The organism is Bacillota bacterium, assembly GCA_040755295.1.
Taxonomy (GTDB): Bacteria; Bacillota; Desulfotomaculia; order Desulfotomaculales; family Ammonificaceae; genus SURF-55.
Genome location: JBFMBK010000016.1, coordinates 1 through 57,671 on the forward strand (window position 1 = coordinate 1; position 57,671 = coordinate 57,671).

The 57,671-nt window shown below is 53.2% G+C and carries 50 protein-coding genes, 2 tRNA genes and 1 pseudogene (1 of these 53 running past the window's edge); 5 read left to right on the forward strand and 48 right to left on the reverse strand.

Annotation, left to right across the window (positions count from 1 at the left end):
- Positions 1–673, forward strand: a 673-nt coding sequence (locus tag AB1500_10870) for a Spo0B domain-containing protein (GenBank protein ID MEW6183654.1), incomplete at its 5' end; no start/stop codon positions are given.
- Positions 674–723: 50 nt separating this feature from the next.
- The gene (locus AB1500_10875) at positions 724–1,485 is read left to right on the forward strand and encodes a rhodanese-like domain-containing protein (protein MEW6183655.1); all 762 of its coding nucleotides are present in this window, start codon (positions 724–726) and stop codon (positions 1,483–1,485) included.
- 102 nt (positions 1,486–1,587) lie between these two features.
- On the opposite strand, the gene plsY is transcribed toward AB1500_10875, so the two are convergent.
- The 22 genes from plsY to trpE form a co-directional block, all read right to left on the reverse strand.
- The gene (gene plsY, locus AB1500_10880) at positions 1,588–2,163 is read right to left on the reverse strand and encodes a glycerol-3-phosphate 1-O-acyltransferase PlsY (protein ID MEW6183656.1); all 576 of its coding nucleotides are present in this window, start codon (positions 2,161–2,163) and stop codon (positions 1,588–1,590) included.
- A 96-nt stretch (positions 2,164–2,259) separates the two neighbouring features.
- Positions 2,260–3,588, reverse strand: coding sequence for a ribosome biogenesis GTPase Der (gene der / locus AB1500_10885; GenBank protein ID MEW6183657.1), 1,329 nt, complete (start codon positions 3,586–3,588; stop codon positions 2,260–2,262).
- A 282-nt stretch (positions 3,589–3,870) separates the two neighbouring features.
- Positions 3,871–5,187, reverse strand: coding sequence for a DUF512 domain-containing protein (locus tag AB1500_10890; GenBank protein ID MEW6183658.1), 1,317 nt, complete (start codon positions 5,185–5,187; stop codon positions 3,871–3,873).
- Positions 5,188–5,384: 197 nt separating this feature from the next.
- A complete protein-coding gene (locus AB1500_10895) occupies positions 5,385–5,807 on the reverse strand; it encodes a DUF3189 family protein (GenBank protein MEW6183659.1) in 423 nt (140 codons plus the stop codon).
- Positions 5,804–6,253, reverse strand: coding sequence for a DUF3189 family protein (locus AB1500_10900; GenBank protein MEW6183660.1), 450 nt, complete (start codon positions 6,251–6,253; stop codon positions 5,804–5,806). Before AB1500_10900 ends, AB1500_10895 begins: the two co-directional genes overlap by 4 nt.
- 5 nt (positions 6,254–6,258) lie before the next feature.
- Positions 6,259–7,434, reverse strand: coding sequence for a stage II sporulation protein P (gene spoIIP, locus AB1500_10905; protein MEW6183661.1), 1,176 nt, complete (start codon positions 7,432–7,434; stop codon positions 6,259–6,261).
- Complete coding sequence (locus AB1500_10910) at positions 7,412–8,146, reverse strand: DUF1614 domain-containing protein (protein ID MEW6183662.1); 735 nt, start codon at positions 8,144–8,146, stop codon at positions 7,412–7,414. Before AB1500_10910 ends, spoIIP begins: the two co-directional genes overlap by 23 nt.
- 264 nt (positions 8,147–8,410) lie before the next feature.
- Entirely contained in the window at positions 8,411–10,513 is a 2,103-nt protein-coding gene (locus AB1500_10915; protein MEW6183663.1) for a bifunctional 4-hydroxy-3-methylbut-2-enyl diphosphate reductase/30S ribosomal protein S1, read from the reverse strand.
- Positions 10,514–11,101, reverse strand: coding sequence for a lysophospholipid acyltransferase family protein (locus AB1500_10920; protein MEW6183664.1), 588 nt, complete (start codon positions 11,099–11,101; stop codon positions 10,514–10,516). It abuts the gene before it with no gap.
- A gap of 5 nt (positions 11,102–11,106) precedes the next feature.
- Positions 11,107–11,766, reverse strand: coding sequence for a (d)CMP kinase (gene cmk, locus AB1500_10925; GenBank protein ID MEW6183665.1), 660 nt, complete (start codon positions 11,764–11,766; stop codon positions 11,107–11,109).
- 474 nt (positions 11,767–12,240) lie between these two features.
- Positions 12,241–13,533: a 3-phosphoshikimate 1-carboxyvinyltransferase gene (gene aroA / locus AB1500_10930; protein ID MEW6183666.1), complete on the reverse strand. Its 1,293-nt coding sequence runs from the start codon at positions 13,531–13,533 to the stop codon at positions 12,241–12,243.
- Between the two features lie 259 nt (positions 13,534–13,792).
- Positions 13,793–14,890 carry a prephenate dehydrogenase gene (locus AB1500_10935; protein ID MEW6183667.1) on the reverse strand — a complete coding sequence of 366 codons (1,098 nt, stop codon included), beginning with the start codon at positions 14,888–14,890 and terminating at the stop codon, positions 13,793–13,795.
- Entirely contained in the window at positions 14,884–15,714 is an 831-nt protein-coding gene (gene pheA, locus AB1500_10940; protein ID MEW6183668.1) for a prephenate dehydratase, read from the reverse strand. Before pheA ends, AB1500_10935 begins: the two co-directional genes overlap by 7 nt.
- 187 nt (positions 15,715–15,901) lie before the next feature.
- Positions 15,902–16,915, reverse strand: coding sequence for a 3-deoxy-7-phosphoheptulonate synthase (gene aroF, locus AB1500_10945; GenBank protein ID MEW6183669.1), 1,014 nt, complete (start codon positions 16,913–16,915; stop codon positions 15,902–15,904).
- Between the two features lie 200 nt (positions 16,916–17,115).
- Positions 17,116–18,201 (reverse strand): histidinol-phosphate transaminase, encoded by a 1,086-nt coding sequence (hisC, locus tag AB1500_10950; GenBank protein MEW6183670.1) that lies wholly within the window; start codon positions 18,199–18,201, stop codon positions 17,116–17,118.
- A gap of 191 nt (positions 18,202–18,392) precedes the next feature.
- Positions 18,393–19,178, reverse strand: coding sequence for a tryptophan synthase subunit alpha (gene trpA / locus AB1500_10955; GenBank protein ID MEW6183671.1), 786 nt, complete (start codon positions 19,176–19,178; stop codon positions 18,393–18,395).
- Positions 19,175–20,362, reverse strand: coding sequence for a tryptophan synthase subunit beta (gene trpB / locus AB1500_10960; GenBank protein ID MEW6183672.1), 1,188 nt, complete (start codon positions 20,360–20,362; stop codon positions 19,175–19,177). The genes trpA and trpB overlap by 4 nt, the downstream gene beginning before the upstream one ends.
- Positions 20,363–20,506: 144 nt before the next feature.
- Positions 20,507–21,211, reverse strand: a complete 705-nt coding sequence (locus tag AB1500_10965; GenBank protein MEW6183673.1) for a phosphoribosylanthranilate isomerase — start codon at positions 21,209–21,211, stop codon at positions 20,507–20,509.
- A gap of 35 nt (positions 21,212–21,246) precedes the next feature.
- Positions 21,247–22,029 carry an indole-3-glycerol phosphate synthase TrpC gene (gene trpC, locus AB1500_10970; protein ID MEW6183674.1) on the reverse strand — a complete coding sequence of 261 codons (783 nt, stop codon included), beginning with the start codon at positions 22,027–22,029 and terminating at the stop codon, positions 21,247–21,249.
- 136 nt (positions 22,030–22,165) lie between these two features.
- Entirely contained in the window at positions 22,166–23,191 is a 1,026-nt protein-coding gene (trpD, locus tag AB1500_10975; protein ID MEW6183675.1) for an anthranilate phosphoribosyltransferase, read from the reverse strand.
- 2 nt (positions 23,192–23,193) lie between these two features.
- Positions 23,194–23,766, reverse strand: a complete 573-nt coding sequence (locus tag AB1500_10980; GenBank protein MEW6183676.1) for an aminodeoxychorismate/anthranilate synthase component II — start codon at positions 23,764–23,766, stop codon at positions 23,194–23,196.
- A gap of 349 nt (positions 23,767–24,115) precedes the next feature.
- Entirely contained in the window at positions 24,116–25,573 is a 1,458-nt protein-coding gene (trpE, locus tag AB1500_10985) for an anthranilate synthase component I (GenBank protein MEW6183677.1), read from the reverse strand.
- Between the two features lie 491 nt (positions 25,574–26,064).
- On the opposite strand from trpE, the gene AB1500_10990 reads away from it, so the two are divergent.
- Complete coding sequence (locus AB1500_10990) at positions 26,065–27,090, forward strand: polysaccharide deacetylase family protein (protein ID MEW6183678.1); 1,026 nt, start codon at positions 26,065–26,067, stop codon at positions 27,088–27,090.
- 209 nt (positions 27,091–27,299) lie between these two features.
- Here the strand turns inward: AB1500_10990 and AB1500_10995 are convergent, their stop codons facing one another.
- The gene (locus AB1500_10995) at positions 27,300–27,527 is read right to left on the reverse strand and encodes an alpha/beta-type small acid-soluble spore protein (protein MEW6183679.1); all 228 of its coding nucleotides are present in this window, start codon (positions 27,525–27,527) and stop codon (positions 27,300–27,302) included.
- A 175-nt stretch (positions 27,528–27,702) separates the two neighbouring features.
- Positions 27,703–29,277, reverse strand: a complete 1,575-nt coding sequence (gene spoVB / locus AB1500_11000; protein MEW6183680.1) for a stage V sporulation protein B — start codon at positions 29,275–29,277, stop codon at positions 27,703–27,705.
- 310 nt (positions 29,278–29,587) lie between these two features.
- Here spoVB and fusA point away from each other — a divergent pair, with 310 nt between their 5' ends.
- The gene (gene fusA / locus AB1500_11005; protein ID MEW6183681.1) at positions 29,588–31,600 is read left to right on the forward strand and encodes an elongation factor G; all 2,013 of its coding nucleotides are present in this window, start codon (positions 29,588–29,590) and stop codon (positions 31,598–31,600) included.
- Between the two features lie 93 nt (positions 31,601–31,693).
- Here the strand turns inward: fusA and AB1500_11010 are convergent, their stop codons facing one another.
- The 14 genes and pseudogenes from AB1500_11010 to AB1500_11075 form a co-directional block, all read right to left on the reverse strand.
- Entirely contained in the window at positions 31,694–31,915 is a 222-nt protein-coding gene (locus AB1500_11010) for an alpha/beta-type small acid-soluble spore protein (protein MEW6183682.1), read from the reverse strand.
- A 221-nt stretch (positions 31,916–32,136) separates the two neighbouring features.
- Positions 32,137–32,212, reverse strand: a tRNA-Trp gene (locus AB1500_11015).
- A 101-nt stretch (positions 32,213–32,313) separates the two neighbouring features.
- Positions 32,314–33,240 (reverse strand): malate dehydrogenase, encoded by a 927-nt coding sequence (gene mdh, locus AB1500_11020; GenBank protein ID MEW6183683.1) that lies wholly within the window; start codon positions 33,238–33,240, stop codon positions 32,314–32,316.
- A 92-nt stretch (positions 33,241–33,332) separates the two neighbouring features.
- Positions 33,333–34,115: a twin-arginine translocase subunit TatC gene (gene tatC, locus AB1500_11025; GenBank protein MEW6183684.1), complete on the reverse strand. Its 783-nt coding sequence runs from the start codon at positions 34,113–34,115 to the stop codon at positions 33,333–33,335.
- A 183-nt stretch (positions 34,116–34,298) separates the two neighbouring features.
- Positions 34,299–34,514, reverse strand: a complete 216-nt coding sequence (gene tatA / locus AB1500_11030) for a twin-arginine translocase TatA/TatE family subunit (GenBank protein ID MEW6183685.1) — start codon at positions 34,512–34,514, stop codon at positions 34,299–34,301.
- Between the two features lie 320 nt (positions 34,515–34,834).
- Positions 34,835–36,223, reverse strand: a pseudogene (locus AB1500_11035) (nickel-dependent hydrogenase large subunit).
- Between the two features lie 32 nt (positions 36,224–36,255).
- Positions 36,256–37,188, reverse strand: coding sequence for a hydrogenase small subunit (locus AB1500_11040; GenBank protein MEW6183686.1), 933 nt, complete (start codon positions 37,186–37,188; stop codon positions 36,256–36,258).
- 185 nt (positions 37,189–37,373) lie between these two features.
- On the reverse strand, positions 37,374–37,571 hold the full coding sequence (locus AB1500_11045; protein MEW6183687.1) for a twin-arginine translocase TatA/TatE family subunit: 198 nt from the start codon (positions 37,569–37,571) through the stop codon (positions 37,374–37,376).
- A 42-nt stretch (positions 37,572–37,613) separates the two neighbouring features.
- Positions 37,614–38,120 carry a HyaD/HybD family hydrogenase maturation endopeptidase gene (locus tag AB1500_11050; GenBank protein MEW6183688.1) on the reverse strand — a complete coding sequence of 169 codons (507 nt, stop codon included), beginning with the start codon at positions 38,118–38,120 and terminating at the stop codon, positions 37,614–37,616.
- Between the two features lie 123 nt (positions 38,121–38,243).
- The gene (locus tag AB1500_11055) at positions 38,244–39,350 is read right to left on the reverse strand and encodes a 6-phosphofructokinase (GenBank protein MEW6183689.1); all 1,107 of its coding nucleotides are present in this window, start codon (positions 39,348–39,350) and stop codon (positions 38,244–38,246) included.
- 409 nt (positions 39,351–39,759) lie between these two features.
- Positions 39,760–42,501 (reverse strand): UPF0182 family protein, encoded by a 2,742-nt coding sequence (locus tag AB1500_11060; protein MEW6183690.1) that lies wholly within the window; start codon positions 42,499–42,501, stop codon positions 39,760–39,762.
- Positions 42,502–42,519: 18 nt separating this feature from the next.
- The gene (locus AB1500_11065; protein MEW6183691.1) at positions 42,520–42,702 is read right to left on the reverse strand and encodes a hypothetical protein; all 183 of its coding nucleotides are present in this window, start codon (positions 42,700–42,702) and stop codon (positions 42,520–42,522) included.
- A gap of 332 nt (positions 42,703–43,034) precedes the next feature.
- On the reverse strand, positions 43,035–43,673 hold the full coding sequence (locus AB1500_11070; GenBank protein MEW6183692.1) for an adenylate kinase: 639 nt from the start codon (positions 43,671–43,673) through the stop codon (positions 43,035–43,037).
- 171 nt (positions 43,674–43,844) lie between these two features.
- Positions 43,845–43,922, reverse strand: a tRNA-Pro gene (locus AB1500_11075).
- 469 nt (positions 43,923–44,391) lie between these two features.
- Here AB1500_11075 and AB1500_11080 point away from each other — a divergent pair.
- Positions 44,392–46,053, forward strand: a complete 1,662-nt coding sequence (locus AB1500_11080) for a diguanylate cyclase (protein ID MEW6183693.1) — start codon at positions 44,392–44,394, stop codon at positions 46,051–46,053.
- A gap of 86 nt (positions 46,054–46,139) precedes the next feature.
- Here AB1500_11080 and AB1500_11085 read toward each other — a convergent pair whose 3' ends face one another.
- From AB1500_11085 to priA, 10 genes are all read right to left on the reverse strand, one after another.
- Positions 46,140–46,802 (reverse strand): redox-sensing transcriptional repressor Rex, encoded by a 663-nt coding sequence (locus tag AB1500_11085; GenBank protein MEW6183694.1) that lies wholly within the window; start codon positions 46,800–46,802, stop codon positions 46,140–46,142.
- Between the two features lie 227 nt (positions 46,803–47,029).
- The gene (gene rpe, locus AB1500_11090; GenBank protein ID MEW6183695.1) at positions 47,030–47,686 is read right to left on the reverse strand and encodes a ribulose-phosphate 3-epimerase; all 657 of its coding nucleotides are present in this window, start codon (positions 47,684–47,686) and stop codon (positions 47,030–47,032) included.
- Positions 47,679–48,563 carry a ribosome small subunit-dependent GTPase A gene (rsgA, locus tag AB1500_11095; GenBank protein ID MEW6183696.1) on the reverse strand — a complete coding sequence of 295 codons (885 nt, stop codon included), beginning with the start codon at positions 48,561–48,563 and terminating at the stop codon, positions 47,679–47,681. Before rsgA ends, rpe begins: the two co-directional genes overlap by 8 nt.
- 441 nt (positions 48,564–49,004) lie before the next feature.
- Positions 49,005–50,804 carry a PASTA domain-containing protein gene (locus AB1500_11100; protein MEW6183697.1) on the reverse strand — a complete coding sequence of 600 codons (1,800 nt, stop codon included), beginning with the start codon at positions 50,802–50,804 and terminating at the stop codon, positions 49,005–49,007.
- 109 nt (positions 50,805–50,913) lie between these two features.
- Complete coding sequence (locus AB1500_11105; GenBank protein MEW6183698.1) at positions 50,914–51,624, reverse strand: Stp1/IreP family PP2C-type Ser/Thr phosphatase; 711 nt, start codon at positions 51,622–51,624, stop codon at positions 50,914–50,916.
- Between the two features lie 52 nt (positions 51,625–51,676).
- On the reverse strand, positions 51,677–52,714 hold the full coding sequence (gene rlmN / locus AB1500_11110) for a 23S rRNA (adenine(2503)-C(2))-methyltransferase RlmN (GenBank protein ID MEW6183699.1): 1,038 nt from the start codon (positions 52,712–52,714) through the stop codon (positions 51,677–51,679).
- A 124-nt stretch (positions 52,715–52,838) separates the two neighbouring features.
- Complete coding sequence (gene rsmB, locus AB1500_11115) at positions 52,839–54,218, reverse strand: 16S rRNA (cytosine(967)-C(5))-methyltransferase RsmB (GenBank protein ID MEW6183700.1); 1,380 nt, start codon at positions 54,216–54,218, stop codon at positions 52,839–52,841.
- Between the two features lie 319 nt (positions 54,219–54,537).
- The gene (fmt, locus tag AB1500_11120) at positions 54,538–55,470 is read right to left on the reverse strand and encodes a methionyl-tRNA formyltransferase (protein MEW6183701.1); all 933 of its coding nucleotides are present in this window, start codon (positions 55,468–55,470) and stop codon (positions 54,538–54,540) included.
- 42 nt (positions 55,471–55,512) lie between these two features.
- Positions 55,513–55,971 (reverse strand): peptide deformylase, encoded by a 459-nt coding sequence (gene def, locus AB1500_11125; protein MEW6183702.1) that lies wholly within the window; start codon positions 55,969–55,971, stop codon positions 55,513–55,515.
- Between the two features lie 400 nt (positions 55,972–56,371).
- Positions 56,372–57,671: the 3' portion of a primosomal protein N' gene (gene priA, locus AB1500_11130; GenBank protein ID MEW6183703.1), read on the reverse strand. 911 nt of this gene lie beyond the right edge of the window; only the last 1,300 of its 2,211 coding nucleotides appear in the window; its start codon lies beyond the right edge, outside the window — the gene reads right to left on this strand; the stop codon is at positions 56,372–56,374.

Sequence of the window (57,671 nt, forward strand, 5' to 3'; positions counted from 1 at the left end):
AGTTGCCTTGATAATCCCGCTTGATATCTTGATGATTAAGTTATTGTTACGCCTTCCCAAGATTATTTTGGTTATATTTCTTTACGAATTTATAACTTTAATAAGCCAGTTAGGAGTTGTTTTTACCTGGAATTACGTCCTCGGTGTTTCAACTACCGATTTAGTCACCTCTCCTTTAATACGTATTCTTTACCCCACGTCAGTCTTCGTCCCTGTCACAATTCTCGCGTGCATCAGCCACCGGAAACACTGGCGGGTTTCTATGGACACAAGCAGGTTTAAGGTCCCGACGGCAGCCATATTGCCCATTGTAATCCAGGTTATTTTGTTGGGCGCCGTAATAAACGAATTCTTTTTCGGTTCACGTTTTGACGAGGCGACGCGCACAACCGAGGCCGTTATCTTTGCCATGCTTATAGCGGCCTTGGTATCCTCATCGTTCATATTCTGGCGGATTCTTCAGTTTTCTGAACGCGAAGCGGCGGTAACCGCGCAGGAGGCCCTCGCCGCGGAAATGCGGAAGCAAATAGACACCGTCCGAAAACAACGCCATGATTTCATCAACCATGTCCAGATTATGCAGGCGCTTTTGTCCGAAAACCGCTTTACCGAACTATCGTCTTTTGTCGATGCCATAGATAAAGATATACATAAAGTACATAAAGTATTATAATCAGAGAGGCTTTATATTAAAAAAAATACAAAACGAAAAGGATGAGTTCTTTGAGAAAGCTAATAATCGTCGGGACGCTTGTTGTTTTAACTCTCATAATGGTTGGCGCCGCTTGCGCGCTTGCCGCAAAACCTATCAAGCTGATCGTTGACGGCGAAAACGTGTCTGTCCAGCCGCCGCCTTCTATGATTTCCAGTCGTGTATTTGTACCCATCCGGTTTGTGGCGGAGACCCTGGGTGCTGAAGTTTATTGGGATGCCGGTAATACAGCGGTTGTTGTGAACCAGGGCAATAGAGCCGGCATGTATTTAAAAGGCCGAAACGATCCTCTCGCCGCGGACCAGGGGATAGGCGGGAATTTCATCAGTTCGCAGGAGTTGAAGGACATCCTTGATGACGATAATGACCGTGATCTTGCCGATTTCCGGGATGGTCACAACGGCGGCGACCTTGCCGGAAACGACCCGCTGGTTATTGACCTTCGAGCCGAGGCGGATTACGAGGCGGGACATATTCCCACCGCGGTGTGGGTCGACGCGGCCGAAAACATGTCCGACGCACAAAACGTGAAGGCCCTGAAAGACTTGCTCCAGGAGCACGTTGACAAAGGCGGAAAAAGTGAGATCGTGCTTTACTGCTATACCGGCAATTCGTCCGGTCTGGTTTGCGGCGTCCTGGGAGCCATGGGCTTAAACGTTAGAAATATGCGGTTCGGGTACGATATCGCCTGGGCGGGCACAAAGTCCGCCGACCGTGCCGTACGCGCGACGATCGAGGACAAGGACGGCAACACGCGCACCTGCGGCGGGTGAGGAAGCTAGTAAACCGTACCTTCGGCGAAGGTATAAAAAAGCCCGTTTTGCGCCTCGAAAGGCAGCGAAACGGGCTTTTTATTTTCTTTCAAACAGTGCCCTTCAACGTCCCATGCGCTGTTCGGTGCAGTTTAGGAGGCGTTTGATGTTCCCGCGGTGCTTGTAGACGGCTACAGCGGCCGCAAGAGCGCCGAATAACACATAACTCCAATGATAGCCGAAAAATGCTATCGTCACCGGAAGACTGGCGGCGGCGATGATTGAAGACAGAGAAACGTACCGGGTCAGGAACAGGACCAGCCCCCAGATGCCAAAACTGACGAGCGCGGCCTTCCAGGTAAGCATGATGAAGACGCCGAGCGCGGTGGCCACTATTTTACCACCTTTGAAGCCCAGGAAGACAGACCAGCTGTGGCCGAGCAGCGCGCAAGCGGCGGCGGCAACCGCCGGCCATTCACCGTACAGGCTGCCGATATAGACGGAAAGCACTCCTTTACCCATGTCTCCGGCAAAGGCCAGAAGACCGAGCGCGGGTCCAAAAGTCCGCCAGACGTTGGTCGCCCCGATGTTGCCGCTGCCGTGCCGGAAGATATCTATGCCCTTGGCGCGTCCGATAAGGTAACCGGTCGGAAGTGAACCGATTATATAACCGAGCAGCGCGACCGCAATTATTTCCACAACATCACCCCGTTCAAGGTTCAACGTTCAACGTTCACGGGTCAAGGTTTAAATTTCAATGTTAAGGAACCGGAGGCAAGGCAACAGTTTACAGTATTAATTCTTATCCGGTTTTCTTCTTCTTTTAAACGCAAAACGGACAGGTGTTCCGGTGAAGTTGTAGGCTGTCCGGACCTGGTTCTCCAGGTAACGCCGGTAAGAGAAATGTACAAGCCCGGGATTGTTAACGTAAAACAGAAAAACTGGCGGGTTCTCCCCTACCTGCGTAACATAATCCACATCCAAACGCTTCCCCTTTACCGGCGGCGGCGGATTTCGCAGAAGAGCTTCTTCCAATAAGGCGTTTAATTCGTTGGACGGAATACGGCGATGGGCGTTGATGAACGCCTTGTTGACTGCTTCAAATAATTCTACTACTCCCTGTCCCGTCGTGGCGGTGGTAAAAACAGACGGAGCGTAGGAGATAAAGTCAAGATCTTCCTTGAGATTCGCCCGGTAAAGCGCTTTGTCTTTCTTGTCTTCCGGCACCAGATCCCACTTGTTGATCGCAATAACTACCGCCCTGCCGAGTTCTTCCGCCATTCCGGCGATGCGCTTGTCTTGAGCGGTCACCCCTTCCTCCGCGTCGATAACGATTACAGCGACCTCCGCTCTCGCAACCGATTTTTGCGCTCGTATCACGCTGTACCGTTCGACAGGAAGGTCAATCTTGCCTTTCCGGCGGATACCGGCGGTATCGATCAGGATATAATTCCGTTCACCGAACTTGAACGGTGTGTCCGTCGAGTCCCGGGTCGTACCCGGTACATCCGTGACAATAACCCTTTCTTCACCCAGAATGGCGTTGACCAGCGATGACTTGCCGACGTTGGGACGCCCGATAATCGCCACATGGACGGCCGTTTTTTCAGCGGTTGGAGATTTCATAGGAAGATTTGCCACCAATTCGTCCAGCAGGTCACCGGTGTTGAGTCCCTGAGTTGCCGAAACCGGAATAGGTTCACCCATACCGAGACGGTAATAATCGCCCATCGCCGGGGGCTGGTCGAAACGGTCAACCTTGTTGACCACCAGCAGCACCGGCTTTCCTGAACGCCGCAGGATATCGGCTACGGCTTCATCTTCCGGTAACACACCGGACTGTGCATCGACCATAAAGAGAACGACGTCCGCTTCCTGGAGCGCCTGCTGAACCTGGCGTCTGATCGCGGTTTGCATCACATCCGTGGCTTGATCCGCCACACCGCCGGTGTCTACAAGAACGAAGAGCCGCCCGTTCCACTCGGCTTCGCGGTAGATTCTGTCTCTCGTCACACCCGGTTCGGGTTGCACAATAGCTACCCTCCCCCCTACCAGACGGTTGAAAAGAGTGGATTTACCTACGTTCGGCCGACCTATTACCGCGACCACCGCTCTACCGTCCATTCAGTTCCTCCGTTTTTAGGTTCGAAGTTTAAAAGTTCAACGTGCAACGTTCAAGGTTCTAAGTTAAAGATCGAAAGTAAAAGGAAAAATTCAAGGCGACGTTCAACTATCATGTCTTCTTAAGTATACCATATTATCAAGTTTTATACGTTTCACAGGATTCAAGGTTCAAGGTTCTAAGTTCAACGTGCTGGCTAATACTGCGTGAATTTACTGCCTGTTCAAGGTTCAAAGCTAGGTTCTAAGTTAAGGAACCAGAATAAAGAAGGTTCAGGGGGGAAGTTATCTCTTTTTCTGCCGCCGCAAGAGTTTAAGACGCAGGGCTTTTATGAGGTCGTTAGGGCTGTCGGCAGGTATTACGGGACACCCTGCTGCCGCCTTGAGCGTGCCCAGGGTTAAGCCGTCCAGGAACAGGGTTTCTTCTTTCAAAGCCACGGAGGGGATTAAGACCCGGTCGGGCTTAGGGATGCCCTCCAGGGTTTGTAGAATGTCCCGTCCCGTAAGAAGCCCTGCAACCGTCACGCTCGGTCCGAAAAAACGGTTGTTTACCGGAACAAGGTCCACATGTAATCCCCTAATAAGGTTTAATCGGGCGGCAACCGGCCTCAACGCTTTTTCGGCCATAACTCCGGTTATAATCACCACCCGCTGCGGTGTGGTTTCCGGCGGCAGTCTTTTTTCAATCGCCCGCCACGGACCAAGGAACCTTCGCACAAGGCCGACCCCGTTCTCCAGTTGGGGAAAGCCTTCATAGTCCCGCGTTGGGGGAACATGTCTTCCGGAAAGGATGTAGAACTCGTCGGCCGCATATACTACTCTGCTTTTCAGACTTTTCAAACATTCCCTCTGGTGACGCGACACCATGTCGAGAACCTGCGCCGCTTCTCTCGGGTTCACGGAGCGCAGGGGAAAAAGGTCCTGCCGGTGATGAGTCAGCCCCACCGGCACGATCGCCACCGAGCGTACGGACGGATGCAAAGATACAAGGTCCGCGACCGTCCTTTCTAGCTCTTCCCCGTCGTTCAGACCCGGGCAGAGCACTACTTGTGTATGCAGGGCGATCCCCCCGGCGGCAAGAAGGCGGAGTTGATCGTAAATCCTGCCCGCCCTGGGGTTTCCCATCATTTCGGCGCGCAATTCAGAATTTGTAGTGTGTACCGAGACGTAAAGAGGGCTTAACCGCTGGGTGACAATGCGTTTCAGGTCTGCCCGGGTGCAGTTGCTCAGGGTAACGAAATTGCCTTCCCAAAAGGATAGACGGTAGTCATCGTCCTTAAAACGGAGGGTTGTGCGCAATCCGGGAGGCTGCTGGTCGACGAAACAAAAAAGACAGCGATTGCTGCAGCGGCGGATACGGCCAAAGGGCTCGGAGAAACCGAGGCCCAAAACGTCCGCCGTGTTACCGAATGACTCCGCTTGGAACTGGTGTCCGTCCCGCTGTAAGGTGAGAAGCGGCGCTTCTGCGGCCAAAAAAAAGTAGTAATCGATTATGTCTCTTACCGGCTTGCCGTCAATCGCCAAAAGCCTGTCCCCGGGCTGAACTCCGAGCCTTGAAGCGGCGCTGTCCCAGGCGACCGTCTTGATTACCAAGCCTTTCATTATAACGCCAAAAACCCCCCGCTGAGTCGTTTTCCTGTTCTACAATTATCTTCCCCCCTGTATTTCCCGTCAAGACTGAAGTTCAACGTACAAGCTCCAGTTCAAGGTTTACGGTTCATGGTTTAACGTACAACGTTAAAAGTAAAAGAAAGGGGCAAAGGCTCTAAATTAAGAAAAGTGGAAACACTATAGAAAAGTCAAAGGTCCTTAGAGGCAATTTTAAGAAAATAGTCATATCGTTTAAACACAGCCCGGTGGAAAAGCAGGCGGCCGAACGACCAACCGGGACGCGCCAGGACCCAGGCGAGGGCTATCCCGGCTGAACCCGGAATCCCGTCAACTGCCCGCAGATGCCACCCTTCCTCCTGCCGGTACAGCTTACCCCGCGCCTGAAAAAAAAGGTGAACCAGTTTCGGATCGGCGTTACACCAAAAAGCATAAACCTTCGTACCTGTATCATCGGTCCCATAATAAACAAAAGCCCTCCGCAAATTAATGAGCGGCAGGCTTAACAGCTCTGTCGCCTTGAAGGATTCCTCACACGGTAATCGTCCCGTTCTGATGGCCGCCGCGACTGCGGCGAGAGGAAGACCCTGAGCGTTGTAGTAAACAAGTCTCACTCCTCCCTCACTTCCGTTTTCACCTGGTAGACCAGATCCTTGACGAACGGATACCCGCGGCGTATTCCCGCAAACACGAGAGGCCTCCCAAGACGAGGCCGTTTCAGGCGACGGGAGATGAATCCACCGACTTTCAATATAAAAGGAAAACACGGCAAAGTGTTGACAATCACCGCTCGCAAACCGTTTTCGATTTGTTCTCCGAACACAAGTTGAAGGGCTTCTGTATCCCGGCCGCGTCCGATGATGTAAACGCGGTTACCGCATTCATCAATACCGTAAAAATAGAGTTTGCCCCGGTCTCTACCGTCCTGAGTATCAAAGTAAGGTAGGGTGAAGGAAGATTTTTCGTCCGGCGGCCGTTTTTCGTATAAGAGACCGGTATGCAGTGCCGCAGCGATAACGGAAGAGTGTGTTCCCCCGAAGCAGTGATAAACTATGTGCATCCGTGTTATTCGTCTCGTCTGCCGGTTCCGCGTCCGGGAAAAACGCCTGTTTCACGGCGCCAGAAACCGGTCAACCGTTCCCAGGCTTTTGTCCAACCCCCGGCGCTTACAACGAGGAAGGTGCCGGCGACGATAAAGACGGCAAAGAGAATCCAGGCGAAGGCGCGCCATGCTCCCGGACTTTTCGCGTTTTTACCGGTGATCGGTTCAGTCATATCCGGAAAACCGGGGCCGGGGTTTGCAAGGCCCAGCACAACCGGGACCGCGTCGGCCAAAAGGCCGACACCCCGTTCCGCTTCCTGTCTGGTAAGGGTGTGCGTCCCGCATTCCAATAGCAAAGCCGTCGAAAGAAGGTCCTGGTTGAACGTTCCAGCCGCGAGGAATATCCCCTTTACCGTGCCGGGATGGACGCGGTTGGCGTATGTCATGAGACGTTTTGCAAAGTCAAGGTTGGCGGAGCTTTTGGGATTGTGGCGTCCGACTACCAGACGCACCTGCCCGATGGACATGCCCGAAACCTGCTGGCGGTAAAAATCCGGGTCGGGGATGCCGTCGCGGTGAACGTCCATAAGGGCTATCGGGTTCGACCGCAGAAGGCGCACCGCGGTTTTTCTCGAACGGATATACGCGGAAGCGTCGTGCGGGTCATGAGGCGTCCGGTCGTGTACCGTGCGGGTGCCGGCGCCGCGCAGTTCATCCGCAAGCCGGGTGCCTACTTTCATAATCCCCCCGCGATAAGGGATAAAGGGCGTACCGTCGGTGGGAACGTAGGACTCGTCGCTGTGCGTGTGATAAATCCCGATGTCCCGGCCTTCACCGAAAACGCCCGCAGGCACGGCCGTCCGGTTAAAGTATTCGTCCCAGGCAAGGATGTCCCGGTCGATACCGAGTAATCTTGAACGGGCGATTTTACCGGTTAAACCTTCAACCCTGTAGCGTTTGCCTTCGGCCGTAATTATCTCATCGCCGGGGGTTACCGACCGTGCGGTGTAATCGATTATCTGCTTTCCTTCATCAACAACCGTATAGAAATTGCCCGGTTTGAGTTCATCTTCACGGTCGCCGAAAATAACTGCATAGGTAGGCAGTGAGGTGCTTTTTGCGGTAAAGACGCCGACTGCCATACCGGCAAGAATTATCGTATATCCGATAAGAACCCTAACGTTGGTTTTTCGGGCCATTTCTACCGCTCCTTTCACGTCCAGAACCATCAGGGGATTGCAGGTTTCCCAGAAGACTTTCGGAACGTCCTTCTTTGGATGGTCCTCCCTGCGCTCTCTCCCGGACTTCCCCGATTATTTCGGCGATAAGAACGGCGAAAATACCGGCCAGCACGGTAACGTCGAAAATACCTCCCCCACCGATATCCACTCTTTGCGGCGCGTTCAACGCGACTACCCTGAAATAATGTAAAACATCCCCGAGAAGCACGCCGAGGGTTGCGGCGATAAAGGCGCCGCGCCGGGAGCGGCCGGCCAGGTACCCGACGATTCCGGCGATGACGGGATAAAGGTACAGCGGTTCTATGAAAGCGTACCTGCCCGCGGGTTCCTGTATCCCCCGCATCAGGTACGTTCCGGTGGCGTACACCAGGATGCCGGTGACGACCGCACCCCATAGAGAGCGTGAGACCTCCCGCCGCGTACCCGCATTGGAAAGAAGGTAGACGGTCAGTCCTACGGGAACCAGGGCGCCGCCGACGTTAATCGAAACGGGTGCCGTTCTGCCGCCGAGAGGGATATCGATAAAACTCCCGATAATGAGCGCGGCAATGACCATCAGGGCGGCCCTGTCCGTAAGGCGTAACCGGTCCAGAACCCGGTGTCCCAATCCCAAGTAGATCAGGACCGAAAGAATTAACAGCGCCAAAAAACCGATTGGAAACCTGTCCATGCAACGGCTCCTTTTTAATAAAAGCTCTACGTTCTATGTTTGGGAATAAAGAGGCAAGTTATACGTCGGAAGAACGAAGTTCAACATTCGCAAGCGGGGAATAACGTAACCATTCAGCCATTTAGTGTTTCGCTGACGGTTCGTAAGTCTATACCAAAAAAACAAACGCCGCCCTTAAGGCAGCGCCGGTTGCGTAACTAAAAGAAAATATTATAAATTCCAATATGCTTGATTAATTAAGATAAACCTGTTTTATGGAATTAGTTACTCATCTTCGTTTTCTCCAGTTGTTTCCATTCCTTCGGATTCAGACGGTGTTTGCTCCGTCGGATCGACGGACTCCGGATCTGCGGTGACCGTTTCGGAAGTTTCCTCTTCCCCTTCCTGTTCTGCCGGTGATGCGTCATCCCCGCTTTGTCTGGTTGCTTCGCGCAAGGAAAGCCGGAGCCGCTTTCCCACGGGATCTATGCTCAAAACCCTGACGGAGATAACTTCGCCCTCACTTAATACGTCTTCCGGCTTGGGCACATGCCAGTCGGCGAAGTGCGAAATATGCACAAGCCCTTCCACACCGGGTTCAAGCTCCACGAATGCGCCGAAAGGAACCAGACGTATCACCTTGGACTCTACAAGGCTGCCTACCGGGTATTTTGAGGCAATGTTGTCCCAAGGGTTGGGAATGACCTGTTTTCTTGAAAGGCTGATCTTTTCGTTCTCCCGGTCTATCTTGATTACCTGCACTTCTACCTCGTCGTCGATCTTGAGAATTTCCGAGGGATGATTTACCCTGTGCCAGGCCATCTCTGAAACATGGAGCAGGCCGTCGATACCACCGATGTCGATGAAGGCGCCAAAAGAGGTCAAGCGCCGTACGACCCCCTTAACTACCGTCCCTTCTTCAAGCGAATCAAGGGTTTCTTTCCGTCGTTTTTGGTAGTCTTCATCGAGTACAACCTTGCGGGAAAGCACCACCTTTTTGCGTGAGCGGTTCAACTCAATGATTTTGGCGGATAATTTCTGTCCGACGTATTTTGAAAGGTCTTCAACGTATCCCCGATCCACCAGCGAAGCCGGAAGGAAAGCCCGCACCCCGAGGTCGACGATGAGGCCTCCTTTGACGACTTCACGAACCGCTCCTTCAACGCTTGTGCCGTTTTCAAAAGACTCCTGGAGTGTTTCCCAGGCTTTCTCCGCCTCGGCGCGTCCTTTGGAGAGTATTATCCTCCCCTCGCTGTCTTCCGCTTTAACCACCCAAACATCTATCTTATCCCCAACGCTGACCACTTCGTCCGGGGAGCTTATATCGAAACAGGATAACTCACGGAGCGGGATCACTCCTTCCGATTTGGCCCCTACATCAACCAGAACCTCGTCCTGGTTGACTTCGACAATTACACCTTTGACCATCTCCCCGCTGCGGAGGGTTTTTACCTCCATTGCCTGCATTTCCTCGCTGGCACTTGTTTCCCCGAGTTCACTCATTCGTCTTTCTACCTCCTCGATAATCCAATCAGGCGTGGATGCTCCGGCAGTAAGCCCTGCGACCTGCACTCCGTTGAACCATTCCTTCTTAAGTTCGGAGGCGGTCTCAATCTGGTAAGTCGGCGTGCCTGTTTCAAGACAGAGTCGCTTCAGCTTCTGGGTGTTAGCGCTCTCGTACCCGCCGACGACCACCATAACCTCAACCTGGCGCGCCAATTCGAGCGCGGCCTGCTGCCTCTCCGCTACAGCGTGGCAGATGGTGCTGAAGACTTGGACTTCCGGATAAATTCCGCCCTGCGAATCGCCTTCAGGGCCGTTTTCATCAACCTTGTTAACAACGCCCGTGGCGGTGCGTTCCTTAAGCACCTCGACCACCGCTTCGAAATTCTTTGGTGTCTGCGTTGTTTGGGCGATCACTCCCAGACGCGGAAGATCGGGCAGCATTGCGGCTTCTTCCGGATTTTCGACCACTTTTGCCCGGCCACAGGTCCACCCTACGATACCTCGTACTTCCGGGTGTTTGCGGTCGCCTACCACCACCACTGTATATCCCTGCCCGGTCAGGTCTTTGGCGAGTTGTTGCGCTCGCGCGACAAACGGGCAGGTAGCATCTATCACCTTTAACCCCAATTCTTGGACGGCCGCGAGAACTTCGGGTTCCACCCCATGGGACCGTATTATCAGAGTCCCCTTATCTGCGGCCGCCAACTCTTCAATTACCTGAATCCCTTTACCCGCCAGGAAACCGACCACTTGAGGGTTATGAATCAAAGGACCCAACGTGTAAAGAGGCCCGGTATTCTCCGCACGTGCTTTAAGCGCCAGTTCAATCGCTCTTTTAACGCCGAAACAAAAACCCGCCCAAGAGGCTCTCTTGATTTCCATCTACTCGAAACCCGCTCCTGTCAACGCTGCGATCGACGCCATGATCTTCTCACTGCCTGCCGCCATTTCTTCCTTTGAAGGCTTCCCGCCTTCCGCTCTCAGGAAAAAAGGCTTTCCCACCCGCACTTGTATCCTGCCGAAGATTCCGCGGGTTCCTATAAGCCCTACCGGGACAAGAGGAACCGCAGCTCTAAAAGCCAAAAAGGCCGTACCCGGTTGAGCGGGTAAAAGTCCTGTGTTATGATTACGCCTGCCTTCGGGGAAAACCCCCACAACACGCCCGCGCATAAGATAATCAAGTGACGTCCTAAATGCCGCCCGGTCAAAAGATTCACGTTTGACCGGGAAGGCGCCCACCAAACCAAGGATTGCGCCGAAAACCGGAATCCTGAAAAGCTCTTCCTTGGCCATAAAGTGCACACGACGCGGAAGTGCCGCGCCTAAAACCGGCGGGTCCCAATAACTCTGATGGTTTGCCACGACGATCACCCCTCCCTCCGGAGGGATGTTTTCCGATCCGACCACCTTCCACCGCCTGAGAACAGGGAGTATAATCCTGAGTACCACCCACGCAAACCAGTAGAGCACGCCGCTTAACCTCCGCGCACCAACGCGAAAATCATTTCCACCACCTCTTCCGGGTTCTTCCCGGTGGTGTCGATAACCATCGCATCCGGCGCCGGGACAAGCGGCGCGATTTCTCGTGAGCTATCCTGAGTATCGCGGCTTTCGATTTCTTGAAGCTGCTCCGCAGGGGTAATCTTGTGACCCTGAGTGGAGGCTTCCAGAAAGCGCCGCCTTGCCCGTTCCTCAACGGTTGCCGTAATAAAAAATTTGTATTCGGCGTTCGGCAAAACGACCGTGCCGATGTCGCGCCCCTCCATTACAACGCCGCCAGAGAGAGCCATTGTTCGCTGCTTTGCCGTAAGGTGTTTTCTTACCCCGGGCACCTTCGCAACCAGGGATACAGTCCGCGATATTTCTGGAGACCGTATTTCCCTGCTGGCGTCGTAACCGTTCACATAAATCTTGTTTTCCTCGTTTTCTGTGAGACAGAACCCAAAATTCATCGTTTCGGCAAGGCGTGAGAGAGACTCCGTGTCTTCAGGATTTACTGCCGCTTTTAGCGCCGCATACGCCACGGCGCGGTACATAGCTCCGGTATCCACGTATTTATAGCCGAGATGTCTTGCCAGCTTTTTTGCCACGGTGCTTTTGCCTGCACCCGCCGGTCCATCAATAGCGATACGCAATCCACAGTCTGTCCTTTCCTGCTAACGTGGTTTGAATTCGACATTGCGGGCTAATTTCCTTTTTTTAAAACTATTATTATAAGGCCGGAAGGGGGTCCGGACGGGGTCGCCACCGGTTTAAAAGCCGGTGCGGGAAGACGGATTGAAATATCAGGAGCTCCGAGGTGGTGGCACATTCTTCCCAAGAGGCCGTTGCAAGACTTCGCCTGTCTGTTTCACAGAAGTCGGATGCAGGATGTTGGAAGTCGGGTATGTCGCAAAACGCTCCTGGAAACTGGAAGTGCGAACCACCTATAATTCACGGCATCCGGCGCCTTGAAGCCGTCGTCATCTTGCTGACGGTTAAGGTGTTTTCAAGACTCTCCCGGCAAGTAAGGTTTCAACCGTACCGGTATCGGGGAAGTAGTGTGTGAACGTTTAAGCCTCTAATTCCGGAAGGACTTTAACGCTTAAAAAATTTTACAGTGCTGTGTCTTACCCCGGAACGCTCAACCCCTGAATCACTTTTGTGAATCCCGGGAAGGAGACATCGATAGAGTCCGCCCCCGAGATGATTGTCCTTCCCTCCGCGGCCATACCAGCCACCGTGAGCGCCATAGCCACCCGGTGGTCCGCGTGGCTTCCGACGTTAGCGCCGTGTAAATGACCGCCGCCTTCGATAACCAGGCCGTCGGGCAATTCCCGAATCTTCGCCCCCATGCGTCCGAGCTCGTCCGCCATTACCTGCAGGCGGTTGGATTCCTTGAATTTCAGTTCGGCGGCGTCTTTAATAACGGTGCGGCCTGCCGCGTATGCCGCCGCCACGGCCAGAACGGGAATCTCGTCAATCATACGCGGGATAAGTTTACCGCCTATCTCCGTACCGGCCAGCGGCGAAGAAAACACGGTGATGTCCCCGAAAGGTTCTCCTCCCGACGAACCTGTGCCGGCGACTTGCATTCTTGCCCCCATAGCCTTGAGCGCGTCCAGGATGCCGGTGCGTGTCGGGTTGAGACCGACCCCTTTTATTTTAATCTCTGCGTCCGGGACTATACAGGCGGCCACGAGCAGGAAAGCGGCCGAAGAAATATCCCCGGGGACGTAGACATCTTTGGCTTTCAGAAACGGTCGTCCCATAACGGTCACGGTAAGGCCGTTTCGGTTTACCTCGGCCCCGAAGTGCTCCAGCATCCGTTCCGTATGGTCGCGGGAAAGCGCCGGTTCGGTGACTCTTGTTTCCCCGTCGGCGTAAAGCCCGGCCAGGAGGATGGCGGATTTGACCTGGGCGCTGGCCACGGGAGTGTTGTATTCCAAGGGGCGCAAATTTCCCCCTCTAACCGCCAGGGGCGCGAGCTCACCGTCTCCACGGCCCATAATTGCGGCGCCCATGGATCGCAGAGGGCTTGTCACCCGGCCCATCGGGCGCCGACGAAGGCTTGCGTCTCCCGTGACGACGCTGAAAAAGGGTTGTCCGGACAGTATGCCGAGAATGAGCCGGGTTGTGGTCCCGGAATTTTTCGCGTCAAGGACATCCGAAGGCTCTCGAAGTCCGTATAACCCTTTTCCCAACACCCTGACCTTTGCGGGAGCAAACTTTTCCACTTCCACGCCCATGCTCTTAAAACATGCCAGAGTGGCCAGGCAGTCCTCACCCTCGAGAAAGTTTTCCACGACCGTCTCGCCCTCGGCTATACCGCCAAGCATCAACGCCCGGTGGGATATTGACTTGTCGCCGGGAACCTTGACCTCGCCTTTAAGGGATCTAACAGGCCGGATGTTGAGTTCCAAAGTAAAGCACCTCGTTTTAAGGTTCAACGTTTAAGGTTCAACGTTCAAGGTTTAAGGTTCACGGTTCAAAAAGCGTGTTGAAAAAAATAATCCGCAGGAAGATACCCAACAGCTTTCGTCGGATGGGACTTAGGAAAAGTCCCGGAGTCCGCTGAAAACAAGCATGACGCGGAAGGCGATGCCGGGTGAGTTTTAGACTTACTTTCTTACTCCTGACTTATAACGTAGAACGGACTTCTAAGACTATCCGTCCAAGCTGTCACCGCTTCCTGGTTTCGATCCCGGCGTTTCGCAGGAGTATTACCGCATCCTCCTGATCGACGGACCGGGCGAAGCCGAGTCTTATAGTGCCCCCTTCGCCTTCACGGACCCTGAGGATTTCGATGTCACAGATGTTTATCCCGGCGTTTCCAAGAATACCGGCCAGACCCGCGATGATCCCCGGTTTATCGGGCACCGTGACCACTATCTCGCAGAGTTCGGGGAGGTACCCCTTGCTCTTGGCCGGTACCACACGTCTCAGTGACTGCGCCTTTGTCAGCCAATCCTCGAGTCCTGCGGCATCGCCGGACCTGATGAGCGCTGTCAAATCAGCTATCGAGGAGTCGAATCGATCAAGCATATCAAGGATCGTATCGGCGTTCGACAAAATAATATCGCGCCACATGACGGGGTCACCCGCCGCCACCCGGGTGGTGTCGCGAAAACCGCCGGCGGCGAAAGGCAGTACCGCTTCCCGTTCCGGCAGGTCGGAAACGGTGTTTGCCAGCGCGGCGGCAACACAATGTGGGAGGTGGCTTACTGTGGCCACATATAGATCGTGGGATTCGGGGGAAAGCTCGACGACACGGGCCCCCACCGACATCGCGAGGTCGCGGATTTGCGCGAGCGGTTCCGGCCGGGTTTTCGGCGTGGTCGTCAGAATATAGTAGGCGTTCTCAAAAAGGTAGGGATCCGCGCCCTTTACACCGGTTATCTCCGAGCCGGCCATCGGGTGGCCTCCTACGAAGTAAAAACCGCGGGTTTCGGCGAGCGGTTCAAGCGCCCTTACCACAGCGGCTTTGGTGCTCCCCACATCCGTGACGGTCGTTCCGGCTTCGAGATACGGGCTGATTTCTGAAACAACGGGTATTATCGCACTGACGGGGGTCGCCACAACAACCACAGAAGCCTCGGTCACTCCCCGGCGGAGGTCGGTGGTGGTCTTATCGACCGCGCCCACCTCAACCGCCAATCGAAGGTTGTCCTCGTTCCGACCGACCCCGATCACTTCCGCCGCAAGGCCCAGCCGTTTAACGGCCATTCCGAGTGAACCGCCGATTAGACCGACTCCTATTATCGTAATCCTTTCTAACAAGTTCCGTCCTCCCACCGTGGGTAAGATCCTAAAACTTTAAAAAATTTGCTCAGTTCCTGTATCTCTCCCAAGGCTTGCGCCACCAAGGGGTCTTCCAAATGGCCTTCGCAGTCCACAAAAAATATATAATGCCCGATGCTTCGGCGGGCCGGGCGCGATTCGATCTTTGTGAGATTAATACCGCGGTTGGCAAAAAAACCAAGAGCTTCGTAAAGCGTGCCGGGACGGTCCCGGACCAGGGAAAAAGCCACGGAAGTCTTATCTTTCCCCGTTTGCTTCACCGGACACCGCCCTAACACCACGAAACGGGTTTCGTTATCTATGGTATCCTGAACCGCACGCGCCACAACCGCAAGCCCGAAGTGCTCCGCTGCTTTTTCCGTGCCGATGGCCGCCCAGGGCTCGCCCGATGAAGCGACGAGGCGCGCCGCTTCGGCCGTGCTGGTGGTCGGCTCCCGGAAGGCATGCGGGAGCTTACTTTCCAAGTATTCCCTGCACTGCGCCAGGGCGTGAGGATGTGAAAGGACGCGGGTAATGTCCTTTAATCCCGGCCGTGCGAGGAGGTGATGCATCACCGGGAGGACAACCTCTCCGGTAATAAGTGCGTTGTCGTCCCTGATAAGAAGGTCGAGGGTGATGTTGACGCTGCCTTCCACGGAATTCTCCGCCGGTATGACGGCAGCGTCGATTTCCCCGGAGGATACGGACTTTATCAACTCCGGGATTTCGCTGTACGGTATGCCCTCATAACCTTTTCCGGTAAAAAAGCAGGCCATAGCCTGCTCGGTGAAGGTGCCGGTGGGACCGAGAAAACCTACCTTCATTGATACTGCCGCTCCTGGTCTGTCGTTTTCGGGCATCACAGGATACCGCTCACGAACCGTTTCCGGCACACGTGCTCCTATGACGCCGCACTTGTCTTTGCTCCTGTTTTTCAAGTTTCAACGCATTGCTTTAAACAAACCGGCCTTTCTCTTAAAGCGGTTTCCATAGTGCTTGTGGAAACCGGCGTTACAGTTTCTTTCCCATTGCGTTAGCTATCTGCCGCAAATCCTTCATCATAGCCTCAAAATTATCCGGCGTGAGCGACTGTGCACCGTCGCAGAGCGCCTCCGCGGGGTTCTTGTGCACCTCCACTATCAGACCGTCGGCTCCCGCCGCAATCGCCGCCCGGGACATAGGGGCTACGAACTTCCAGCGCCCGATACCGTGACTCGGGTCCACGACCACCGGTAGATGGGAGAGGTATTTCACTATCGGCACGGCGGAAAGGTCCAGCGTGTTCCGGGTGTACGTTTCAAAGCTGCGGATCCCCCGTTCACACAAAATAACATTTGAATTTCCGCCGGACAGGACATACTCCGCGGCCATCAACCACTCTTCAATGGTGGCCGAGATACCCCTTTTCAATAATATGGGCTTGTTCACTATTCCTATTTCTTTGAGCAGATCAAAGTTCTGCATATTGCGGGTTCCTACCTGTATGATGTCCGCATATCCCGCCACAATCGGAAGGGTACGGATATCCATTACTTCGGTCACTATTTTCAGGCCAAACCGTTCCCTGGCTTCGGCAAGGATTTTCAAACCTTCTTCCCCCATACCCTGGAAGGCGTACGGTGAAGTGCGGGGTTTGAAGGCGCCCCCGCGCAAAATGGTGGCCCCTGAAAGGGCGACCTTTTCCGCAGTGGTCAGGAGTTGTTCCCGGCTTTCAACGGCACAGGGTCCCGCCATGACGTGAATCCTTTCCCCGCCGATTTCGAGATCTCCGACGCGGACCACCGTGCGTTCCGCCCGGAAAGAGCGGCTGGCCATCTTGTACGGCTGCAGGATGGGTATCACTTCTTCCACCCCCGGTAATGCCTCGATGGCGATTCCGCCTAAACGCATCTTATCGCCTATGAGTCCGATAATAGTTTTCTCCTCACCGCGTGATAAATGAGTCTTAAGACCCGCCGCTTCAAGCCGCTTGACTACTCCCTGGATATCTTCCTCGGCGGCGTTATCCGCCATAACAACGATCATGGTATTACCTCCAAAACCGCAAGTTATGTAACTGTTCAGGCACCCTGTATGGCACGGCGGATAGGCTGCGCAAAGTTTTGTCGGCGCCACCGGCCGGATGCTCACGTACGTTTCGTGTACGCTTCGCTCCGTCCGGCGTCGTCCTTCGCGCTCTGCTTGCATCTCGCCGTGCTCCGTCAGCGAAGCATTAATGGCTGACGTTATCCTGTAAGAACCTTATCCAACGCCTCGATAAAACGGGCGTTCTGCGTAGGGGTTCCAACGGTCACTCTCAAGTGGGTCGGCAAACCGAATCCGCCGCGAATGATGACACCTTGTTTCAGCATCCGGAAGAAAACGTCTTTTTCGTCGCGGCCCGCGTCAAAGAAAATAAAGTTCGCTTCCGTGGGAACGTAATAAATGCCCCGGGCGGTAAAGGCTTCATAAATGTATTTTTTCCCGCCTTCGTTTATTTGCCGCGTCAGCGCCACGAAATCTTCATCCGTTAAAGCCGCCAGGGCTGCTTCCTGCGCCAGGGCGTTCACGTTGAACGGCTCCCGGACGCGGTTGAGATATTCGATCAGCGAAGGCGGCCCTACGCCGTAACCGACGCGGAGGCCCGCCAGGCCGTACATTTTAGAAAAAGTGCGTAAGACAACGACGTTCAGGCTCTTTTTTAGGTAGTTAAGCCCGTCCGGATAATCCGGGCTGGTGACATACTCGTAGTAAGCCTCGTCAAAAACGACGACCGTTCCGGGTGGGGTCCGCTCCAGCAAGGAAGCGACCTCTTCCCTGCCGGCTATGGCGCCGGTGGGGTTGTTCGGATTACAGAGGTAAATCATCTTGGTCCTGGGTGTCAGCCGACGGGCCATCTCTTCGATGTTCATGCGGAAGTTTATCAACGGCACTTCCACCGGAACAGCCCCCATAAGCCGGGCCAACGGTTCATAACGGGGAAAACTCGGTACCGGCATTATCACCTCGTCACCGGGTTCCAGCAGCGCCAGCGAGAGCATCTGCACCAGTTCGTTGGAGCCGTTGCCGACCATAATCGCCGCCGGGTCGACGCCGAGACGCGCCGCCAGCGCATGACGCAGACGGTACGAGCTGCCGTCGGGGTAAAGGTTGATCTCTCCCGCAGCCGCGGCAATTGCCGCAATCGCCTTGGGTGAAGGCCCCAGCGGGTTTTCGTTGGAAGCCAGCTTTATGACGTCTTCCAGCCCAAGTTCCCTTTTTACCTCTTCAATCGGTTTGCCCGGCTGGTATACAGCCAGGGTATCCAGACAATCGCGCACCTTGATTTCCATAAAACCTCACCTTTGGGTTTTTGAACATATTATCACATCTAAAATCGTTTTTCCAGGTTCAACGTGCAAGGTTCAAAGTTCAAAGTTAAGGAACAAGGGACGGGGTTCAAGATTCAACGTTGAACGGACCTTAAATCATAGCCAATTGAGCTTGCGCGCGTAACGCCGAACTGACTCAGCGGTCCATCGGCTCAAGCTTTTACAAGCGCCGACTTCAATTCCGATGTGAGTTTTTCCACCTCCCCGAAGGCTCCCTGACCGATAATGTTAACGATTGCGCTGCCCACTACGACCGCGTCACAGAAGGAAGCTATCTTTAACGCTGATTCCGGGCCCGAAACGCCGAAACCGATCGTCACCGGAAGGTTTGCATAGGTGCGGACCATGCTGCTTAACCCCTCAAGGTCGGTCTCGATTTCCCGGCGCATTCCGGTAACACCCGTAACCGCGACGCAGTATATAAAACCCCGCGCGCGCGAGCAGATGGCGGCTACCCTTTCCGGCGTGCTGGTGGGCGCAACCAGCGGTATTAAATCGAGCCCGCAGCGGTCGGCATATTCTTGCAGCGGTCGGCTCTCCTCATAAGGAAGGTCCGGGATGATCAAACCGTCAACCCCGGCATCGACCGCGTGCCGGCAGAAAACTTCAAGCCCATACTGGTACACCGGATTGTAATAGGTCATCAGCACGAGGGGAATTTCCGTTTCCCGGCGGACCTCCCTCGTCATTCTGAGAACGCCGCTTACGGTGGTCCCGCCGGCAAGAGCCCTGTTCGAAGCAGCCTGTATGACCGGGCCGTCGGCCATGGGGTCGGAGAAGGGGATGCCGATCTCGATGATGTCGGCGCCGGCCCGGGCCATAACCAGGATCAACTCAAACGTCTTTTCGAGGCTGGGATCTCCACCCGTAAGATAGGTTATAAGGCCCTTTTCCCGCCGGGCCTGTAGTTTTTCGAATGCGCTTTTAATCCGGCTCACGCTATCACCCCCTTTACCTGGGCCACGGTCTCCACGTCCTTGTCGCCTCTTCCGGAGAGGTTCACAACGATGATGGTCTCCCGCGGCAGATTCGGCGCCAGGCGAACTACCTCGGCTATGGCGTGGGCGCTTTCAAGCGCCGGGAGTATCCCCTCCGTTTTGGCCAGCAATTCGAAGGCTTCAAGCGCCTCGGTGTCCGTGGCGCTGGCATAGGTTACCCTCCCGGTCTCTTTCAGGTAGGCGTGCTCCGGTCCGACACCCGGGTAATCGAGACCGGCGGAAATGGAATGCACCGGGCTTATCTGTCCGTCGGGATCCTGGATGATGTAGCTCATCGATCCGTGCAAAACCCCGGGGCGTCCGCGGGTCAGCGTGGCCGCGTGCCGTTCGGTCCTTAGTCCCTCGCCAGCGGCTTCCACTCCTACCAACCGGACACCGGGGTCGTTGAGGAAGGGGTAAAATATCCCCATGGAATTGGATCCGCCGCCTACACAGGCCACGATGATGTCCGGCAGCCGTCCGGCGGCGCGCAGGGTTTGTTCGCGGGTTTCCCTCCCTATCACCGCCTGGAAGTCCCGGACCATCATCGGGTACGGATGCGGTCCGGCTACCGAACCGATGAGGTAGTAGGTGGTCCCGACGTTGGTGACCCAGTCGCGGATTGCTTCGTTCATGGCGTCCTTAAGAGTTTTACTACCTGCGCCGACCGGGATCACCCGCGCTCCCAAAAGCTCCATCCGAATTACGTTAAGACGCTGCCGGACAATGTCCTCCTCCCCCATATAGACGGCGCATTCGAAACCTAACAGCGCCGCGGCGGTGGCTGTTGCCACGCCGTGCTGCCCGGCGCCGGTTTCCGCGATCAACCGCCGTTTCCCCATCTTCTGGGCAAGAAGAGCCTGCCCGATCGTGTTGTTAATCTTGTGGGCGCCCGTATGGTTCAAATCCTCGCGTTTAAGATAAACCGTTGCGCCTCCCAGTCTTGCGGAAAGCCGCGCGGCGTAATAAAGAGGACTTGGACGGCCTACATAGTGTTCGAAGTACCAGGCCAGTTCTTTACCAAAATCTGGGTCTTTCAGAGATGCGGCGTAAGCATCGATAAGCTCCTCGATCGCCGGCATCAGCGTTTCCGGAACAAAACGTCCACCGAACGAGCCGAAGTAGCCACGCGGATCAGGTAACATATGGTAGACCTCCTTAAAAATATATCAACCGCCAAGACGCCAAGTTTTGTAGTTTTGTAGAAAGCCGTTTCCGGCAGCTATCCCAATTTTTCAGTTGCCCCGTTCAGTTTCCTCTGTGTCCTCTGTGACTCTGTGGTGATACCTTCAAGCTCTTCCCTTTGCTTGCGCGATAAACTGCAGTACCTTCGCTTTATCTTTTCTGCCGTCGGTTTCCACCCCGCTTGAAACATCGACCGCATAAGGCCGGACCGATCGCACCGCCGCCGCCACATTCTCCGGATTAAGCCCGCCGGCGAGGATAAAGGGCGCCGGAAACCTCTTTCCGGCAAGCACCTTCCAGTCGAAGGATTCACCGGTGCCCCCGGTCTTTCCGGGGATATAAGTGTCAAGCAGGATTGCGTTCACCGGGTAAGCGTCAAACGCTCGAAAATCCTCTCCGGATACCACGGATAAATCCGGTCCGGTTCCGTCCTGCACCGTTTCGCGCCGCACGCCGAAGGCTTTTATCACCCGCAGGCCGAGCCGCCGGCAGTAATCAGGCGGTTCCGCGCCGTGCAGTTGCACTGCGTCCAGATGGCAGAACGCCGCTACCTCCCGCACTGTTTTTACCTGCTCGTTTACGAAGACCCCTACCGTCGTTACGAAAGGCGGCAGTTTTGCAATGATTTCCCGCGCCGTCTCCGGGGTTATGCGGCGCCGACTCGGCGCGAAAACGAACCCGATGGCATCCGCCCCCGCGTCAGCAGCCGCTTTAGCCGTTTCAAGGTCCTGAAAACCGCAGATCTTCACCCTGGCGGTGTGCGCCGGGATTATTAAATTATCCATCCCCGCATCCCTCATGAGCGGCATCCCAATCTACCCTTCCATCAACCGGCCACCAGCCGCTATTCTCCGCCTGCTTCAACTAGTTCCTGAAGTTTGGCGCCGATGTCGGCGGCGGACATCAGCGCCTCGCCGATCAGTACGGCATCCACCCCGTTATCTTTCAGGGTGCGTATCGCGGCAGCAGAACTGATCCCGCTCTCGCTTACCGTCACTACTTCCGGCGGGACCATGCGCCTTAGGCGCAGGGTTGTTTCAATATCGGTCTGAAAAGTGCTTAAATCACGGTTGTTAATCCCGATAATCCTGGCCCCGGCTTCCACCGCCCGCTCGACTTCCGACTCGTCGTGAACCTCGACCAGACACTCGATCCCGATGTTCCGTGAAAAGCCCAGTAACTCCTTTAATTCCCGTAACGTTAAAATCCTTGTGATTAACAATATCGCGTCGGCGCCGAGCGCCTTTGCCTCCAGAACCTGGTACGGGTCCACAATAAAATCTTTGCGCAGTACGGGTAAACGCACTTCTGACCGCACCATTCCGAGAAAATCCAGGTCGCCCTGAAAAAACCGTTTGTCCGTAAGGACCGAAATCGCCGACGCTCCCGCCGCGGCGTAGGTGCGCGCCGTCTCAGCAGGATCGGCGTCGGGCCTGATGGGACCCTTTGATGGAGAGGCGCGCTTTATCTCGGCGATTACCGCCACCCTTCCCGATACCCGGAGGTTGACCCCGAAGCCGCGCGCCGGTGGGGCGGATGCGGCCATTTGTTCGAGCTGCGCAAGGGAACGCGCCCTTTTGCTTGCTTCGATCTCCATGCGCTTGTGTCCGATGATTTGGTCCAGCATCAGTTGATCCTCTTGGAGGCCGCCGCAAACGTCCGGTATCCGGCCTCATGTTTTGGATTTCGATTCCGAAACGATTCTTTTTAGCCGCTTCCTGCAGCTTCTTGTATTTTCGCGTTTGGAAAACCGTTTGGTTCTTCTAACTGCCGGCAGTATTGTTCTTGGTCCACGCGATATATTCTTCCATCTTTTCAAAGGCGGCGCCGGACTTAATCACGCCGCGGGCCATTCCCATACCTTCGGCGATGCTGCCGGCCCTGCCCGCCGCCACCAGGGCGAGTGCCGCGTTAAGCGCCACCGTGTCAGTCTTCGGGCCGGTGTCTCCCTGCAATACCTTACGGGTTATGACGGCGTTTTCGTCCACCGTGCCCCCGCGGAGGTCTTGGATTAAGCATCGCGGGACCCCGTAAACCGCCGGGTCGAATTCTCCGTGCTGAACGGAGCCGTTGCTTACCTCGGCGTATACGACCCTGCCGATGGGGGAAACTTCGTCCAGACCTCCCGCTCCGTGAACAACGAAGGCTCGCTCAACATCCAGGAGGGAAAGCACATCCGCCACCAGGCCTAAAAGTTCGGGCGTGTATACCCCGAGCACCTGTATACGGGCGCCGGCAGGATTACACAGCGGGCCGAGTATATTGAACACCGTGCGAAGGCCAAGTTCGCGTCTGGGGCCCGCGGCGTACTTCATCGCCGGGTGGCATACCGGCGCAAAGAAAAAACCGAACCCGATCTCGTCGAGGCAGCGTCCGGCAACGTCCGGATGCACATCTATTTTTGCCCCGAGCGCCTCAAGCACGTCCGCGCTTCCGGCGCTGCTCGAGACCGAGCGATTCCCGTGTTTGGCGACCGGAACACCGCAGGCGGCAACCACAAAGGCGGCGGTGGTGGAGATGTTGAAGGTATGTGTGCCGTCTCCGCCCGTGCCGCATGTGTCGACCAGTTGGGGGTGTCTGGAAACATAGCCCACCGCTTTCTCCCGCATTGCCCGGGCAAAGCCCGCTACCTCGTCCGCCGTTTCGCCCTTGACCCTTAATGCTATGAGAAAACCGCCGATTTGCGCCGGTGTAACCTCGCCGCTCATTATCATTCCCATCGCCGCCTGCGCCTGTTCGGAGGGCAGGTCCTCTTTCGCCACCACCCTCGCCAGCGTTTCTTTAAACAATCCTATCCCTCCCCCAAAGACAAAAAATTTCTTAACAGGTCCTTACCGTATTCCGTAAGGATGGATTCAGGATGAAACTGCACTCCTTCAACCAAGTGTTGCCGGTGACGGACGCCCATTATCTCCCCCTCTTCCGTCCTGGCGCTGACCTCCAATGATTCCGGAAGGTCTTCAGGCGATACGATTAACGAGTGATATCGGGTGGCGGTAAAGGGTGACGGTATTCCTCTGAAAACCGAACGTCCGTCGTGGTGAACCGGCGACGTCTTCCCGTGCATCAGACGTTCCGCCCGGACGACACGGCCGCCGAAAGCCTGACCGATCGCCTGGTGTCCCAGGCAAACTCCCAAGATAGGAATACGGCCGGTAAACCTACCGATGACATCGAGGCAGATCCCCGCTTCATTCGGTGTGCACGGCCCGGGCGAAAGCACTATATGTGAAGGGTTTAAAGACTCAATTTCCCCGGTTGTAACGGCGTCGTTGCGGAACACCTCAACCTCGGCGCCGATTTCGGCCAGGTACTGGACCAGGTTGTAAGTGAAAGAATCGTAATTGTCGACCATTAAAACCAGCGGAATCACCTCCCTATCTCGTAGTGCTGCTTTCAGTGGGCGCGGCGATAAGCAACGCATTGCTGCGTCAGCCCGGCGGAGCCGAATCCTCACGTACGCACCCAGTACGCTCCGGTTCGTCTCCGCCGGTCTTCCTTGCACTGCATTACTTCTCACCGCGTTCCGCTTTTGTTACGTTACTGCTTCTAAGTAACCAGCTTAAGGGTCTTCATTTTCATCCTCCGATTGTACCACCGTAAGATGCAAAGGTGGGTGGACCTTTGGGGTCTCACTCGGTGGGCACAGCCCACCCCACAACTCTGAGGACTGAGGACTGTCGACTGAGGACTCGACCCGTGACTCGTGACTTTTACGTTCCCCCCTGCAGCGTCATCAGAAGCGCTCGCGCCTTATTGATTGTTTCGGCGTATTCCCGCTCCCTGTCGGAATCTGCGACGATTCCCGCTCCGGCCTGCACGTAAGCCTTTCCCTCGCGAAAGACTATGGTGCGTATAGTGATGCAGGTGTCGAGGTTGCCGGTGAAGCTGAAATAACCGACCGCCCCTGCGTAAATACCCCGCCGGTTGGGTTCCAACTCTTCTATAATCTCCATCGCCCTGACCTTGGGCGCCCCGGAAACGGTACCCGCCGGGAAGGAAGCCGTGAGTGCGCTGAGGGCGGTGCATTGGGGCGAAAGCTGCCCCTGAACCTCGGAAACGATGTGAATAACATGCGAATATTTCTCGACGTTCATAAATTCCGTCAGCCGTACGGTTCCGGGCAATGATACCCGGCCGAGATCGTTCCTGCCGAGGTCCACCAGCATGATGTGTTCCGCCCGTTCTTTGGGATCGGCAAGGAGTTCCTCCGACAGAAGGCGGTCTTCCCCGGCGTCTTTGCCGCGCGGACGCGTTCCGGCGATCGGCCTTGTCCTAATGATCCCGTCTTCCACCCGGATCAACATCTCCGGGGAAGAGCCTACGACGACTGAATTCCCGAAATCCAAATAGTAAAGATACGGGGACGGGTTTATTGTCCGCAGACGCCGGTAAACCTCAAAGGCGTCACCGGAAAAAGTTTGGGAAAAACGCTGTGAAAGAACGACTTGAAGGATGTCTCCCGCTCTGATGTATTCCTTAGCACGATCAACCGCGTCCAGGAAAGCCTCTTTTTCCATGTTGGCCGCCACCGGAGAATTCGTGTTTGGAGGCGGAATCTCCCAGTTCATGGAGACCGGTTCTTTCAGCCCGGCGATGATGTTCTTGATGCGCGCTTTCGCCTCTTCGTAGGAAAGCGCCGGATCGCTGCCAGGCCGGGTATTTACGACAACCGCCAGACGCCGGCGGACATGATCGAAAATCAAAATGATTTTCGTAAATATCAGGTGACAGTCGTCTACGCCGGTATCGTCGACGGTCGCCTGAGGGAGTCGTTCGATGTGACGAACCAGGTCATACCCGAAGTAACCCACGCCGCCGCCGTAGAACCGCGGCAATCCTTCCAGCCGCGGACCCCGAAGTTTCGCGAAAATTCCCGGAAGCACCTCAAGAGGTGAGCTTTTTGTCAAGACCTCTGTCTTCCCGTCCATGGTTATCGAAACGTTGTCACCTTGCGACCGGAAGTCAAGAAACGGGTCAAAGCCGATGAAGCTATATCGTCCGAGAAACTCTCCGCCGGAAACGCTTTCAAGCAAGAACGACGGGCACTGACCCAACTTCTTAAAAGCCGCGATTGGTGTTTCCAGGTCGGCTACCACCTCTTCGTAAACAGGGACCACATCGAACTCGGCGCTCAGATTTAGGTATTCTTTTAGGGTTGGTTGAACCAATCTCCTTGTTCTCTCCTCTCAAAAAACAGTTACCGTTCGGCGTATTCAGCCTGGCGCGGCGATGAGCCGCATGCTGTTTGCGCAAAAACCTTTATTTGCCGTCCCTGCAAAGGCCTTTCCTTTTTGCATGGACCGCACCCTGAATCTCCCCCCTGAAAAAAATATAAGCCGGCACTCAAAATGAGTACTGGCCCTGTCAGGCTTCTCATCTTCGCCAGTCTCATCTGCACTCTTCCTAACTCTTCTCAACTCGACTCATTATTCAATTAATAAAATCTTATGCAGTTTCAGCCTTTCTGTCAACCCTTGTTTTGTGTCAAATGGTAAAAAGAGATTTTGGTTTCGATGGAGTGCGGAAATTTCAACAACGATTTTAAAAGGTATTTATAATCAGCGGTGAATTCATTAAAGGCGACATATTATTTATAACCGAAAGATTAACTGAAGAAAGGCCTGAGAAAAAAGCTTTGATTATCAGGGCGGCGGTTTCCTTGGTAGCTTTCTTAGTGATGGCGGTTGTTTTTCGGCCGGACCTTACCTGTCCGGCTTCTACGCGACCGGGATCCGATTACCGGAAAGCTCCGAACACATCCTCCGATAATATAAGGATGGAGCGCCCTCTTCTTCCCTATCGTGACATGGTCATCGTTTTAATGTTTCACAACATCAGTTCGACTTATCAAGGTCGGGGAACGATTTCACCCGAGCTTTTTGCCGCCGACATAGACGCATTGCTGGCAGGAGGCTACCATATCATTCCGGTCAGCCGCCTGGTTGACTTTCTTCAGGGAAAAACGGAAGTGCCTCTTAACGCGGTGGCGATCACTTTTGATGACGGCAGCGCCGGTGTTTACCGTTACGGTTTCCCTATTCTGCACAAGAACCGCCTGCCTGCCGCCGTTTTCTTGACAACCGATTACGTAGGGAAAAAACCGGGTTTTCTCACCTGGCCGCAGGTTCGGAAAATGGCGGGTTCCGGGCTTATTACTTTCGGCGGTCACACACACGCCTCTCATTTCGTTGCGCCCACAAGTCCGAAGACTACCGCTCCGGCCACGGTGGGACGGATTTTCGATCCTACAACCGGGCACAAAGAGGTCGAGGCGGAGTACCGGATGCGGCTTTTTACCGACAACCTTCATGCGCAACAGATATTCAGGCGCGAGTTAGGCGGCGATACGCCCTATTTCGCATACCCTTACGGGGCTTACAGCCCGGAGCTTGAAAGGATACTCCGCGCGGTAGGGTATGAATACTGCTTCACTACCTTAACGGGGGCCAACCGTGCCGGACATGATTTCCGCCATATATACCGTATCAATGCCGGTACTCCCTGGACCTCACCCGAACGTCTGATAGAGAACATTCAGCGCGCGGCCTGGTTGTGTAAGTCACCGCGCGGCGTGCCCGCGGGGTGGATGCCTCAATGGGCACAGGATCCCGCCTTTAAAAATCAGATGCTTGACCGTACCTTCTCCTCCGAAAATGCGTTCTTCTTCCGTGGAACCCGGCGATGACGACATTTAACGTTTTTATGAAATTGCCGCTTTCCAAGTTGAATTGAGTGCTGGGTTCCTTGTACCGCTTGCTCCTCGCCGCGTTCCGTTTATGTTACTCTCTGCATCTAAGTAACCGGCTTAGAGGTTGCCCCGTTCCACTCTTCGTTGTGCCGCGGCGCGGCATGAGGCACTCCCGCAAATGATCACCGGTTGTTTGTACGTTGGTTTTAGAGTTGTTCCCCGCGCGACAGCGCTTCTTCCGCACGCCGGATCATTACCCGGACCATACTCCCGCCGATGTTTCCTCCCACCCTGCCGCAATCCCGGGAAGTGATATTACCCCAGTAACCGCTGTCTATCTGCTGCGACAAGCCGAGTTCGCTCGCCACCTCGTATTTAAAACGGTCTAAAACGGAACCCGGCAACAGTTTCGGATATGGATAGAATTTAGCCATTATTACGCCTCCCTCTCTTAGGCTTAGATTGATGGACCTCTGGGGACCGTTCAAGGTTCAAGGTTCGACGTTCAACGTGCCGGTCGATACTGCATGAAATTTAGGTCCGTTCAAGGTTCTGAGTTAAAAAAGCAAAGAGAAAAATGCAACCGCTATGTTTATTTTCCGTCTGTTTTCATCTTTTAATAGCGGTGAATATTTTACAAAAAATAATTGTAAAACGCTGGCGGTCCTGTCTACTGAAACCACCAATTACAATTAAAGCGCAAAAATAGACGATTGCCATGAGAAAAATGCTTAGTAACAGGTTGAAAGCCGGTTGAAAGGCGTGAGCCGTGAAGTAATTATGGCATGAATTCAGTACAACCGCACCCGCCAGGGATGCTGTCAGCGGTTTCAGCAGGACTTCCTTAATCGAGACCGTGCAGCCGGTTAATTGAATCAGGTTGTAAAGGTTAAAAATTGACATTATACAAAAAGCGCAAACCACGGAAGCGGCGGCGCCCTTGATCCCGAGGACGGGAATACCGGTAAGGAAGTAAATGCCTGCGGCTTTAAAAACCGAGGCCGTGACCAGATTGCGGAAAGGAACCATCGGCCGGCCGAGACCTTGAAGGATACCGGTTGTTGTCTGCTGCAAATACAGAAAAGGGGCGCCGAGGGCGAGCACCCGGAGGGCGGCGCCGGCATTCGGGTAACCGAAAATGATTCGGCACAGATCCTCCGGTAAAAGGAAAAGAACTACCGCGCTCGGTAGCCCGGTGAGGAAAGTCAGACGAAGGGCGTTGTTAATTCTCGATCCAAGCAAATCGCTGTTTCGGGCGGCCAGGGCTTCCGCAATGGCCGGTACCAGGACCGTGGAAAGGGACACCGTAATCAGACCGGGCGTGTATAACATCGTTTCCGCTATCCCTGCAAACTGGCCGTAGATACCGGTCGCCTCCTGCATTGAATAGCCGCTGCCAATCAACCTGTGCGGTATGAGAATCGCCTCGAGGGACAGAAAGCCTGTTGAAACAAATCGCATCAGGGTGATCGGCAGCGCCAGCCCAAAGATTTCTCGCGTGAGAAAACCGGCTTCCCCAATACTTAACCTCGGCGTTCTGGGTAAAAGACGGCGATGCCTGAGGAAAAACCCGAGCATCAGGACAAAACCGAAAAATTCGCCGCATATCGCCCCTAAAGACGCGCCGCAAGCCGCGGCCAACACACCTTTGTGGATTAAGAACGAAGCCAGGAGAAGGCCTATCAGGACACGGGTCAGCTGCTCGGCGCCCTGTGAGACCGCGGTCGGAGTCATGTTCTGAAGCCCCTGGAAGAAGCCGCGGAAGACGGAACAAACCGAAACGATAAGAACCCCGGGCAGAAGACAAAGGAAGGGCAGGAGAGTTGCCGGGTTGGAAAGGACCTGCCCTGTAATAAACCGCGCCGAAGTGAATCCTATTAGAGTTACAGTAAAACTGGAAATGATAGTATATAACAGCGAAAGACGCAATATTTGATAGGCACGGGCGGTGTCGTGCCGGGTTACGGCGTCGGATACGAGTTTGGCGATGGCCACCGGAATACCCATGGAAGCAAGAACAAGAGCCAGGACGTAAATAGGATAAACCATGGTAAAGAGGCCGATGCCTTCCGCTCTTATCAGCCGGATGAGGAATATCTGGTATATAAAGCCCAAAAACCGATTAACCACACTTGCTGTTACAAGCACAAGGGTGCCGGTCAACATTGATTGACTATAGCGCATTTCCGCCTCCTTGGCAGACTACAGAAAAGAACGAAAGACGAGATGTCGGAGGGATTATGCAGTCGGTCACGGCATTTCAAGAACAGACCGGTCTCGTCCGCTAATATATATATGTTCGTCCCCGTCTTGTCAGGAGGGCGATAAATGCAACACACCCATCGCATTTTACAACAGGCGCAGTTTTGTTGAGCGACCTCTAAAAATAAAAAAGGATTTCTTGCTCAACCGTAGAAAAATTTCAGGTCAGGCCTGCGGCGGCCAAGTATAGAAAATAATGTAAGGGAAAGGATATCATAGGAGGGACAAACGGTTGAAAAATTACAGTGCGAAAGACATCAGAAACATTGCAGTGGTGGGTCATGGCGGAACGGGAAAGACATCGCTTTCAGAGGCGATACTCTTTAATACCGGAATAATTTCGCGTCTCGGGCGGGTGGAAGACGGTACGACCACCGCGGATTATCACCCGGAGGAAATCAAGCGGGGAATCACCGTACACGTTTCCATCGTGCCGTGCGAATACGAGGGAATTAAACTTAACTTGCTGGATACGCCCGGATATTCAGACTTTATCGGTGACGTCAAGGGTACCCTGCGCGTGGTGGAGGGCGCACTTTTTACGGTATGCGCCGTCGGGGGCGTAGAGGTTCAGACCGAGGTAATCTGGGACCATGCGGGCGAAATGCCGCGTGTGGTTTTTATAAATAAGCTCGACCGGGAAAACGCCAACTTCGATCGTGTGGCGGACGGACTGCGTGAGAAATTTCCAGCCAATTTCGTGCGGTTTTCGATTCCTATCGGGACAGCTGAGAATTTCCGTGGGGTCGTAGACATACTTAACGAAAAAGCATATATGCATGACGGAAAGGAAGAGAAAGAAGGCCCCGTGCCGGCGGAATTGGCGGAGACGGTCAAGGCGTATCGGGATAAGCTTATTGAGGCGGCTGCGGAAGCGGATGACGAATACCTGATGAAGTATCTCGACGGGCTTGAGTTGACTCCGGAGGAAATTAAGACCGGGCTATTGAAGGGGTTGAGCGCAGCCAAGTTTGTTCCGGTGCTTTGCGGTTCGGCTACAAAGAACTGCGGAATAAAAACCCTTATGAACTTTCTTGAGAGTTTCTTTCCCGCACCGGAAGCCGAAGACGGTCCGCTTACGTCACTCGTTTTCAAAACCCTCGCCGACCCTTATGTAGGGCGGCTGAATTTCGTGCGTGTTTTCAGCGGTGTTTTGAAAAGTGATTCAGTTGTTCATAACAGCGTAAAGAAAAAGAACGAGAAGATCGGGCAGATATTCTTCGCGCGCGGGAAGACCCAACAGGCTACCGATAACGTACCCGCCGGGGATATAGGCACGCTGGTCAAGCTTACGGATACCGCAACCGGCGATACCCTTTGCGAAAAGGATAAGCCTGTTGTGCTTGCGGGTATAGACCTTCCGGAGCCGACTTTGAGCATCGCGGTTGAACCGAAGACCCAGGGGGACGAGGACAAGCTGGCTACCGCCCTTGCCCGCTTGGTAGAAGAGGAACCGACCGTCCGGGTAAACAGAAACATCGAAACCAAACAGACGGTTATCACGGGTATAGGAGAAACCCAGTTAGACATGATAATCGAACGTTTTAAGAGGAAGTTCGGGGTGGACGTTGTCCAGAAGCCGCTGCGAATTCCGCTGCGTGAGACCGTGAGGGCCGAGACCAAGGTGGAAGGCAAATACAAGAAGCAAACAGGCGGGCGCGGTCAGTACGGGCACGTTTGGCTTCGCATCGGGCCCCTGCCGGGTGAAGAGTTGCGTTTCGATGAAGAGGTGTTTGGCGGAGCTGTGCCGAACCAGTACTTCCCGGCGGTTGAAAAAGGCGTGCGGGAGGCGATGAACGACGGGGTATTGGCGGGTTATCCGGTGACCAACATCGCCGTTACCCTTTATGACGGATCTTACCACCCGGTGGACTCTTCGGAAATGGCGTTTAAAATCGCTGCGTCAATGGCCTTTAAAAAAGGCGTGCAGCAGGCCAAGCCGGTATTACTGGAACCGGTGATGGAGGTTGAGGTGCTTGTTCCCGACAACTTCATGGGTGACGTTATCGGCGACCTGAACACGAAACGGGGCCGGATTCTAGGGATGGAGCCCACGGGTAAGCAGAGCAGGATCAAGGCCGTTGTACCCCTTACGGAAATGACCAGGTACGCGATTGACCTCAAATCCATGACTCAGGGGCGAGGCGCTTTCAAAATGCAATTTTCTTCTTACGAAGAAGTTCCGGGCCGGATTGCGGATGAAATCGTCAAAAAGGCTCAGGAAGAAAAGCAGGCTGAGAGATGAGATATAGAATATAGAATATAGAATGTTAGGCTCCTGTCGCAGATGGCGTCGGGGGCTTTTGCTTTTAGACGCAAACATGGAGAAGCAGGGTGATTAACCCTGCTTCTCCTCCTGAGGCATGTTTTCTTCGGCGTAGCGTACCATTCGGCGCACCATGTTGCCGCCGACCTTACCGCACTCGCGACTGGTCATATCACCCCAGCCGACATCAGCGATTTTGCCTGTGAGCCCCAGGTCTTCCGCCACCTCGTACTTGAACCTGTCGAGAGCGTTTCCGGCTTCCGGAACCAGACTCTTCCGTTTCCGGTCCGCCATTTAATCCCTCCCGTTGGTCTTTAGTATGGTGGTCATTAATATTTTTAATCAGTAATTATAAATCATACGGAAAATAACAAAAGAATTAACCGCTGAAGGTCGGCCGTGTCAGCAAGGGGCCGAATCCATACGCCTTCAGGGAATGTGAAGCGGAAGGTTGTCGCAGTAAATAAAAAGCCCGGAGAGGTTTTATCTCCGGGCCTATGTCATAGCCTTTCAACTGGCGGGGGAGGCAGGACTTGAACCCACAACCTTCGGTTTTGGAGACCGCTGCTCTACCAATTGAGCCACTCCCCCGCGAGCAAAATTATAATATATCTTTCGCCTCAAGTCAACGAACTGCAGCGGCGTTGAACTTCAGTCTCGCGTCTCATACTTAAAACGATACGGTCAGTTAATCATCCTATTCGCAACAGGTTCTCTCTTAAGAGCTTAATAGAAGTGTGCAAGGCTTCTTTTTCGGAATCGGTAAGGTGGATTTCAAGCACCTTCTCCACCCCTTTGCCCCCAATGATTGCGGGAACGCCGGCGTAAACGTCCCGTTCACCGTACTGGCCTTCCAGATAAGCCGCCACCGGAAGAATGCGCCTTTTATCACGCAGGATGGCCTCCACCATCTCGGTTACGGCGGCGCCGGGAGCATAATATGCGCTTCCCGATTTTAGAAGTTCCACGATCTCACCACCGCCGTATCTGGTGCGTCTGGCTATCTCTTCGAGCCGGTCCGGGGATATCAACTGTTCGACGGGGATCCCGCCGGCGCACGCATAACGCAGCAGCGGAAGCATTTCGTCTCCGTGCCCTCCCAGAACCAGAGCCGTAACGTCCTTGAAAGAGATTCCGAGTTCCATGGCGATGAAGGCGCGAAGCCGCGTGCTGTCAAGGACCCCGGACATGCCCATTACCCTATGCGGTTTAAAGCCGCTGGCTTTATACGCCATGTAAGTCATTATATCAAGGGGGTTGGTGACGATTATCAGGATAGTGCCCGGGGAGTAACGCGTTACCTTCGTCACCACATCCCGAATGATTCCGGCATTTGTAAGCACTAGGTCTTCCCTGCTCATTCCCGGACGCCTCGCGATTCCTGCCGTTACTACAACCACATCCGAGTCAGCTGTGTCCTCCCAGTCGCAGGTGCCGCGAATGCGGCAGTCAAAACCGGCTACCGGCGCCGCTTCGGATAAATCCAAAGCCTTGCCCTGGGGCATTCCGTTTACCACATCCATAAGCACAATATCGGCGAGTTCCTTGATTGCCAGCCAGTGGGCCGTTGTAGCCCCCACATTTCCGCTGCCGACAATCGTAATCTTACTGCGGCGCATTATTTCCTCCTCTGAAAATAGTACTTCTTTCGTTGGGCGCGGCGATGAGCTTCGCGGTTGTGCGGCCGTAAGCGGCACGGGAGATTTCCTGTTTATGAGTATGTCGCTTCCTGCGCCGCTTCTGCTTCTTCCGCTTCCTCGCGGGCCCTGCGGCGGGCGAGCGCGCGCTCGGTCAACCGTACAATTAATACACTGGCCTCGTACAAAGCATACATCGGGCCGGTCATTAAAAGGCAGGTGATCGCATCGGGAGTAGGCGTGAGTGCGGCTGCCAGTACAACGATGACGAGTATTGCGTATTTGCGGTTTTTGGCCAAAAAAGAACTTTTGAGGATGCCGAGTCTCGCCAATACAAAACTGGCCAGAGGCAGTTCAAAAATAAAACCGAACGGAAGAAGGAACCAGATCGTGAAAGAGATGTACTTGCCGAGGGTTAGCATGGGGACGATATCAGGCCCGGCGAAGGTCAAAAGGAAAGCGACTCCGTGCTTATAGACGCCGAAAAAACCGAATACTACGCCCCCGACAAAAAGGACAAATGATCCGAGTATAAAGACGAATAAATAACGACGGGTCGGTTTTTCGAGAGCGGGTGCGATAAAACTCCACAACTGCCAGAAAATCACGGGCAAGGACGCTAGAAAGCCCATCGCGACGGAAAGCTTAATCTTGGTTATGAAGGCCTCGGTTACAAAGGTGACCACCGGTTTAAAACCAGCTTTGGTCAGAGGGCTGAGTAGGACCTTCATAAGTTCGTCGCTATAAACATAGGAGGCGATCGAAAGTATTAAGATAGCGATGACGGATATAATCAAAACCCGACGGAGTTCTTCCAGATGTCCGGAAATGCTCATTTCCTTAAGACCGTTGCTCATGTGAAACAACCTCATATTTTTACCATAGAGACACGGGGCTTCACAGAGAATATAAATATATAAATAAAAGAGAAGTTAAGAATCCTATATTTACATTTCTCCCTCTTCTTGTTCTCTGTGTTCTCTGTGCCTCCGTGGTGATCTGTGAGTCAATTCTTTTCTTGCCGCTTTTCGTCTCAATCTTTAATCTTTTATACTATCCTTAATTTCTCGGACCTCTTCTTTGACATCCTTTACGTCCTGCATGATGTTATCGCTTATATCCCTGGTGGAACGCCGGAACTCCCTGATTGTTTTGCCGAGGGCTCTCCCCACTTCAGGAAGCTTGTTCGGACCAAAAATTATCAGGGCTAGCGCCAAAATCAGTATTAATTCCGTACCGCCGATACCTGGGAACATAAGGTCACCTCCATTGGCTGTCACAAGCGCCTTTTCGTAGAATTTCGGCAGTAAAAGCAAAACTCCTTCACCGGGAAGGTATTTGGTGATGGCACCTTTTCGACGGTTTGGGTTTATAAGGATTAGATTTAAACGATAATATTCCTGGAATTACAATTGGTACCCCGTAGATAATCTTCCGTAAAAAGTCCTGCCTTTTCCCGGCAGGACTTTTTAATACTTCATTTATCAGAAATGCACTCAAGCGTCTCTTACTCAGAGACAATATATTGTAAGTATATTCTCCGGCCCAATAATCATAATCCGTATAGTGTAAGTTAAGGGTCGAAGGACCGCACTACCCTGACAACCTCGATCGGGTTATTAGGGTCATGAACCGGCGTATTTATCAACGCTTCTTCGATGGGGCCGCGCAGGCCCTTGTCGTCACGAGGACACGCATTCCAGGTTGATGGAGATGTAATCTGATAATTGTTTATCTTGTAATCCTTAATCGCCATGAAGTGCGCAAGACAACCACGCGGCGCTTCCCAGAGCGCCATCCCTTCTCCCTGCGCCGGGACCGAGCAGGGTTTGTACGTCGGCTCGCCGGGTTTAAGCTGGTCGAGCCATTGGGACATAGCGTGAGCAATCATCTTGCATTCAACCGCTCTGGCGATATGCCGGCCCATAACTGAGAACGCCTTTTCTCCCAGGGAGGTAACATCTGAAACCTTGTTGACCCACATCCGGGCAAGCGGGCCTCCTTCGTGAGGCAGGCCGTTATACCTCGGCGCCTTGATCCACGAATACGCTCCAAGCTTTTCGGGTTGCGGTTCGGTCCTACCAAGCCTTGGATTCAAGCCGCTGGTTTCGTCCTTAAACCAGGAATACTTAACATCTTCAGTTATCTTCTCGGCATCCACCGACGCAAGCTTATTATTGGTATAAGAGCCGCGCTTAATCAAAAGGTTTTTCCCTGTAGGATCTTTTCGATCATTGAGCGGGAAAATACCGAAAGCCAGCAGGTTTCCGCAGCCACGTCCGATATTAAAGTAATCCTTATATGCTTCGGCGACCGCATAAACATCCGGCACATAAACGTTATCTACGAAGCTGGTTAATTCGTTCAGGATGATACGAAACTGATCAATCTTCTCCTGGGTGACTTTTTCCGTGACACCGCCCGGAATGATAACCGTAATATGCGGCATTTTACCGCCCCAAATGGCCGTCATTTCCTGAGCCCGCCGCCGTGCGGTAAAGGCTTGATTATAATTGTCCAGCAACCGGTTATTTCTGGAACCGGACAATCTGAAATCGCCTTTATAGCGCGGAATAAACGGCGCTGTTTCGGGACCGGTGACGTAGTCAAGCAATGCCATATGATAAAAGTGCATAACGTGAGCCATTATACTATTTGAACCGTGAATCAGGTTCCTGACGATCCGGCCGTTCGGCGGCACTTCCGCGTTCATGGCGTCATCAAGACATCGTGCGGCGGCTATGGCATGGGAAGTGGGACTGACACCGCAAATACGCTGTGTTATATGCTGAGCATCCCGCGGGTCGCGGCCTTTTAAAATTAATTCAAAACCACGAAAAAGGGTACCTGAAGAACGGGCTTCGCTGACTCCTTGATGGTCAATATTTACTTCAATCTTGAGGTGACCTTCGACCCGGGTTAGAGGGTCAATTATTATGGTGGAGACTTCTGACACTTCTGGCACTTCTGACACTTCTGATTTCCCCCCTTATACCGTTAATCTACTTGTTCGTGGATGCGGTACCGGCCATAAAGCGGCCCGCAATCATCGGGGAAACCGGGTTCCGAGCAGGCCTGGCAGGGTGTTCCGGCCGGGATGCACCAGTTGGTTTGGTTATTCCACTGCCTTATGTTACACCTGGCGCGCGCCACCATTCCCTTGCACCCAACGAAAGCCAGACACCCATGATCCCCTGGGTTCTGCGCAAATATGCCCTGGGAAAAATATGTGCACCGTGGACATCCCACGTGTATGATCTCCGGAAAGAACATTTTTGGCCTGTTGTATTCGTCAAGATCCGGAATTTCTCCGTAATTCAATACATGTACCAGTGTTCCGAGAAGATCGTCGGGGTGAACAGGGCAACAACCGATGTTTATAACCGGAGTCTTTTTTAATACTTCCCACACCCCCACCGTTCCGGTCGGGTTAGGATCAGCGCCCGGAATGCCGCCAAAAGCGGCACACGAGCCGGCGGCGATAACCGTAGCGGCGTTACTGCCCAATAGCTTCACCGCTTCAAGGAAAGTCACTTCTTTTCCTTTTTTTTGTCCAATCTTGCAATATGCCCCACCTTCGGCTGCAGGCACGCCGCCCTCGATTACCAGGACGTAATCCCCTTTATGCTCCGAAGCGATTTCTTCCAGATAATCGAATGCTTGATGTCCCGCGCTGGCCATGATCGTAGGATGATATTTCAGACTGATGACGTCGAGAAGCAGCTTTTCTATACTTGGATTTACGGAGTTCATGAGCGACATCGAACACCCGTTGCAACCTGCGCCTCGAAGCCAGATAACGGGCGGCTTACCTTCCGCTGCACGGGCTAAAGTGTCGAGAACCATCGGTTCCAAAGTGGTTAAAAGACCTGCCCCGGCTACCGCGCCGGAACTTATGCGAATAAAATCGCGACGCGAGATGCGCCTCACCAATCATCCCTCCCCGCTAAAGAATACTTGTGAGCTGACTAGATTTATAATAACTTTTCCTTGGCTCATTTTGGGACAAGATTTATCGCCGGCTTCCACCTCACTCCCTGTTAATATTTCCGGCTGCAGTTCAGATAAAAATATAATGCCAGGTGCATAAAAGAAAAAAACCGGAGTACGGATTCTTAACTCTTAATCACTTCCGTCGTATTTTGCGATTCCGGCAATACTTCGGGTTCATCTTTTTCTCTGGTGGAACTACGGAACTCTCTTAAAGTCTTGCCCAGTGAACGACCAACTTCCGGTAACCTTTTAGGACCGAAAATCACCAGCACAAGACCAAGGATTATAAGCAGTTCGGTCGGCCCAATGCGTGGGAACACAATTTTTCCTCCTTTATGCCAAGATTGAACGCGGACAAAGAACTATATCTGTAAAGCTTCTTTAACAGGAGAATTCACGGCCAGCCAATCTTCTATATCTTTGTCAACCTGCATTACCAGATTGGAAAGACCGGCGGCCACAGCGGGACTCAGTTCCGTTCCCCAGTTAATCACAGCGGGCTGCATACCGTAAACAACAGTAGGGGGCAAAACCCCCATGGCTTTCCCCAAGTGAAGGACCTCCAATACCCCGATATCGTGCAGCGAGTTGCTTATATTGGGTATAAATTCATCCAACTCTTCCGGCTCGAACTTATAAATCGTTCCGGCCGCACCGTCACCGTTGACAGCGTCTATCATTATCAGTTGTGTTACGTCCTCAATAAGATACAGGAGATCCATACCGGCAGTACCGCCGTCAATTAACTCTACTTCCGGCGGATACGTGCGTTTCATCAGTTCCTTCACCGCATGAACCCCAACGCCTTCATCCTGCAAGAGAATATTGCCTACGCCGAGTATTAAGAGACGCGGTGTGACGGTTCCCATACAAACCCCCTCTATCTTCATTACTCAGTCTAAGTTCGGTATATACTCGCAAATTCCTCCTGTTTATGCGAAAATAATTATGTTAAAAACCCAACTTGCCACCGGTTATACTCCGCTTCGAATTCACGAGCCGAAGCTTATACCCATTTGCATTGCCGTCCTTAAAAGATCGTTGCCAAGCGGTACGCGGCGCATTGCGCCCACCGCCTCTGCGAGAGGCACAGACCCTATGTCGGGCGTCCTAAGACAAACCATTTCGCCGAAACGTCCATCCGCAAGAAAGTTAACGGCTGCGGCGCCAAACCGGGTGGCAAGGATACGGTCAAAGGGTGTCGGCGTACCGCCCCGCTGTAAATGACCCAGAACGGTTACTCTTGTTTCAATGCCGGTGTTCTTTTCGATTTGCTCGGCTACCAGATTCCCTACTCCGCCAAGGCGGTAAGGCTCGAAACTTCCCTCGATAACTTTCTTGACGACAACCTCGCCGCCGAGGGGTTTTGCTCCTTCAGCCACCACGATGATACTGAACTTCTTTCCGGCTTTTTGACGCTCGAGCACCTTTTCAAAAACCTCATTGGATTCGAATGGGATTTCCGGTATAAGAATAACGTCGGCGCCGCCGGCGACTCCGGCATGGAGGGCGATCCAACCCGCGTAACGGCCCATTACCTCTAAAACCATCACCCGGTTATGGGATTCCGCCGTTGTATGAAGTTTATCGAGAGCTTCGGTGGCGGTCGTAAGAGCCGTATCGAAGCCGAAAGTCTGATCGGTTGCCGCTATGTCGTTATCGATGGTTTTGGGAACTCCGATGACGGGAAAGCTGTATCGTTCCCATAATTCTTTGCCGATTTTCAGGCTTCCGTCGCCGCCGATAATCACCATCCCGTCGACCCCGTGAGACGCGATGTTGGACATTACACGGTCGGACACGTCCTTGTATACGATTTCGCCGTTTTCATGGAACGGGTAATGGAAGGGATTGTCCCGGTTGGTGGTTCCGAGGATTGTCCCTCCCCGGGGCAGGATACCCACTACATCCTTCTCTGTCAGCCGGTGGGCTCTGTTCTCGATCAGACCCCCGAAACCGTCCTCAAACCCCACGACACTAAAACCGTATTCTTTGACAGCGACTTTAACCGCCGCTCTAATGACGGCGTTTAACCCTGGAGCGTCCCCGCCGCCTGTCAGAACGCCGATACGTTTGATTTGGGTCTTTGCCCGCGGCATCCCATTCCCCCCTCTTGTTCAAAAATAGCGTTCTTTCGTAGGGCGCCGCGATAAGCTTCGTATAGCTGCGTCAGCTTGGCAAGGCCGGGTCCTCACCCAGCACTCAGTTGCGCTTTTAAAAAAAGTCGCTTCCGTTAAACCGCTATTCATGTACTTTTCGCAACTGCGTTTTTGATACCAGTCTGAGTGCTGGGCTCCAGCCCGTCCTGGCAAATCTTCCTTGCTCTGCTCGCTTCTCACGGCGTTTCGTATGTGTTACACTTTTGCAGCTAAGCAACAAGCTTACGGGCCTATATTTTCAGATTTCGTGGTGCCGCCACGTGCATGAACGGACTTCACTCGGGAAGTGCTACTTACTTCTCCCCGCGCTCCGTATTACGCTACATTCATGAACTGCCATTCCCCATTTTTATTCTTTAGCTGGAGCGGCCTTCGGCTCGATGGCGAACTCTTCCAGTTCCTGTAATGACTTTTTCAAGCTGTCAAGGTTTGATCCGTAACCGGTCCAGTCACCTTTTTTCAGCGATTCCTCCGCCTTTTCAAAGAATTGATTCGCCTCGTGAATCCGTTGGGCTATGGTCCTTTTTTCACCCTGCCGGTCGGACGGCGATTGAGCCGGTTCCTGTACCTGTCCGGAAAAGACCTTACTGAGTGCGGCTTCAAGTGTCGGCTCCATAACGATACGGTCACCGTGGACCACTATTACCCGCCGCAGTTCCGGCATCTTTGATTGCTCCGCCTGAAGATAGATCGGTTCAACGTAAAGAAGCGCATTTTTCACCGGAATGGTCAGCAGATTGCCGCGTATCACGCTCGAACCTCGCTGATCCCAAAGTGTCAACTGCTGTGATATCTGGGCGTCCTGGTTGATCCGGGCCTCGACCTGCATCGGACCGTAGACGAGTTCCTGCTTGGGAAATTCATAGACCAGCAGGCGGCCGTAATTCTCTCCGTCACACCGCGCCGCGAGCCAGGCGATCATATTCTTTTTATTCTGCGGGCTGAACGGCATGATTAACATGAACTCTGGACGGTCTTCGCCGGGGAGCCGCGAGATAATATAGTAGGGGTCTACCTCTACCTCTTGATTCTCAAGGATTTCCGAAGGTTTTACCCATTTATCCTCCTTGTTGTAAAACACCTGGGGATCCTGCATGTGAAAAACGGCGTACATTTCGGCCTGTATCGAAAACAGATCCTCGGGATACCTGAGGTGCTGCGAGATTCCTTCCGGCAGATCCTTGAGCGGTTTAAACATACCGGGGAAAATGTTTGCCAGACTCCTGGCAATCGGGTCATTCGGGTCGTTCAAATAGAAATTGACGTTGCCGTTGTAAGCGTCGACAACCACCTTGACGGCGTTACGAATGTAATTGAAGCTCCCGTCGGCATACGGCTCGGCATAAGGGAACCAACGGGAGGTGGTATAGGCGTCCCAGACGAAATACATCCGGCCGTCAGAGACCACAAGATAGGGGTCGCGGTCGTATCCCAAAAAGGGGGCGATCTTTTTTACCCGTTCCTGAATATCGCGGTAATAAAGAATCTTTGAGTCTTTATTAATGTCGCTCGAAAGAAGAAGCTTATAATCGTTGAGGGACAAGGCGAAGGCGAGGCGCCGCCAAAAGCTGCCTATGGAAACGCCGCTCGATTCCAGGTAGTGGGTGTAAACGTTGCCGTCCCCCTTGGGATAGTCGAATTCGCCGGTGTTCGTGTTGACCACCGAGTAAGGGGCCGGGGTTTCACCGTAATATATTTCCGGCCTGGTGATTTTAAGACCTGTCGTGCTCTGAGGCGGGATATCCTTCAGAAAAAACTGGGGCAACCCTTCGGATGTAACCTCATTGACCGGACTCATCGCCGCGCCGTAACCGTGGGTGTATTTCAGATGGCGGTTAATCCATGTTTGTGCCTGCGACGGTAGTTTATCCTGATCAAGCTCTCTTGCCGCCAGCATAACCTGGCGGTACTGTCCGTCAATCGTATAGCGGTCGATGTCGATATCGTTAAACTGATAGTATAACCGCATTTCCTGAAGTTGACCGTATGTTTCTTTCAAGGGTTTCCAGTCCCAAAGCCGTACGTTGGCGAAGGTGTCCGCGTTATCTTTGACATCCGAGGCGACCAGGGTTTTCCCCGCCGGAAACTGCTTACGCTCCACCTTATCTATCCCGTAAGCCATCCTTGTAAAAGCAATACCGTTTTTGATGTACGGTTGTTCCCGGTCAAGTTCGTTAGGTTCCACCAGCAGTTTCTGAACCGCCGCCGGGTATAACACGCCCATGGCCAAAGAAACGACGATCAGCGTCCCGATGCCGTACAGAGCGTATTTAAGCGAAGAGCGGATGCCGCCGTATATCCCCGCCAGGGCCGCCAGAAGGGATATGACCAGGAGTATCTTGATCGCCAGCAGGCCGGCATGAATGTCCGTATAACCGGGTCCGAAGACGGTTCCTCTTTCAGAATAAAGAAGCTGGAACCTGTTGAGGTAGTACCCCCATGCCTTTAAGAACAAAAGGGCGCTGCAGAGAAACGCGACATGACGCATAGCCGCCCGCGAACGCCAGAAGCTTCGCCCTTTAAGCGGATCAACGCCGAAGTATATAAGGGCGACCATGATTGTGGTGAACAGCACCATTCCGAAGCTCAAACGATACATGAGTAATTGAAAAGGCAAAGAAAAAATGTAAAAGCCGAGATCCTTGTTGAAGATGGGATCGGCTTTTCCGAAGGCCACCGGATGCAGATACTGCTGCACGACGAGCCATTTCCCGGTAAGTATGGAGATAAAAATCAGCGCGGCGATCGCACTTCCGAGGATAAAGGCGATGTTGACCAGCCGCGGTCCTATTACCTGTTGCCAGGGATTCTGCTCAATTGTCTGCCCGCCGTCCGTAACAAGCCTTACCGTTTGAATCACGTAACGGCGCGTAAGAAGCAGATTGGCCAGTAAAAAGACAAAGAAAATACACGCGGCGCCAATCTTCAAGGCTAAACCTGTAAATAAAATCTTAAGAAAAACATCCCGGTAATTAAGGGATTGGAACCAGAGCCAGTCGGTGTAATAATGCGCTCCGCTACCCAAGAGGAAGAGTATTAAAAGAATCAGCCCCGCAAGGCCGGCAAACGGGAACCGCCGGCGTTTAGGCACGGCAAGACCTCCTTTGGTTTATACAGGTTTTGGATTCTTCTGAGATTCCTCGGCTTCGTGCCTCAGCTTCGCCTGGCAAAGAGGGCACACCGAAGCCGGCTTCTTAGGAGTCGCAAAAGGATCGTCCTCTTCCTCCGCCAACAGATCTTCGAGCGCGTCGGTCTCGAATTTACGGCCGCAGAGGATGCACCTTTTTTCCATGATACCACCCTTTCTCAGAGTATATAATACTGTTAAGTCAGGCACACGTTAAGGGTTTTCTCTGAATTAATGCAGTGAGTTTTTCCGGTATCTTTGGTTTTTTCTCATAGTATACTGTTCGCTGAGAATTAGGATGCTCCTGCTGTTTAAGATTAACATAATTAATACAGCAGGTAAATTCTGAGGTAAATGTGGAACGAAAAAAATGAAAATCAAGACTTGCGAAGTAAAGATATTGTTTGATTCTTTTACGTCATCAGCCGGAACCGCAATTAATTCTCTGCTCGCGGAACCGGCTGATGTGATAGTCAAGATCAACGGCAAACGTAAGCTTACTTCTTAAGCGCAGCCATTATATCCTTAAGCACGCCGCTGATTTGCTGATCTCCGTTAACGTCAAGGACCACACCCTGCTTATTGTAATAATCGATAAGCGGCTGGGTTTGAGCTTCGTAAACGTCAAGACGATTATTAACCGTGGCTTCGGTATCATCGCTCCGCTGGTATAGTTCGCCGCTGCATTTGTCGCATTTGCCTTCGTCTTTGGGTTTGTTGAATAATACGTGATAGGTGGAGCCGCAGGAACGGCAGACACGGCGCCCGGTCAACCTAGCAACAATTCTTTCCCGCGGTACGTTAATATTTATGACTCCGTTGAGCTTGATGGCCAGTTGCTTAAGGGATTCGTCAAGGGCTTCAGCCTGGGGTACAGTCCGCGGGAAACCGTCGAGAAGAAAACCCTCCTTGCAGCCTGCAAGCCGGTCCCTCACTACGCCGATGATGACGCTGTCCGGAACAAGCTTACCGGCGTCCATGAATTCCTTCGCCTTTTTCCCCATTTCGGTGCCTTGTTTTACCGCCTCGCGAAGCATGTCCCCCGTTGAGATGTGTGGAATCTTCAGTTCGTTGACCAACACCTCGGATTGTGTCCCTTTCCCGGCCCCCGGTGGCCCCATGATAAGCAGGTTCACGTTCTCTCCCCCTCCTGTAATTTGGTTGTATCTATTCAGGCGTCCCGTCGTCGGGCGGCGACTTGAAAGACGTATTGTCTGCTTGCATATCGTCGCGTTCCGTCAACGAAACACTAAGCGCTGAATAGTTACCTTTGATTAGTGAAATCGGGTACTACCCGTTCTAAAAAATGGTCGGGATGACAGGATTTGAACCTGCGACCTCACGGTCCCGAACCGTGCGCTCTAGCCAAACTGAGCTACATCCCGTCTAAACGACAGATTTAATTATGCTCTAAAATCAAGCTAAAGTCAAGTGGCATGACGGCTTTTAACCTTCGCTGCGGAAGGCATGGAGGAGTCTATGGGTTAGAAAATCCTTCAAGAAAGAAATTAAGGTAAAATTCATTTTCACATGGCGGTGACCGGATTCCAATTGGCTTAAAATCTCTCAAGCATTCGCCCATAATACGATAATGACTTTAGGCAAGCGTTAAGTAACAGGTAAAACCTCAAAATAGGTCTAATTCAGGTAATAAATGAGAAACGGGCTTGAAGGAAATAGAATATGGACTTACAATAAAGACATATCAAAAAAACTAAAAATGAATTAAAAATGCCGCACAGATCATTACGAAACCAGATACTTTCATTGATTGTTTTAGCTTTGGTGTTTCAGTCCGTAATCGCCTTTGTCTATACAACTTTTGTTCTCAAGAACTGCGCCGAGGAAGGCGCTGTGAGCAAAGTCAAGGGCGACCTTTACCTGGCTGAAGCACTGGTTGACGCCCTTTACCCCGGGCCGTGGAAGGAAAAAGGCAGCCGTCTTTATAAAGGCGGCACACTTATGAATGGGAACGAAATTGTTAATAAGGTCACCAAATTGACCGGCGACACCTGTACCATATTCCTTCACGATACCAGGATTGCCACCACCGTTCCCGGGCCGTCCGGTAAGCCCGCCGTCGGAACGCGGGTTTCAGGCCCCGTCGACAAAGTAGTGCTGGAACAGGGCCAACCCTATTTCGGACAAGCCATTGTTGTGGGGAAACCTTACCAGACCGCCTATCTGCCGCTCAGGGACACCGAAGGCCGGGTGTTGGGAATCCTTTATGTCGGCACCCCGCAGACCCAGATCGACCGCATGATCCGTGGTTTAATATTCAGTAGGTTAGTGTTGCTGGTTGTATTACTGGTCGCCCTCGGTCTCGTCGTCAGTACCGCAGCCTCCCGCTGGTTCAGCCCAATACGAAGCATTTCTCTTACCCTGAAAGCAATTGCGCGGGGTGATTATAACCTGCCGCTGGAACCGGCGCGCTATTCAGAGTTTGAAGGGATTACAGAGGCGGCTGAGCGGATGCGGTCCGATGTAAAGCGAAACTTTAACCGCTTGAACGATCTTTCGGGGTTTGGAATTCGGGCTTTTTCACTAATTAAAGAAGATGAGGCTTACGAACTCCTAATCCATTATTTGAAGCGCCTGGGCGTTGATGAGATTCTCATCGTGGTTATCGATGAAGGTCAAAGACAGGGCAAGGTCGTCGCTTATTATTCGAGTATTACAGGTGAAGAGAAGTACAACTCCGGACAAGCGTCCCCGTTCGATTACCCGGTACTGAAGGACATTGATTATTGCCAGGCTGTCCGTACGCAGGGGCCCTATGTCGTCGAGAATGTGGCCGACGATTTGGGGTGCCGGTATACCTGTGTGAACCCGGAAGTGAACAGCTACGTGTGTTACCCCCTGGCGATCGGCGGACGTGCCTTCGGGTGGGTCAGGCTCTGCAGCCTGAAGCCAAACTTTTTCGACCCCGAAATAAGAAAACCGCTTGAAGGCTTCGTTACGGTTACGGCGGCGGTGGTAGCCAACCTCAGGTTAAGCGAGCTCAATCGCAACCTGTCTCTTATCGATCCTCTTACCAATCTTTACAACCGTCGTTTTCTTGAAGAGTATTTCCATCGGCACATAGCGGAAGCAAACAGAAGACGGGAGGCTTTTGTTGTAATCTTTTTAGATATCGACCAGTTTAAGATTATTAACGATACATACGGGCACGAGTTCGGCGACAGGGTCCTAGCGAACGTTGCCCGGACGATTAAGGATTCACTTAGGGAGATGGACCTGATGGTTCGTTACGGTGGTGAAGAGTTCGTTATCGTTCTTCCAAATACAGATCTCCAAGGCGGGCTGGTTGTGGCCGAAAAATTAAGGCATAATGCGGCGTCGTCTTCTATTCGTCTGGCGTCGGGCGAGAGTTTCTTCCTAACTGTAAGTCTGGGGGTGGCGGAGTATTCACCCGGGAAGGGTATTACAAGCGATGAGATGATTCAACGCGCGGATGAGGCTATGTACCAGGCAAAACTGATGGGTAAAAACAGGGTGGTCGCGTGGAAGAAGTAGTTACATCCATCAACCGGCGGTTGCCACTCCCTTTCGAGGATAATGGGAAACGACAATCACGACCTGCCTGTTTCTTGTCACAGGACTTAAAGTTTCGGCTCGAACCAGTAGGATGGCTGCAGTTCCTTAAATCCGAGATTGAAGGTCAGGATCTCCAGTTTTATAGAAAGGTCAACATTCCTAATGATTATGTTCTCGTCGGCCTGGACCACGGCGGGTCCGAAGGTGAGAAGCGCTTCCACCCCGCTTTTTACCAGAAGGTCTGCCACCGGTTGCGTGGCTGATTGAGGCACGGCGATAATACCGATACGCACGCCGTGTTCCGCCACCACTTCGGGAACCTTTTCAATGGGCAGAACCTCAAGATCTTGGATGTGCTTGCCTATCTTCAAAAGATCGTTATCAAAAACGCCGACGATATTAAAACCACGATCCTTAAATCCGCGGTATGCACACAGCGCTGTGCCAAGGTTCCCCGCTCCTACCAGCACCACAGGCCATAACTGGGTTAGTCCCAGAATCTTTAAAATGTAACGCGTAAGATCTTTTACGTTATAACCGACGCCCCGCGTGCCAAACTCGCCGAAATAGGCAAGGTCTTTGCGCACCTGCGCGGGGCTGACTCCAACACCTTTGGCAATCTCACCGGAGGAAACAGTCACCACGCCGATTTTGTCCAGTCGGTCAAGATAGCGTGAATAAATCGACAACCTGCTTACCGTCGCCTCCGGAACACGCATTACCTTCAAGCTCAATGCCTCCTTCAATTGCTGGTAAGCTCATCCGTATTAGTCTTTGCGGGTCTTGTTTGTTACGAATAACACGTGCGCATTTTCACTATCGATTGCGGGAAAACGCTTAATCACGCGCTTCAGGCGGAACAGCCTTTGGACTTGAGAAGGCGAAATTGAGAGGGTGCCGCGGCCTTATTATATCTAAGAGTGCAAATTTGTGTCAATTGATTTTGAGAAATAAATCACTTGGTTGATACGTCTAAAAGGTCTCTCACCGCTTTTGCCGGGTCCGGGGAACGAAACACCGAGGAGCCCGCCACCAGAACATTTGCCCCGTATTCTATCACCTTGGGAGCGGTTTCCACGTTTATTCCACCGTCGACCTCGATTTCTGCCTGAAGGTTCCTTAACGAAAGGGCGTTTTTGATATAGGTGATCTTGGGCAGCATCGCGGGTAGGAACTCCTGCCCGCCAAATCCGGGGTTGACGGTCATAACGAGGATTAAATCAACAAGGTCTAAGACGTAGTCTAATACCTCGGGGGGGGTAGCGGGATTCAGTGCCACTCCCGCCCTGATTCCCAGTTCCCGGATCGCGGCGAGTGTTCGGTGAAGGTGGGGGCACGCCTCGGCGTGCACCGTAAGTATGTCTGCGCCGGCGCGCGCAAAGTCAGCAAGATAGCGGTCGGGCGCGGCAATCATGAGGTGTACATCCAAAATAAGGCGGGTATGTGACCGGAGTGAGGCGACAACCTCCGGACCAATGGTGATATTCGGCACAAACCAGCCGTCCATAACGTCGACGTGCAGGTAAGCCACACCCGCCGGTTCGACCTTTCGGACTTCGTCTGCAAGATGGGCAAAATCCGCGGCTAAGATTGAAGGGGCTATTTTAATCAAAGCGCTTCGTCCTTTCCTGTTTGGTTATACTATTCAGAAGACCGCAGTAACTGTCGTACCTGAAACGAGCGATGGCACCGGTTTTTACGGCCTGTTGCACGGTGCAATCAGGTTCATTCAGGTGTAGACAGTTGTTAAACCTACAACTTCCCAGCCTTGAGGCTATTTCCGGGAAATATCCTCCGAGGGCGGCGGGAGGAATTTCAGGGATATCAATACTCGTAAAACCTGGCGTATCGACAATAAAACCGCCGTCCCTTAAAGGAAGCAGTTCGGTCAGTCTTGTGACGTGGCGGCCGCGTCGGGTTTTGGGATTGATTTCGCCGGTCTTAAGGCGGAGGCCTTGCTCGGCGGCGTTTAACAGGCTTGACTTCCCGACGCCCGATGGACCGGTGATTACGGTGATATACCCGGTTAAAATGGCGCGAAGCTCATCCACTCCCTCACCCGTCACGGCGCTGGTTAAAACAGAGTGGAAACCGATAAGTCCGTAAGTCTTAATCTCTTCGAGGCGGTTGATTTCCGGGTTGAGATCGATTTTATTAAAACAGATAATCGGCCGTATACGGGCAATTGTGCTTATCATAATGAGAGTGTCCAGCAGCTGAAAATTGGGTTCGGGCTCTAACGCCGCGAACACGATCAAGGCCTGTTCGACGTTAGTAACCAAAGGACGGACCAACTCCGTCCGCCTTGGTAGAAGCTCTTCAATTACAAATCTGCCCGGGGTCGCCTCGTTGATTACCACCAAATCCCCGACACAGATCCGTGCCTTTACAAGCTTGCCGCGGCGCACGCATTGTCGTATTACGCCGGTGTTTTGCTCCATTACAAAATAAAAACCACCGTGAAACCGTACCACCTGACCAAACGGCAACCCCTGACCTCCCTCGGGAAATAGCGCTTCTTTCGGCGGGCGCGCCGATAAGCTGCGTATAGCTAATTTGGAGGTGAGAGGTAAGATGTTAGAGGTTAGAATTCTTGAAGGAATTCGTGAGCGAATTCCTTCTCTTTTCAGACCTCCGACCTCCAACCTCCAATGCTGTACGCTCCGGCCCGCCCCTACCAAGCTTTCGTGCTCTACCTGATTCTCCCCGCGCTCCGTATTGCGCTATGTTCGTGAACTGCCATTTTCCACATTTTCATTCTTCAGCCGAAGCGGCCTCCGGCCGCATGGCGAACTCCTTCTTAAATGGAGCCTGATATTCACCGAAACTCGTTGGCGCAAGGCAGGAGGTTCTGCGTTTTTCTATGTTGAAGCTTTGTATACATTTCCCCTATCAGAGACAGGACCTACGCGAATTAAGAGCAACTTTCTTTACGAAAGGTTTTGTTCACTCACAAGCCGGCCGTCCAGGTAAACGGAGATGGTCGCCGGTCCGTAGTATGTAACCGTTTCAGTCACACGCTCATTGGCGGGCTGGGATGCATTGTAAGCTTCCACTAGACCGCGGGAGTCGTTTACCGTTATTCGCAGCGAGTGATCCTGCCCGTCGTTCGGCATTTGAAGCCTGACGGTCGCCTGCTTGGGCGTAGGACCGGGGCCTTCGCTTAAAGTAACATTAACCGCCTTTCCGGCTTCAAGGCTTGCGCCGGCCGCAGGATCTTGAGCCGTCACATATCCCACCGGGTACTGGGTGCTTGTCTGCTTGCCGATGGTTTCGCCGAGAATGAAACCCGTCTGGGTCAGTTTCTCCCTTGCGGTATCGAGGGTCAATCCGATAACACTGGGTACGGACTTTAGAACCGGTTTCGGCCCCCTGCTGACGAAAAGCTTAACGTCGCTATCTTTGGGACGCGTTACACCCGGGACCGGGTCCTGGTCCGAGACAAGACCGGCAGGAACATCGTCGCTGAAGACTTCCGTGCGCGATGCAACATTGAAACCTTCGTTCACGAGAATCATTTCCGCGTCTTGAAGCAGTTTGTCCCTGACATCGGGAACGGTGCACATCTGTGGTCCCAGGCTGGCAATAAGAGTTATAAGCCGTCCTTTCTTCACCCGGCTCCCGGGCTCTATGTCCTGTCTTATAACCTTACCTTTTTCTACATCGGTGCTGTTTATCTCCTGGACCTGGGAGCGCAATCCGTTTTCGCTGAGTGTTTGTTGCGCCATACTAACGTTTTGCCCCTTGACGTCGGGAACGACAACTTCGGGAACATAAAGGTACCATTTGACCGCCCACCAGCTGCCGAAAAGCAATAATAAAAAGACAGCGCCTAAAACAACGTAACCGACTGGCTTTAAGCGTCGCTTGCGCCTTATTATATCACCCCACCGTTCGTTAAGGTTGTCCCAGGGCAAGTCGTCCAGTAATTCACTGATCTCCGACGCCATGGCTTTTACCGATTGAAAACGCATGGGCGGGTTCTTGGCCATCGCCTTTTCAACAATTGCCGCGAGCGCCGCCGGAACATCAGGATTTACTTTGCAGACCGGAACCGGATTATCCTGGATATGTTTGATTGCGACCGCAACCGGATTATCACCGGTGAAGGGCGGTTTCCCGGTGAGTGTCTCGTAAAGAACGGCGCCGAGGGAGTATATATCCGACCGGGCATCCGCGGGTTCTCCCCGGGCCTGTTCGGGAGAGATGTACTGCACGGAACCCAGAAGGGTCTTGGTGGCGGATAACGTGGTTCCACCCACAGCGCGTGCAATGCCGAAATCGGTAAGCTTGGCTCTTCCTGTCGCGGTAATCAGGATATTATGAGGCTTGACGTCGCGATGGACGATGCCCCTGGTGTGGGCGTGGTCCAGCGCGTCGCAAATGTCGCGCGCCACCACCATGGCGAGGCTCAGGTTCGCTTTTCCTTCTTTAATAAGTGATTTAAGGTTCTGCCCTTCGACAAACTCCATTACAAGATATTGAATCCCGTCATCGCTGCCGACGTCAAAGACACTTACGATGTTTGGGTGCGACAAACTTGCCACTGCACGCGCTTCATGGCGGAAACGGCGGATAAAGTCCTGGTCTTTGGTGAATTCATCCCGCAGTATCTTAATGGTGACGAAACGGTTCAGCAGCAGGTCCTGTCCCTTGTATACCACAGCCATCCCGCCGCCGCCTAGTTCCTGCAAGATCTTGTAGCGCTTCCCTAACACCCGGTCAATCATTTATACCCGGTGTTCCCCTTTCCCTTATATATTGCCAGGTCTTATGTTTCAATGATTATGATGGATAGAGCCGGTATATTTAACAATCAGAAAGTGTATCGGTGCTCTTTCAATCTGTAATGCTTATCAGAATTAACGTGACGTTATCCTTGCCCCCGCGTTCAAGGGCAAGGTCTATAAGAGCGCCTGCCTGCTCCTCCAAGCCGCCTTGCCTGAGCAGGTTAAGGATGTCTTCAGCGGCAAGGTGATTCGTCAAACCATCGGTGCATAATACGATCCTGTCGCCCGTAAAAACGTTAACCGAACCGCTGTCCATTGATGTAGCGGGCTCGGTGCCCAGGGCGCGGCTTAAGACATTCCGGTAAGGGTGGCTTTCCGCTTCCTCCGGTGTAAGTTTTCCCTGGCGGACATAAGTTGACACCAGGGAGTGGTCCCGTGTAAATTGGGTTATCTCATCGTTCCGTATCAGGTATCCCCTGCTGTCTCCGATATGCACCCAGTAAAGCGATTGAGCCTGGATGACGCAGGCGGTTAAGGTGGTTCCCATTCCGCCGTACTCTTTATTCTCCTGAGCGGCGGCGTATACAACCCGGTTCGCCTCACCGGCGGCGGTCATCAGTTGCGGCAGCGGATCGGTGCGGATTCCCTGGCTCAAGGTTATTTTCAGGCATTCGATAGCAAGCCGGCTGGCCACCTCTCCCGCCTGGTGCCCTCCCATACCGTCGGCTACTGCGAAAAGGCCGATTTCCGGAAAAGTAAGGAGATTATCCTCATTATTCGGCCTTACGAGCCCCTTTTCACTTCGTGCGATCCACTCCACTTGTTTTCCTCCGGGAGTTCTTTATAAAAAAGGTTGCCTTTCGGGTTAGCGGTCAATTCGTATTTTTATCTTTAAGGTAACTCTTTCTGAGTTGACCGCAGGCGGCAGAAATTCTGCTTCCCACCTCGCGGCGGACGGTTACGGCAATACGGTTACGCGCAAGAACCGATTCAAAAGCAGCCACCTGCTCCGGAGTAGGCGCTTTAAAGCGGCGTTCCACCACCCGGTTTAACGGGATAAGGTTTACGTGGCAGAGAAGTCCCTGCAAGAGATTCGCAAGCTCTACGGCCTCATCCTTACCGTCGTTCACTCCGGATACAAGTGTGTATTCGAACGTAACCCTCCGTCCCGTAATATCGGTAAATGCGCGGCAGGCCGGAATTAACGCCTTAAGCGGATAACGGCGGTTTACGGGTAAAAGCCGGCTGCGCAAATCATCGTTCGGGGCGTGAAGCGAAACAGCAAGTCCCACCTGAAGCCCCAGGCCGGCAAGCGCGTATATGCCGGGAATAACGCCGCAGGTGGAAACCGTAATGTGTCGGGCGCCGATCCCGAGCCCCACCGGGTCGGTTATATTCTTAAGGAAACGGATTGTGTTTTCAAGGTTGTCAAAAGGCTCCCCCGTTCCCATCAATACTACATGACTGACACGCGTTCCGGTATTTTTCTGCACGAATAAAACCTGATCATAAATCTCACCCGCGGTAAGATTCCTGTTGAGACCGCCGATTGCCGAGGCACAAAAACCGCAACCCATTCGGCATCCCGCCTGCGTTGAAACGCACACAGTCCGGCCCCACGGGCGGTGCATAAACACTGTTTCCACCGTTTCACCGTCATCAAATCCTAAAAGGTATTTTATGGTCATGCCGTCCGTGGATACACTACTTCTGAGAATTTCAGGTACGGATAATGTTGCGGCTGTCGTGAGGCGCTGTCTGAACCGTAGAGGCAGATTCGTCATGGCGTCGAAAGCCGCAACACCTTTTACAAAGATCCAGTCAATAACCTGATGCGCCCTAAAGCGCGGTTCTCCTAGACTATTAATGAACGATTCGACTTCCTCAAAAGACAGTTCCTTTATGTTCACCTATACATTTTACTTCCTTTTGTGAATATGTAAAAGAGACCAATTATAACCGTTTCCTCGAAGAAAACATAGACCGGACGGCGTAAAACACCGGTACTCAAGCATCACGCTTTTTAATATAGTCTTAATGATAATTATTCGCGAAGAACCGCTGGAAACCCTTCCGGCGCAGTCTGGCAATAAAGAAGCCGTCCATCCACTGGTAAGGCATGATTTGGACATAACCTTCGCTTAAGGTGCCATCGGTGTCCAGTTCGGCCGACAGGAAGGGCCGAAGGTCTTCGAGAATGAAATCGGGATTTTGCGCCGAAAAATCCGTGATCTGTGATAAGTTTTCCCTGTCACTTATGGTGCATGTGCTGTACACCAAAACCCCTTGCGGTCGAACGCACGCGGCCGCACACTGAAGTATGTCCTTCTGAAGCGCCGCAATCCGCGGTATGTCGTCAGGCACTTTACGCCACCTGATGTCGGGTTTGCGACGGAGAACACCCAGGCCGGAGCAGGGAGCATCCACAAGGACAAAGTCCGCGGTCCCTTTGAACCGTTCTTGAAGTTCACGTGCGTCGCACAGCAGTGTGTCTATGCTATTAATGCGGAGCCGCCGGTAGTTATCGGTAACCAGCGCGAGACGGTGCGCGTGGGTATCAGCCGTTATAATCCTTCCGGTGTCACCCATCAGTTCCGCGATGTGCGTGGCTTTACCCCCGGGAGCGCCGCAGGCGTCCAGAACAAGGGCGCCCGGAGACGGGCTTAAGGCATGTGCGGCCAGCATGGAACTTTCGTCCTGAACGAAGAATAATCCTTTGCGGAAGGACTCCAACGATGAAATGCTTTTAAACCCTTGAACCGAAATCCCTTCAGGGGCGTAGGACGTCGGTGTTACCGTTAACCCTTCTTCATTTTGCAAGGATTCTAGAAGAGCTTCTCTCGACGTGTGAAGGAGATTGGTGCGAATCGTGACGGCCGGCGGTAGGTTATCCGCCTTACAAGCGCGTATGGTTTTTTCGATCCCCAACTCCTTGAGCCACAACTCAACAAGCCAGGGGGGGTGAGAATAAGTCAGGGCGATGTGTTCTACCGGGTCGTCGTTTAGTTCAGGGAAGTGCGTATTTCCTTTTTCCCTTACGACATGGCGCAAAACGGCGTTTATAAAACCTGCTTGGCGCGGAGAGTATTTCTTGCCCAAATTCACGGCTTCGTTACACGCGGCGGCTTCGGGGATACGCTCAAGGTATAATATCTGATAGACCGCTGTCCGCAATATGTTGCGCACCCATGCGTTCTGTTCACCGAGCGGTTTCTTAACGTATTTGTTCAGTATCCAGTCGATGGTGTTGAGCCGCCGGAGGGTGCCGTAGCACAACTCGGTCAACAGCGCCCGCTCGGGCCCTTCCGGACGGTATTTCTCCATTATGCCGCCGACGGCGATGTTTGCGTATGCGTCGTTGGTTTCTGCGGCGTGTAACGCTCTTACTGCAAGCTCCCGTGCGGAATATGCCAAACTAATCCCCTTTTTATTCGCTTTTAGGGCCTTTGACGCAATGTTCTACGCAAGATGGCAAGAAAAATTAACCACAGAGACACAGAGCACACGGAGGGGAAAAGACGGAAATATGGGTATTCATTTTTGTTATTTAGTCTTGATATTCCTGTTCTCTGTGAACTCTGTGCCTCTGTGGCGACCCAGCACTCAACTTGCTGATCTTAAGACGCGTTCTAAGTCGCATTGTATATAACGATGCAAAGAAGTTATAACATGCCATTGAGTGCTGGGTGGTTCCGGCTTGTCCGGGTTAAAATACATCTCAAATGTCGTCGGATTATTCTCCCAGGATCGTTCCCGCGGGCAGCGGGTGGCCGCGTAGGAACACCGCTGCGGGTAACCGGCGGCTTCCTGCGGCCTGCAACTCCTGAAGCAGTACCGCACCCGTTCCGGCCTGGACTATTATCCCCTCTGCATTGCTTCCGATGACTTCTCCGGGTAACCCCCGAAGGGTGCCTTCCCCCGTCCATTCTTTTGCCCGCCATATTTTAAGGAGTTTTACATTTAAAAAGGTGCGTGCTCCGGGCGATGGGTCCAGGGCACGAATCCGGTCGCAGATGGCTTTGGCGTCTGCCGTCCAGGATATCTTCTCGTCCGACTTGGTAAGGGGAGGAGCCTGAACGAACTCCCCGTGCTCCTGCGGTCTGCGGGAAAGGGTACCTTTCTGCAAAAGCGAAAGGGTTTCAATCAACAGCTCGGCGCCGATCTCAGAAAGTTTTGTGTACAGGGTGCCGAAGTTGTCCGTGTCGGTAATAGGTATCGCCTTCTGGAGCAGAATATCGCCCGTATCCAGCCCTTCGTCCATTAACATTGTCGTGACCCCTGTTTCTTCTTCGCCTTTCAACAGCGCCCATTGTATCGGCGCCGCCCCTCTGTACTTGGGGAGCAGCGAGGCGTGAATATTTATACAGCCGTTGGACGGTATCGAAAGAATTTCTCTGGGGAGTATCTTTCCGTAAGCCGCTACGATAATCGCTTCCGGGGACGCATCGCGGATACGGGCGATCGATTCCTGTTCCTTCACACGAATCGGTTGGAAAACGGTCATTCCGTGAGTAAGTGCGACATCCTTAACCGGCGGCGGGGACACCACCCCACCCCGGCCCCTCGGCCTGTCGGGCTGGGTGACTACCAGTGCGACCTGATGGCCGGTGTTAATTAATGCTTCAAGGGCCGGAACCGCGAAGACCGGTGTACCCATGAAAACAATTCGCGTAACTAATCACCCTTTCGCATCACATTGGCGTAACCACTATCCCTCGTCGCGCACGATTTTAAGTGCCCGGTCGATGAAAAGAACACCATCGAGGTGGTCGATCTCGTGCTGCAGCGCCCTTGCAAAATAATCCTTCGCGTCGATTTCCACTGTTTCACCGTGACGGTTCATCGCTCTGACCTTCACATAGCTTGCTCTTCTTACCTCGCCCCATATTCCCGGAAGGCTTAAACATCCTTCCCGGTCAGTGACGTTTCCCTTGGCGGTAAGGATTTCCGGATTTATTAACTCGTGTAAACCGTGTCCGGCGTCCACCACGATCACACGTTTCGGAACGCCGACCTGCGGCGCCGCCAAGCCCAAACCGCTGGCGGAATGCATAGTTTCGGTCATGTCGTCAATAAGACGAAGCACCGCCGGGGTGATTTTCATAACCGGCCGCGCTTTTTCCCGTAAAACCGGATCTCCGACCTGTACAATCCTAAAGACAGCCATCCTTTCTCTCCTTCGGAAATAGTGCTTCTTTCGGTGGGCGCAGCGATGAGTAACGCATTGCTGCCAACTGCGAGGTGGGGAGGTGGGGGGTTAGAGGTTAGATGCTTGTGGGGATTCGCTTATAAGCGAATCCTTCCGAGAACTTCCAACTTCTCACTTCACACTTCCCGATCGTCCCGGTTCGTCTCCGTCGCTCTTCCTTGCTCTGCTTGCTTCTCACGGCGTTTCGTTTATGTCATACTACTGCAGCTAAGCAACACGCTTACGGGTCATTTTCGTGGTGCCGCCGAATGCGGCATCGGCGACTCCCTCAACAAATCTTTTCCTTTTGGTCTGATTATAATAATTATAAGGCTGCCGGCAACAAAACTTGCGGCGGGCAAACGTTTATTAATAAACACTATACTAAACTCTGAGGGTCGACGTCGACAGTTAACTTGATGTTTTTATGAGGGGTCATCCCTTCCAGAACATCGCGGCAGATCCGGCGCAAGGCCTCTCCGCGTTTCCCTTTTAGAATAATATGCCACCGATAACGGCCTTTTAATTTACTAAAGGGGCACGGCGCCGGTCCAAGCACTACAAACTCACCTTCTGTGGTTGATTTTGCCAGGGAGGCGAATTCCCCGGCCTGCGAGACAACAGCATCTTCGGAAAGGCCGGAGACAAGAACCCGCAGCAACGAGGTGTAAGGAGGATAACCAAAACGTCTCCGGAAGTCGAGTTCTTTGCGGGCGAAGGCCGAGTAGTCCTGGCGGGAACTTAGCTGTACGGCGTAATGCTCCGGACAGTGGGACTGAATAACAACTTCGCCCGGCAGTTCGCCCCGTCCGGCACGTCCTGCTACCTGGTATAAAAGTTGAAAGGTTCGCTCGGCCGCCCGAAAGTCAGGCAGCAAAAGTGAGGTGTCGGCGTTGATTACACCGACAAGCGTCACCCCAGGAATATCCAGGCCTTTTGCAACCATCTGGGTGCCGATTAGGATATCCACGTCCCTGGCCATAAATGCATCGAGAATTGAAGCGTGGCTGCCCCGGCGGGCCGTCGTTTCCGCATCCATTCTCAAAACGCGGGCATTCGGATAAAAGCCGCGCACCTCTTCCTCCACCCGCTGCGTGCCGGACCCGAATTGTTCCAACCGGCTGTCGCAAACCGGACATCTGCCGGGGTGACGTGTCCTGTGGTGGCAGTAGTGGCAGAGGAGCGTTTCCGGCTGATGATAGGTTAACGCTATGTCACAGTTCGGACAGCGGATGATGTTCCCGCATGTCCGGCAAAGGACGAATGACGCAAACCCACGTCTGTTCAAAAAAAGCAGGACCTGTTCCTTCTTGCGAAGCTTTTGCGAGATGCGTTCGGCGAGCATTCTGCTCAATACGCTGGGGTTTCCGACCCGGAACTCTTCGCGAAGGTCCACGACCTTAATATCCGGCAGCTTGCAGCCGTCGATCCTGTTGGGAAGGGCAAGGCATCGGTACCGGTTGTTTAAAGTACGGGCATATGACTCTAGAGCCGGTGTGGCGCTTCCGAGAACCACAACCGCTTTTTCAAGGGCTCCCCGGGCGACGGCAACCTCCCGGGCGTGATAGCGCGGCGCCTGTTCTTGTTTATAGGCGGGCTCGTGTTCTTCGTCAACAACAATAAGGCCCAGATTACCGGTGGGAGCGAAAATCGCCGACCTTGCCCCCAACACTATCTGA

Coding starts and splice junctions, on each gene's coding strand:
- der (MEW6183657.1), bottom strand. CDS start 3,588: ATGGACGGTAGAGCGGTGGTCGCGGTAATAGGTCGGCCGAACGTAGGT.
- AB1500_10890 (MEW6183658.1), bottom strand. CDS start 5,187: ATGAAAGGCTTGGTAATCAAGACGGTCGCCTGGGACAGCGCCGCTTCA.
- AB1500_10900 (MEW6183660.1), bottom strand. CDS start 6,253: ATGCACATAGTTTATCACTGCTTCGGGGGAACACACTCTTCCGTTATC.
- spoIIP (MEW6183661.1), bottom strand. CDS start 7,434: ATGGCCCGAAAAACCAACGTTAGGGTTCTTATCGGATATACGATAATT.
- AB1500_10910 (MEW6183662.1), bottom strand. CDS start 8,146: ATGGACAGGTTTCCAATCGGTTTTTTGGCGCTGTTAATTCTTTCGGTC.
- AB1500_10915 (MEW6183663.1), bottom strand. CDS start 10,513: ATGGAAATCAAGAGAGCCTCTTGGGCGGGTTTTTGTTTCGGCGTTAAA.
- pheA (MEW6183668.1), bottom strand. CDS start 15,714: ATGAAGGTAGGTTTTCTCGGTCCCACCGGCACCTTCACCGAGCAGGCT.
- aroF (MEW6183669.1), bottom strand. CDS start 16,915: ATGATCGTTGTTATGGCGGATAACGCCGCCGAGGAAGATATCCAGGGA.
- hisC (MEW6183670.1), bottom strand. CDS start 18,201: ATGGAAATCAAGGTGCGCGATTGTCTGGATACCCTGGCTGTATACCAG.
- trpB (MEW6183672.1), bottom strand. CDS start 20,362: ATGTTACCTGATCCGCGTGGCTACTTCGGCTCGTTCGGTGGACGTTTT.
- AB1500_10965 (MEW6183673.1), bottom strand. CDS start 21,211: ATGCCGCTCATGAGGGATGCGGGGATGGATAATTTAATAATCCCGGCG.
- trpC (MEW6183674.1), bottom strand. CDS start 22,029: ATGCTGGACCAAATCATCGGACACAAGCGCATGGAGATCGAAGCAAGC.
- AB1500_10995 (MEW6183679.1), bottom strand. CDS start 27,527: ATGGCTAAATTCTATCCATATCCGAAACTGTTGCCGGGTTCCGTTTTA.
- spoVB (MEW6183680.1), bottom strand. CDS start 29,277: ATGCGCTATAGTCAATCAATGTTGACCGGCACCCTTGTGCTTGTAACA.
- AB1500_11010 (MEW6183682.1), bottom strand. CDS start 31,915: ATGGCGGACCGGAAACGGAAGAGTCTGGTTCCGGAAGCCGGAAACGCT.
- mdh (MEW6183683.1), bottom strand. CDS start 33,240: ATGCGCCGCAGTAAGATTACGATTGTCGGCAGCGGAAATGTGGGGGCT.
- tatC (MEW6183684.1), bottom strand. CDS start 34,115: ATGAGCAACGGTCTTAAGGAAATGAGCATTTCCGGACATCTGGAAGAA.
- tatA (MEW6183685.1), bottom strand. CDS start 34,514: ATGTTCCCAGGTATCGGCGGTACGGAATTAATACTGATTTTGGCGCTA.
- AB1500_11050 (MEW6183688.1), bottom strand. CDS start 38,120: ATGGGAACCGTCACACCGCGTCTCTTAATACTCGGCGTAGGCAATATT.
- AB1500_11055 (MEW6183689.1), bottom strand. CDS start 39,350: ATGCCGCGGGCAAAGACCCAAATCAAACGTATCGGCGTTCTGACAGGC.
- AB1500_11065 (MEW6183691.1), bottom strand. CDS start 42,702: ATGGAAAAAAGGTGCATCCTCTGCGGCCGTAAATTCGAGACCGACGCG.
- AB1500_11100 (MEW6183697.1), bottom strand. CDS start 50,804: ATGATTGACCGGGTGTTAGGGAAGCGCTACAAGATCTTGCAGGAACTA.
- def (MEW6183702.1), bottom strand. CDS start 55,971: ATGGCTGTCTTTAGGATTGTACAGGTCGGAGATCCGGTTTTACGGGAA.